At 72.0% G+C, this 56,447-nt stretch carries 53 protein-coding genes and 1 pseudogene (2 of these 54 running past the window's edge); 29 read left to right on the top strand and 25 right to left on the bottom strand.

Annotated elements, in window-relative coordinates; all coding sequences use genetic code 11:
* The 3 genes in view from mgrA to Ate02nite_RS24595 are tightly spaced (at most 43 nt apart) and all read left to right on the top strand, a layout consistent with a single transcriptional unit that may run on beyond the window.
* Nucleotides 1-505 carry the 3' portion of an L-glyceraldehyde 3-phosphate reductase gene (gene mgrA / locus Ate02nite_RS24605; protein ID WP_203809446.1) on the top strand. Its footprint begins 491 nt before the window's first position, so 505 of the gene's 996 nt are visible here — the last part of the coding sequence; its start codon lies off the left edge, out of view; the stop codon is at nt 503-505.
* A gap of 43 nt (nt 506-548) precedes the next feature.
* Nucleotides 549-1,214: a nucleotidyltransferase domain-containing protein gene (locus Ate02nite_RS24600; RefSeq protein WP_203809444.1), complete on the top strand. Its 666-nt coding sequence runs from the start codon at nt 549-551 to the stop codon at nt 1,212-1,214.
* A complete protein-coding gene (locus Ate02nite_RS24595; protein ID WP_203809442.1) occupies nt 1,211-1,657 on the top strand; it encodes a GNAT family N-acetyltransferase in 447 nt (148 codons plus the stop codon). The genes Ate02nite_RS24600 and Ate02nite_RS24595 overlap by 4 nt, the downstream gene beginning before the upstream one ends.
* Here the strand turns inward: Ate02nite_RS24595 and Ate02nite_RS48935 are convergent, their stop codons facing one another.
* A complete protein-coding gene (locus tag Ate02nite_RS48935) occupies nt 1,658-2,428 on the bottom strand; it encodes a VOC family protein (protein ID WP_239147650.1) in 771 nt (256 codons plus the stop codon).
* A gap of 12 nt (nt 2,429-2,440) precedes the next feature.
* The gene (locus Ate02nite_RS24585; RefSeq protein ID WP_239147649.1) at nt 2,441-3,208 is read right to left on the bottom strand and encodes an SDR family NAD(P)-dependent oxidoreductase; all 768 of its coding nucleotides are present in this window, start codon (nt 3,206-3,208) and stop codon (nt 2,441-2,443) included.
* A 108-nt stretch (nt 3,209-3,316) separates the two neighbouring features.
* On the opposite strand from Ate02nite_RS24585, the gene Ate02nite_RS24580 reads away from it, so the two are divergent.
* Together Ate02nite_RS24580 and Ate02nite_RS24575 are read left to right on the top strand one after the other, a co-directional pair.
* Complete coding sequence (locus Ate02nite_RS24580) at nt 3,317-3,670, top strand: hypothetical protein (RefSeq protein ID WP_203809440.1); 354 nt, start codon at nt 3,317-3,319, stop codon at nt 3,668-3,670.
* A complete protein-coding gene (locus tag Ate02nite_RS24575; RefSeq protein ID WP_203809438.1) occupies nt 3,663-3,965 on the top strand; it encodes an ArsR/SmtB family transcription factor in 303 nt (100 codons plus the stop codon). Before Ate02nite_RS24580 ends, Ate02nite_RS24575 begins: the two co-directional genes overlap by 8 nt.
* Nucleotides 3,966-4,440: 475 nt before the next feature.
* Here Ate02nite_RS24575 and Ate02nite_RS24570 read toward each other — a convergent pair whose 3' ends face one another.
* Entirely contained in the window at nt 4,441-5,457 is a 1,017-nt protein-coding gene (locus tag Ate02nite_RS24570; RefSeq protein WP_203809436.1) for a MerR family transcriptional regulator, read from the bottom strand.
* A 76-nt stretch (nt 5,458-5,533) separates the two neighbouring features.
* Nucleotides 5,534-8,104 carry a helix-turn-helix transcriptional regulator gene (locus tag Ate02nite_RS24565; RefSeq protein ID WP_203809434.1) on the bottom strand — a complete coding sequence of 857 codons (2,571 nt, stop codon included), beginning with the start codon at nt 8,102-8,104 and terminating at the stop codon, nt 5,534-5,536.
* 132 nt (nt 8,105-8,236) lie between these two features.
* Here Ate02nite_RS24565 and Ate02nite_RS24560 point away from each other — a divergent pair, with 132 nt between their 5' ends.
* From Ate02nite_RS24560 to Ate02nite_RS24535, 6 genes are all read left to right on the top strand, one after another.
* Nucleotides 8,237-8,575 carry a hypothetical protein gene (locus Ate02nite_RS24560; RefSeq protein WP_203809432.1) on the top strand — a complete coding sequence of 113 codons (339 nt, stop codon included), beginning with the start codon at nt 8,237-8,239 and terminating at the stop codon, nt 8,573-8,575.
* A complete protein-coding gene (locus tag Ate02nite_RS24555; RefSeq protein WP_203809430.1) occupies nt 8,572-9,213 on the top strand; it encodes a nucleotidyl transferase AbiEii/AbiGii toxin family protein in 642 nt (213 codons plus the stop codon). The genes Ate02nite_RS24560 and Ate02nite_RS24555 overlap by 4 nt, the downstream gene beginning before the upstream one ends.
* Before the next feature lie 28 nt (nt 9,214-9,241).
* Nucleotides 9,242-11,731 carry a DEAD/DEAH box helicase gene (locus Ate02nite_RS24550; RefSeq protein WP_203809428.1) on the top strand — a complete coding sequence of 830 codons (2,490 nt, stop codon included), beginning with the start codon at nt 9,242-9,244 and terminating at the stop codon, nt 11,729-11,731.
* Nucleotides 11,731-13,059, top strand: a complete 1,329-nt coding sequence (locus Ate02nite_RS24545) for a sensor histidine kinase (protein ID WP_203809426.1) — start codon at nt 11,731-11,733, stop codon at nt 13,057-13,059. Before Ate02nite_RS24550 ends, Ate02nite_RS24545 begins: the two co-directional genes overlap by 1 nt.
* On the top strand, nt 13,056-13,721 hold the full coding sequence (locus Ate02nite_RS24540; RefSeq protein WP_203809423.1) for a response regulator: 666 nt from the start codon (nt 13,056-13,058) through the stop codon (nt 13,719-13,721). The genes Ate02nite_RS24545 and Ate02nite_RS24540 overlap by 4 nt, the downstream gene beginning before the upstream one ends.
* 189 nt (nt 13,722-13,910) lie before the next feature.
* On the top strand, nt 13,911-14,810 hold the full coding sequence (locus Ate02nite_RS24535; RefSeq protein WP_203809421.1) for an alpha/beta fold hydrolase: 900 nt from the start codon (nt 13,911-13,913) through the stop codon (nt 14,808-14,810).
* Nucleotides 14,811-14,818: 8 nt separating this feature from the next.
* Here Ate02nite_RS24535 and fxsT read toward each other — a convergent pair whose 3' ends face one another.
* The 6 genes from fxsT to Ate02nite_RS24505 are packed head-to-tail and all read right to left on the bottom strand — an operon-like array spanning nt 14,819 to nt 23,711.
* Entirely contained in the window at nt 14,819-18,673 is a 3,855-nt protein-coding gene (gene fxsT / locus Ate02nite_RS24530; protein ID WP_203809419.1) for an FxSxx-COOH system tetratricopeptide repeat protein, read from the bottom strand.
* Nucleotides 18,666-19,850: an FxsC protein gene (gene fsxC, locus Ate02nite_RS24525; RefSeq protein ID WP_203809417.1), complete on the bottom strand. Its 1,185-nt coding sequence runs from the start codon at nt 19,848-19,850 to the stop codon at nt 18,666-18,668. Before fsxC ends, fxsT begins: the two co-directional genes overlap by 8 nt.
* Nucleotides 19,847-20,551: a TIR-like protein FxsC gene (locus Ate02nite_RS24520; protein WP_203809415.1), complete on the bottom strand. Its 705-nt coding sequence runs from the start codon at nt 20,549-20,551 to the stop codon at nt 19,847-19,849. Before Ate02nite_RS24520 ends, fsxC begins: the two co-directional genes overlap by 4 nt.
* 25 nt (nt 20,552-20,576) lie before the next feature.
* The gene (locus tag Ate02nite_RS24515) at nt 20,577-22,640 is read right to left on the bottom strand and encodes an FxsB family cyclophane-forming radical SAM/SPASM peptide maturase (protein WP_203809413.1); all 2,064 of its coding nucleotides are present in this window, start codon (nt 22,638-22,640) and stop codon (nt 20,577-20,579) included.
* 6 nt (nt 22,641-22,646) lie between these two features.
* Nucleotides 22,647-22,802, bottom strand: coding sequence for a hypothetical protein (locus Ate02nite_RS24510; RefSeq protein ID WP_203809411.1), 156 nt, complete (start codon nt 22,800-22,802; stop codon nt 22,647-22,649).
* 60 nt (nt 22,803-22,862) lie between these two features.
* Nucleotides 22,863-23,711 (bottom strand): EamA family transporter, encoded by an 849-nt coding sequence (locus Ate02nite_RS24505; RefSeq protein WP_203809410.1) that lies wholly within the window; start codon nt 23,709-23,711, stop codon nt 22,863-22,865.
* An 83-nt stretch (nt 23,712-23,794) separates the two neighbouring features.
* Between Ate02nite_RS24505 and Ate02nite_RS24500 the strand changes: the two genes are divergently transcribed.
* On the top strand, nt 23,795-24,646 hold the full coding sequence (locus Ate02nite_RS24500) for a LysR family transcriptional regulator (RefSeq protein ID WP_203809409.1): 852 nt from the start codon (nt 23,795-23,797) through the stop codon (nt 24,644-24,646).
* Between the two features lie 29 nt (nt 24,647-24,675).
* Entirely contained in the window at nt 24,676-25,926 is a 1,251-nt protein-coding gene (locus Ate02nite_RS24495) for a DUF4832 domain-containing protein (protein WP_203809408.1), read from the top strand.
* On the opposite strand, the gene Ate02nite_RS24490 is transcribed toward Ate02nite_RS24495, so the two are convergent.
* The 5 genes from Ate02nite_RS24490 to Ate02nite_RS24470 form a co-directional block, all read right to left on the bottom strand.
* On the bottom strand, nt 25,907-26,617 hold the full coding sequence (locus Ate02nite_RS24490; RefSeq protein ID WP_354262516.1) for an NADPH-dependent F420 reductase: 711 nt from the start codon (nt 26,615-26,617) through the stop codon (nt 25,907-25,909). The two genes, Ate02nite_RS24495 and Ate02nite_RS24490, sit on opposite strands and share 20 nt — an antisense overlap.
* 31 nt (nt 26,618-26,648) lie before the next feature.
* Nucleotides 26,649-27,380 (bottom strand): WD40 repeat domain-containing protein, encoded by a 732-nt coding sequence (locus tag Ate02nite_RS24485; protein ID WP_203809406.1) that lies wholly within the window; start codon nt 27,378-27,380, stop codon nt 26,649-26,651.
* Nucleotides 27,381-27,735: 355 nt separating this feature from the next.
* Entirely contained in the window at nt 27,736-28,359 is a 624-nt protein-coding gene (locus tag Ate02nite_RS24480) for a nitroreductase family protein (protein WP_203809405.1), read from the bottom strand.
* Nucleotides 28,360-28,368: 9 nt separating this feature from the next.
* On the bottom strand, nt 28,369-29,001 hold the full coding sequence (locus Ate02nite_RS24475) for a hypothetical protein (protein WP_203809404.1): 633 nt from the start codon (nt 28,999-29,001) through the stop codon (nt 28,369-28,371).
* Nucleotides 29,002-29,074: 73 nt separating this feature from the next.
* A complete protein-coding gene (locus tag Ate02nite_RS24470; RefSeq protein ID WP_203809403.1) occupies nt 29,075-30,844 on the bottom strand; it encodes an ABC transporter ATP-binding protein in 1,770 nt (589 codons plus the stop codon).
* 87 nt (nt 30,845-30,931) lie between these two features.
* Between Ate02nite_RS24470 and Ate02nite_RS24465 the strand changes: the two genes are divergently transcribed.
* Entirely contained in the window at nt 30,932-31,339 is a 408-nt protein-coding gene (locus Ate02nite_RS24465) for a MarR family winged helix-turn-helix transcriptional regulator (RefSeq protein ID WP_203809690.1), read from the top strand.
* On the opposite strand, the gene Ate02nite_RS24460 is transcribed toward Ate02nite_RS24465, so the two are convergent.
* The gene (locus tag Ate02nite_RS24460; RefSeq protein WP_203809402.1) at nt 31,314-32,159 is read right to left on the bottom strand and encodes a tetratricopeptide repeat protein; all 846 of its coding nucleotides are present in this window, start codon (nt 32,157-32,159) and stop codon (nt 31,314-31,316) included. The genes Ate02nite_RS24465 and Ate02nite_RS24460 overlap by 26 nt on opposite strands.
* A gap of 164 nt (nt 32,160-32,323) precedes the next feature.
* Here Ate02nite_RS24460 and Ate02nite_RS24455 point away from each other — a divergent pair, with 164 nt between their 5' ends.
* Both Ate02nite_RS24455 and Ate02nite_RS24450 read left to right on the top strand, forming a co-directional pair.
* Complete coding sequence (locus Ate02nite_RS24455; protein WP_203809400.1) at nt 32,324-32,533, top strand: hypothetical protein; 210 nt, start codon at nt 32,324-32,326, stop codon at nt 32,531-32,533.
* A gap of 38 nt (nt 32,534-32,571) precedes the next feature.
* A complete protein-coding gene (locus Ate02nite_RS24450; protein WP_203809398.1) occupies nt 32,572-33,786 on the top strand; it encodes a sulfite oxidase in 1,215 nt (404 codons plus the stop codon).
* Here the strand turns inward: Ate02nite_RS24450 and Ate02nite_RS24445 are convergent.
* Nucleotides 33,773-37,543, bottom strand: a complete 3,771-nt coding sequence (locus Ate02nite_RS24445; RefSeq protein ID WP_203809396.1) for a PAS domain-containing hybrid sensor histidine kinase/response regulator — start codon at nt 37,541-37,543, stop codon at nt 33,773-33,775. The two genes, Ate02nite_RS24450 and Ate02nite_RS24445, sit on opposite strands and share 14 nt — an antisense overlap.
* Before the next feature lie 75 nt (nt 37,544-37,618).
* Between Ate02nite_RS24445 and Ate02nite_RS24440 the strand changes: the two genes are divergently transcribed.
* Nucleotides 37,619-39,643 (top strand): ATP-binding response regulator, encoded by a 2,025-nt coding sequence (locus Ate02nite_RS24440; protein WP_203809394.1) that lies wholly within the window; start codon nt 37,619-37,621, stop codon nt 39,641-39,643.
* Here the strand turns inward: Ate02nite_RS24440 and Ate02nite_RS24435 are convergent.
* Nucleotides 39,609-40,196 (bottom strand): TetR/AcrR family transcriptional regulator, encoded by a 588-nt coding sequence (locus tag Ate02nite_RS24435; RefSeq protein WP_203809392.1) that lies wholly within the window; start codon nt 40,194-40,196, stop codon nt 39,609-39,611. The genes Ate02nite_RS24440 and Ate02nite_RS24435 overlap by 35 nt on opposite strands.
* Nucleotides 40,196-41,065, bottom strand: a complete 870-nt coding sequence (locus tag Ate02nite_RS24430; RefSeq protein WP_203809390.1) for a class I SAM-dependent methyltransferase — start codon at nt 41,063-41,065, stop codon at nt 40,196-40,198. Before Ate02nite_RS24430 ends, Ate02nite_RS24435 begins: the two co-directional genes overlap by 1 nt.
* An 86-nt stretch (nt 41,066-41,151) precedes the next feature.
* On the opposite strand from Ate02nite_RS24430, the gene Ate02nite_RS24425 reads away from it, so the two are divergent.
* Both Ate02nite_RS24425 and Ate02nite_RS24420 read left to right on the top strand, forming a co-directional pair.
* Complete coding sequence (locus Ate02nite_RS24425) at nt 41,152-41,976, top strand: GNAT family N-acetyltransferase (protein ID WP_203809388.1); 825 nt, start codon at nt 41,152-41,154, stop codon at nt 41,974-41,976.
* Between the two features lie 597 nt (nt 41,977-42,573).
* Complete coding sequence (locus tag Ate02nite_RS24420) at nt 42,574-42,720, top strand: hypothetical protein (protein ID WP_203809386.1); 147 nt, start codon at nt 42,574-42,576, stop codon at nt 42,718-42,720.
* Nucleotides 42,721-42,762: 42 nt separating this feature from the next.
* On the opposite strand, the gene Ate02nite_RS24415 is transcribed toward Ate02nite_RS24420, so the two are convergent.
* The 5 genes from Ate02nite_RS24415 to Ate02nite_RS24395 all read right to left on the bottom strand — a co-directional run bounded on the left by Ate02nite_RS24415 (nt 42,763) and on the right by Ate02nite_RS24395 (nt 47,147).
* Nucleotides 42,763-43,602: a TauD/TfdA dioxygenase family protein gene (locus tag Ate02nite_RS24415; RefSeq protein ID WP_203809384.1), complete on the bottom strand. Its 840-nt coding sequence runs from the start codon at nt 43,600-43,602 to the stop codon at nt 42,763-42,765.
* The gene (locus Ate02nite_RS24410) at nt 43,599-44,366 is read right to left on the bottom strand and encodes an ABC transporter ATP-binding protein (RefSeq protein ID WP_203809382.1); all 768 of its coding nucleotides are present in this window, start codon (nt 44,364-44,366) and stop codon (nt 43,599-43,601) included. The genes Ate02nite_RS24415 and Ate02nite_RS24410 overlap by 4 nt, the downstream gene beginning before the upstream one ends.
* Complete coding sequence (locus tag Ate02nite_RS24405; protein ID WP_203809380.1) at nt 44,353-45,375, bottom strand: taurine ABC transporter substrate-binding protein; 1,023 nt, start codon at nt 45,373-45,375, stop codon at nt 44,353-44,355. Before Ate02nite_RS24405 ends, Ate02nite_RS24410 begins: the two co-directional genes overlap by 14 nt.
* A gap of 15 nt (nt 45,376-45,390) precedes the next feature.
* A complete protein-coding gene (locus Ate02nite_RS24400; RefSeq protein ID WP_239147648.1) occupies nt 45,391-46,206 on the bottom strand; it encodes an ABC transporter permease in 816 nt (271 codons plus the stop codon).
* Between the two features lie 83 nt (nt 46,207-46,289).
* The gene (locus tag Ate02nite_RS24395; RefSeq protein WP_203809376.1) at nt 46,290-47,147 is read right to left on the bottom strand and encodes a LysR family transcriptional regulator; all 858 of its coding nucleotides are present in this window, start codon (nt 47,145-47,147) and stop codon (nt 46,290-46,292) included.
* Between the two features lie 99 nt (nt 47,148-47,246).
* On the opposite strand from Ate02nite_RS24395, the gene Ate02nite_RS24390 reads away from it, so the two are divergent.
* From Ate02nite_RS24390 to Ate02nite_RS24360, 7 genes and pseudogenes are all read left to right on the top strand, one after another.
* Complete coding sequence (locus Ate02nite_RS24390; RefSeq protein WP_203809375.1) at nt 47,247-47,951, top strand: alpha/beta hydrolase; 705 nt, start codon at nt 47,247-47,249, stop codon at nt 47,949-47,951.
* A pseudogene (locus Ate02nite_RS50030) lies at nt 47,948-48,847 on the top strand (ketopantoate reductase family protein); the annotation flags it as partial. The gene Ate02nite_RS24390 and the pseudogene Ate02nite_RS50030, both read left to right, overlap by 4 nt.
* A gap of 105 nt (nt 48,848-48,952) precedes the next feature.
* On the top strand, nt 48,953-49,777 hold the full coding sequence (locus Ate02nite_RS50025) for a sulfurtransferase (RefSeq protein ID WP_438871249.1): 825 nt from the start codon (nt 48,953-48,955) through the stop codon (nt 49,775-49,777).
* Nucleotides 49,774-50,931 (top strand): acyl-CoA dehydrogenase family protein, encoded by a 1,158-nt coding sequence (locus Ate02nite_RS24375; protein ID WP_203809373.1) that lies wholly within the window; start codon nt 49,774-49,776, stop codon nt 50,929-50,931. Before Ate02nite_RS50025 ends, Ate02nite_RS24375 begins: the two co-directional genes overlap by 4 nt.
* Nucleotides 50,928-52,226 carry an FAD-binding oxidoreductase gene (locus Ate02nite_RS24370; protein WP_203809371.1) on the top strand — a complete coding sequence of 433 codons (1,299 nt, stop codon included), beginning with the start codon at nt 50,928-50,930 and terminating at the stop codon, nt 52,224-52,226. Before Ate02nite_RS24375 ends, Ate02nite_RS24370 begins: the two co-directional genes overlap by 4 nt.
* Before the next feature lie 16 nt (nt 52,227-52,242).
* Nucleotides 52,243-52,908, top strand: a complete 666-nt coding sequence (locus Ate02nite_RS24365; RefSeq protein WP_203809369.1) for a cysteine hydrolase family protein — start codon at nt 52,243-52,245, stop codon at nt 52,906-52,908.
* Entirely contained in the window at nt 52,901-53,866 is a 966-nt protein-coding gene (locus Ate02nite_RS24360; protein WP_203809367.1) for a phosphotransferase, read from the top strand. Before Ate02nite_RS24365 ends, Ate02nite_RS24360 begins: the two co-directional genes overlap by 8 nt.
* On the opposite strand, the gene Ate02nite_RS24355 is transcribed toward Ate02nite_RS24360, so the two are convergent.
* Complete coding sequence (locus Ate02nite_RS24355) at nt 53,856-54,719, bottom strand: oxidoreductase (RefSeq protein WP_239147646.1); 864 nt, start codon at nt 54,717-54,719, stop codon at nt 53,856-53,858. The genes Ate02nite_RS24360 and Ate02nite_RS24355 overlap by 11 nt on opposite strands.
* Before the next feature lie 61 nt (nt 54,720-54,780).
* Between Ate02nite_RS24355 and Ate02nite_RS24350 the strand changes: the two genes are divergently transcribed.
* The 3 genes from Ate02nite_RS24350 to Ate02nite_RS24340 all read left to right on the top strand — a co-directional run.
* Entirely contained in the window at nt 54,781-55,347 is a 567-nt protein-coding gene (locus Ate02nite_RS24350; protein WP_203809362.1) for a TetR family transcriptional regulator, read from the top strand.
* Nucleotides 55,344-55,745, top strand: a complete 402-nt coding sequence (locus Ate02nite_RS24345) for a GNAT family N-acetyltransferase (RefSeq protein WP_239147645.1) — start codon at nt 55,344-55,346, stop codon at nt 55,743-55,745. Before Ate02nite_RS24350 ends, Ate02nite_RS24345 begins: the two co-directional genes overlap by 4 nt.
* 104 nt (nt 55,746-55,849) lie before the next feature.
* Nucleotides 55,850-56,447 carry the 5' end (the start) of an nSTAND1 domain-containing NTPase gene (locus Ate02nite_RS24340; protein WP_203809359.1) on the top strand. Its footprint extends 2,825 nt past the window's final position, so the window shows 598 of its 3,423 coding nt (coding positions 1-598); the start codon lies at nt 55,850-55,852; the stop codon falls past the right edge of the window.

Here is a 56,447-nt window from a genome sequence, read left to right as displayed (position 1 = left end):
CGTCGGGATCAGCAACTACACCGCCGCGCAGACCGCCGCGGCCGCGAAGATCCTGCGTGAGCTGGGCACCCCGCTGCTGATCCACCAGCCGTCCTACTCGATCCTCAACCGCTGGACCGAGCGGGACAACCTGCTCGACACCCTCGAGGAGGCCGGGGCCGGCTGCATCGCGTTCAGCCCGCTGCAGCAGGGCCTGCTCACCGACCGCTACCTGGGCGGCATCCCGGCGGATTCGCGGGTGCGCACCAGCGTCTTCCTCAACGAGAGCAACCTCGACGCCAAGACGATGGGCCGCATCAACGCGCTGAACGACATCGCGAAGCGCCGCGGCCAGTCGCTGGCCCAGATGGCCCTGGCCTGGGCGCTGCGCGACGACCGGATGACCAGCCTGATCATCGGCGCCAGCAGCGTCGAGCAGCTGGAGAACAACATCGCCGCCCTGGACAACCTGCCGTTGTCGGCCGAGGAGCTGGACGAGATCGACGGCACGGTCCTCGACCTCTAAATTCGCTCTCGCCAGACCCACGCCGAACGGTACGGTCCCCGGCGTGAAAGAAAGGCACACGATCCTCGCGGTCGTGGTCGGATCCCGGGCCTACGGCCTCGACGGCCCCGGGTCCGACCACGACCGCCGGGGCGTGTTCGCCGCGCCGACCCGCAGTTTCTGGGGCGTCGAGAAGCCGCCGACCCATCTCGACGGGCCGCGCGACGAGGAGTTCTCCTGGGAGGTCGAGCGCTTCTGCGTGCTCGCCCTGCAGGGCAACCCGACCGTCCTGGAAGTGCTCTGGTCGCCGCTCGTCGAACACATCACCGCCGACGGCGAGGCTTTGCGGGCGGTGCGCCCGGCGTTCCTGTCGCGCCGCGTCGCAGCCAGCTACGGCGGGTACGCACGGGACCAGCTCAACCGGGTCAACGCCCGCCGCGAACGCACCGGCGACACCAACCACAAGCAGGCCATGCACATGCTGCGCCTGCTGCTGGCCGGCGCCCACGTGCTGCGCACCGGCGAGGTCCTGGTCGACGTGCGCCCCTGGCGGGAGCGGCTGCTCGCGGTCAAGCACGGCGAGACGCCCTGGCCCGAGGTAACGGCCTGGGCCGACCAACTGCAGACCGACCTGGCCACTGCGGCGGCCACCACCCAGCTCCCGGAAACCCCAGACCCAAAAGCGATAGATCAACTGCTTTACGCCGTACGGGAAAGGGGTTTGCAATGACACTGCGCACCGCCGAGCCCGCCGATCTCGCGGCCGTGCTGGATCTGGCGGTCGACTTCTATGCCGAGGACGGGTTCGCGACGCCACGCGCTCGCCTCGAGGAGCATCTGCGGCACCTGCTCGTCAGCGACGCCGCGCGCGTCGCGGTGATCGCGCTGGACGAGCAGATCGCGGCGTTCGCGATCAGCACTTCCAGCTATGGCCTCGAAAATGGGCTGATCGCCGAGCTGGAGGATCTGTATGTGGCGCCGGCGTTCCGGCGGCGCGGGCTGGCCGCCGAGCTGATCGAGGACAGTGCCCGGTGGGCTGCCGGGATCGGGGCCGCTCAGCTGGAGATCGTGGTGGCGCCGAACGGTATGGACGTCTCCCACCTGTACCGCTATTACCGGGCGCGGGGGTTCGCCGACGAGGGCCGGCGGCTGCTGGCCCGGCCGCTGCGCTGATCAGGCCGCGCGCGGCCGTTGGCCGGTGAGAGACAGCATGTTGCCGTCCGGGTCGCGGAACCAGGCGACGCCGGAACCGTCCGGTGCGGTCCAGACACCGTCGTCGTCCTGGTCCATCCCGTCGAGCCGGATGAAGGTGACGCCCCGGGCGACCAGGGTGTGTATCTCCGCGCGGAGGTCGTCGACCTGCCAGCCCAGCACGGTGAACGGCTGCGGGCGCAGGTCGGCGCCGACGTCGGTGATCCGGATCGCCGCGCTGCCCGCGGTCACCCACACCGCGGGAGACTCCCCCGCCGAGTACGACTCGGTGCGGGAGGGGTGCAGTCCGAGCACCGCCGCGTAGAACCGGCGGGACCGGGGCAGGTCGGTCGACGGCACGAAGGTGATGGGGAGCGCGCCGGCGAACCAGGGCGGCGGTCCCGGGGGCGCCACCCGCACGCCCGGCGGCGGCCAGGGCTGGACCCCGCGTGCCGACTCGGTCAGCTTGCTCAGCAGCCACCAGAGGCCGAGGACCACGGCGATGGCGGGGCCCAGCAGGGCCAGGGTCCAGGCCGTGGTGGTCCAGCCGCGCAGCACGGCGGGCAGCGCCGCCACCACCGGGCCGCCGGGCAGCAGCAGGACGCCGGTCCCGACGACGAGCGGGGTGAGCCCGCCGCCCGAACCGCCGAACCAGCCGCGCTCCAACGCGTGGGCCAGCATCGCCAGGCCGGCCGTCCAGCAGACGAACAACTGGACGACGATGGCTACCACCGCGACCACATCAAGGTCCATCCGGCGATGGTCTCACCACATTGGACGCAGGCCGCCGTCGATCACGAAGTCGCTGCCGTTGACGTTGCCGGACACGTCTCCGGCCAGGAACAGCACCACCGCGGCGACCTCGTCCGGGGTGGAGAACCGCCCGCTCGGGATGCCGGCCTTGGCCTGCGCCACCACGTCCTCCGGACGCAGCCCGGCCCCCGCCGATACGGTCGCGGCCACGCCGCCGCCGCCGAGCCACAGGTCGGTCTCGACCGGGCCGGGGCTGACCGTGTTGGCCCGCACACCCTTGGGGCCGAACTCCTTGGACAGCGACTTGGAGAACGACACCAGGGCCGCCTTGCCCGCGCTGTAGTCGACGACCAGCGGGTCGGACAGCGACGCGTTGACCGACGCCACCGTCACGATCGACCCGTGGCCGCGCTCGACCATCGACGGCAGCACGGCCCGGCTCATCCGCACCGCCGTGAGCAGGTTGAGATCGATCGTCCGCTGCCACTCGGCATCGGTGACCGAGAGGAACCCGCCGAGCCGGGCCGGCGCCGTCCCCACGTTGTTGACCAGCACGTCGACCGCGCCGCCGGCCGCCTCGACCAGTTCCGCCGGCGCCGCCGGGTCGCCGAGGTCGGACCGCACCCAGCGCACCCCGCCCGCCTTGACCAGGGTGTCCAGTTCCGGGGTGGTGGTCCGGGCCGCCGCGATCACGGTGGCTCCGGCCCCGGCGAGAGCTCGCACAATCGCCAGCCCGATCCCCTTGCTGGCACCGGTCACGATCGCCGTCTTTCCCTGCATGGCCCCACCTATCCGTCGTCGGTAGCGATCACGCTATCCACCCGGTCACCACCGCCGCATACGTCATCCGACTTCCTTTTCTAAGCACATCGGCTTAATGTAAGCGGCATGGCTGATGATCAGGTGACGTTCGGGACCTACTACGTGCGGGCCGGCGCGGAGGACGACTTCGAAAAGGTGCTCCGGGAGAGCTGGGCCACCCTGCACCGCCTGGGCTTCATCGCGGACGGCGATCCGGCGCTCTTCCGCTCGGTCTCCGGCCCGGTGCGGTACGTGGAGCTGACCCACTGGGTGCCCGGCGTGATGGGCCCGGCCCACGAACATCCGGACGTCATTCCGATCTGGACCAGGCTCGCCGCCCTGGTCGAGCCGCACACTCCCGCGCCGTCCGCCCGCGGCCTGGAGTTCGACGAGTTCGTGCCCGTTGAGTTCGTGCCGGTTGAGTTCGTGCCCGTTGGGTGAGCAGATCCCGGGCCTGGCCGACCTCGACCGGCTCGACACCGTCTTCGCCGCCCTGTCACACCGCACCCGCCGGGCGATCCTGGTGACCCTGCTGGCCCACGGCGGCTCCCAGGTCTCCGGCAAGATCGCCGTCCGGATGGACCACAGCTGGCAGACCACCAGCCGGCACCTGCGGGTGCTGGAGGAAGCCGGCCTGATCAGCGTCGGCCTGCAGGGCCGAGAACGCGTCTACACCCTGAACGCCGACTACATGACCGCCCTCCTCACCGACTGGACCGCCCGCTTCGAAGATTGAAGTGGTCTTCCCGGTCCATGACTGCGACCGACCCGCCCCGGCATCGGGGCCTCGCGGAATCCCGGGCGCCAACCAGATTCACGTCCCAGAAGTGGACGATTGACCGGCTCCGGAGCCAACGCCCGCCCGACAGAACCACTATTTCCGTTTTTTCGGGCAGTTCGCCGCCAAGTGTGCGGAGTTGCCGTCAGCTCCTAACAGCAGATCCGCAAGATCGACATCTGGGGGGCGCCGCGGGCCGCACGGCTCGCCAACCTCGCGGCCAATCCCGATCTCACACGGCCGAGGGCCGCGCAGCCGCGCCCGAACCGCCGCGTCCAGACGGCCGCGTCCGGAGTGCCGACCGATGGGCATGCCAAACGGGGAGTGCCAACAAAACGACAGGTGGGCGCTGGGGTGCCCGCCGGTCTGCCGGAGATCGGCGTCCGCAGGGCCGATCCCCGGGCGTCGCCCGCAGGGCGGCGCCCTGCGGGCCTTACGCCAGGACGAAGTCGGCCACGACGCAGGCGATGTTGTCGGGAGCGCCGGCCTCCAGCGCCAGATCCAGCAATCGCTGGGCCGCCGTGTCCGGGTCGGGGACGGCAGTCAGGGTCTCGTGCAGCGACAGGCGGTCGACTATCGCGGACAGGCCGTCGGAACACAGCAGGTAGCGGTCGCCGGGCAGGGCCGTGCGCAGGGCCAGGTCGGCCTCCACCGGCTGGGGGCCGCCGCCCAGCGCCCGCACCAGCAGCGCCCGCTGCGGATGAGCGGCCGCCTCGGCCAAGGCGAGCTTGCCGTGGTCGACCTCCTGCTGCACCCACGTGTGGTCGTGGGTCAGCTGGGACAGCTCCCCGTTGCGCAACAGGTAGGCGCGGGTGTCCCCGATGTGCACCAGGGCCAGCTGGGTGCCCTTGCGCACGATCGCGGTCAGGGTGGTGATCGCCTTGCCGCGCCAGGCCCGGTCGACCTCGTCGATGGTCGCGGCGAGCGTCGCCAGCGACGGTGTGCCGGACAGGGCCGCCACCGCGGCGGCGCTGGCCGCGGCCCCGGCCGGGCCGCCACCGCCGTCGGCCACCGCGAGCACGTCGGCGGAGGCGAAAGCGGCGTCCTGGTTGGTTTCCCGCACGGAACCGGTCGCACAGCGGGTCGCGTAGCGGATGGTGATCTCGGACATGGTGGTGTCTCCCCTGGACAGATCGGACAGGAGGAGGGCGACCTGCCGGGCCCGCGTCTCAGAACGGGCCGTCTCGGCCTGCCAGTACGCGTTGACCGCGGCCGCCACCGACGCCGGCGGCAACGCCGCCACCGTCTTGATCTCGGGCAGCGGCATGCCGATCCGGCGCAACCCGGCGATCAGCCGAGCCCGCTCGACCTGAGCCGGCTCGTAGAACCGGTAGCCGCTGTCGGGATCGACCGCGGCCGGCGCCAGCAGACCGGACTCGTCGTAGAGACGCAGCGCCCGCGGCGTCAACGACGCCTCTCGGGCGAACGCCCCGATCGTCAGCAGCCGCATCGGCCAACCCTCCTCGTGCCGGTCGGGCGACCGGCACGGACCACGTTGGGGCTTCCCGCAGGGTGAAGGTCAAGTATCAATTCTCGGTGAGCGCGTCCCGCAGCGACGCCCGCGACGAGATGCCCAGCTTGGGGAAGACCCGGTAGAGGTGGGCGCCGACGGTTCGCGGCGACAGGAACAGCTTGGCGCCGATCTCCTTGTTGCTCAGGCCACCGGCGGCCAGCGCGGCGATCTCCCGCTCCTGGGCGGTGAGCCCGTCCGCGCCACCGGCCAGAACGCCGGAGCCGGCCGCCCGCAGCTCGGAACGGGCCCGCGCGGCCCACGGCTCGGTGCCCAGCCGCTCGAACGCCTCGGCTGCCTCGGAGAGCACCGTGCGCGCCGCCACCCGATCCCGCTGCCGCCGCAGCCACATGCCCTGGGCCAGCAGCACCCGGGCCCGCTCGAACGGGAACTGGGCGGCCGCCGGATGCGCCACCGCCGCCTCGAAACCGCTGCCGGACGTCACCGCCCGCGCGGCCACGGTCAGGAACGCCAGCCGGCCCGAGACGGCCGGCAGATCCAGCGCCACCGCGGCCGCGACATGCGCGTCCGCCTGCGGCGTCCGCCCGGTGTGCACGGCCGCCTCGACCAGGTCCAGCAGGGTGCGCACCGACAATTGCGAGTACGGCGTAAAGGTGCCCGGCGCGGTCAGGCCACTCGCGTACGCGTACGCCTCCTCGTAGTCCCCGGCCGTCATCGCCGCCGCCGCGCCGATCGCCTCGGCCAACTCGGTGAGATAGCCGACGCCGCGCGGCCGCGCCCAGCGGTCGAGCCGGTCGGCGGCCCGCCGGGCCGTCTCGAAGTCCCCACGCCACGCCGCGGTCAGCCCGCTGAACCCGTAGAACTGGTGCTCGAACAGCGCGAACCCGTGCTCGATGGTGAGTTCCAGGCCGCGCCGCCCGGTCGCCAGGGCGTCGTCCCACTCCCCCGCCGTCATCTGGTCCAGCATCACCAGCTGCAGCAGCGTCATCGCGTTGCTGACCGCCCCGCCGTGCTCCTCCCGGTCGGCCACCCGCCGCACCAGGGCACGATGCTCGGCCAGGCAGTCGGTGTAGTAGGCGGCCACCCCCAGCCGCATCACATCCCACGGCTGACCCTCACCGACCTGCCCGAACGCCTCCCGGACCCGCTCGGCCGCGCCCTGCCCGGTCCGCGCGATGTCGCCGAAGACGTCCCGGTACAGCCGGCTCAGATCCCCGGCCCCGGCGAACACCTCCTCGGTGACATGCCACATCCCCTCGTCGCCGGCGAACAGGCTGATCGCCAGCAGCAGACCGAGCAGTCGCTCGCGGGTGCCCGCGTCGACGTCGCCGGCCAGCGCCGTGGCCACCCGGCGGTGCGCCACCCGCACGTCCCCGTCCCGGTACAGCGCCGCGTACGCCTCGGTCAGCACCGCGCCCGGCGACTGCGCCCCGGCCGCCGAGCGCAACTCCCCGGCCCGGTCGAGCAGGGCCGCCTGGGACGCCACGAACGCCGCCTCCTCGAGGCGCCGGGACCGCTCGGACGCGTCCGGGCTCAGCTCGGCCGCCCGGGTCAGCATCGCCACCGCCGACGCGGCGCCACCACGCTCGCTGGCCGACCGGGCCGCCAGCTCGAGGGACTCGGCCACCTCCTCATCCGGGTCGACGGTGGCCGCGGCCAGGTGGGTGGCGTACCGCTCGGCGTCCAGTTCATAGAGGTGGGACAGGTCGCGGTGGGCGGCCCGGCGCTCGTTGGGGGTGGCCGTGCCGAGCAGCGCCGAGCGGACCAGCGGATGCCGGAACGCCAGGTCACCGGTGACCAGCCCACTCGCGATCGCGTCAGCGACCCCGTCGAGCCGGTAGCGGGACCCGCTGTCCAGGGCCGCCCGCAGCATCGACTGCCGGGCCGGCCGGCTCAGCGCCTCGATCCGGGCCCCGAACAACCGGCGCGCCAGCGGCATCCCGATCCCGCCGGCCGCCGCCCGGGGCAGCTCGACCAGGGCCAGCGGATTGCCGTCCGCCTCGCGCAACACCTCGTCGCGGGCGGCCTCGGTGAGGCCGGGCGCGGTGGACTCCAGCAGCCGCTTCGCCGCCGGGGCGGCGAGCGGCGGCACCGACAACGAGGGCAGGCCGGCGACGTCCCAGGCCGAGGACACTTCGGAGCGTACGGCGACCAGCAGCCGCACCGGATGCCCGCTGAGCCGGCGCGCGATGAACGTGCCCACCTCCACCGACTGGGGGTCGAGCCAGTGCGCGTCGTCCACCACCAGCAGCAGCGGCTGGGTGCCGGCGGCCAGCGCGAGCAGGTCGAGGACGGCCACGCCGAGGGCGAGCACCGACGGCGGTTCCGCGCTGCCCCGGCCGAAGATGGTGTCGAACGTGGTGCGGGTCGGCGGGTCGAGGCTGCTCGCGTGCGGCAGCAGCGGGTAGAGCATCTGATGCAGGCCGGCGTAGGCGAGCCCGAACTCGGCCTCGGTGCCGACCGCCCGCAGCACCCTCCGGTCCCCGGCGGTGGCGACCGCGTCGAGCAGCACGCTCTTGCCGACACCGGCGTCGCCCCGGACCACCAGGGCCCCGCCGCCGTCGGCCGACCGGAACGCGGTCAGCGCGGCAAGCTCGGTGTCGCGGCCCAAGATCTCAGAAGTCACCGCAGCAACCTAAAACATGTCAGTCGGCGAAGCCGTCCGGTTGGAGGTGTGCGGTGCGCCGCACTGCCCGTACAGCATCCTAGGATTCTAGGTTTAATGGTTTGGACGGGTTGTCGGTTTACGCTGATCCTCATGCCCGCCACGACGCGAGAGGCCCCGGCCCTCCACCTGTCCCGGCCGCACCGGCCGGTTCTGGTCGCGGGCACCCTCGGCGAGCTGACCGGGCCCACCAGCGGGCTGGTCGAGCTGCCGCTGCGGCTGTGGTGGAACCCGATGCGCGCGTTCGACCTCGACCAGCACACCATGCTCACCTGGATGTACGAGAACGTGCTGCGCGAGGCGATCCGGGTCGACGAACTCCGGACATATATCAACGGCGCCACCCTCGTACGGCTGTGGCCGCAGTTGAATCTCCCCCGCGCCGTGCGGGCCGCCTGGGAAGCGCGGCATCCGCGGCTGCGGCACGCGTGAGGTTCGAGGACTTCTACCGCGATGTCGCCCGGGTCGCCCTGGCGGTCGCCGACAAACACGGTTTCGTCCTCGGCGGCGGGGTCGCCTGGCTGGTCAACGGCCTGGTGGCCCGGCCGACCGAGGATGTCGACCTGTTCACCGACACGGCCGGCGGAGTCACCGCGGCGGCCGGCGAGGTGACCGCCGCGCTGCGCGAGAACGGCTACCGGGTGCTGCGCGAGGAGGGCGACGAACTGTTCGCCGGGATGGACGAGGACATCCAGGAGTTCGTGGTCAGCCGGGACGGCCGGGCGCTGCGGCTGACCCTGTGCCGGCTCGACCGGCACCGGGCGCCGGTGGTGATGGACCTCGGCCCGGTCATGCACCTCGACGACCTGGTCGCCACCAAAGTTGCGGCCCTGGTCAATCGGCGCGAGGTGCGCGACTACATCGACGTGGCCGCCGCCCTGGAGCGCTATCCCCTCGACCGGATCCTGGAGCTGGCGCACGCGGTCGACCCGGCGCTGGACCCGGCCGACATCGCCGACGCCGGCCGGTACCTGGACCGGCTGGACGACACCCGTTTCACCCTGTATGGCCTGGACGCTCCGCAGATTGCCGAATTGCGGGCGCGACTGGCGGCCTGGCCGCGCTCGTGAGAAGCACGCTGGATAAGGTTTAACCACCATGACTCTCACAGATCGCCTTCCGGGCACGGCCGAACCCGACGCGGTCTTCGATGCCTTTCAGAAATGGACCAGCGAGCAGGGTCTCTCCCTCTACACCCATCAGGAAGAGGCACTGATCGAGTTGGCCACCGGGGCCAACGTCATCCTCAACACCCCGACCGGCTCGGGCAAGAGCCTGGTCGCGGCGGGCGCGCACTTCATCGCCCTGGCCAGCGGGCGCACCACCTTCTACACCGCGCCGATCAAGGCGCTGGTCAGCGAGAAGTTCTTCGCCCTGTGCGCCACCTTCGGCGCGCACAACGTCGGCATGCTCACCGGCGACGCCAGCGTCAACGCGGACGCGCCGATCATCTGCTGCACCGCCGAGGTGCTCGCCAACCTGGCCCTGCGCGAGGGCACCGCCGCCGACGTCGGCCAGGTGGTGATGGACGAGTTCCACTTCTACGCCGAACCCGACCGCGGCTGGGCCTGGCAGGTGCCGATCATCGAGCTGCCGCAGGCCCAGTTCCTGCTGATGTCGGCCACCCTCGGCGACACCACCCGGTTCGTCGACGACCTCAGCCGCCGCACCGGCCGGCCCACCGCCGTGGTGGCCAGCGCCGAGCGGCCGGTCCCGCTGGTCTTCCAGTACGTGATGACGCCACTGCACGAGACCATCGAAGAGCTGCTGCAGACCCACCAGGCGCCGGTCTACGTCGTGCACTTCACCCAGGTCGCCGCGCTGGAACGGGCGCAGTCGCTGATGAGCGTCAACATGTGCACCCGCGAGGAGAAAGACAAGATCGCGGCGGCCATCGGCGGCTTCCGGTTCACCGCCGGCTTCGGCAAGACCCTGTCCCGGCTGGTCCGGCACGGCATCGGCGTGCACCACGCCGGCATGCTGCCGAAATACCGCCGCCTGGTGGAGACCCTGGCCCAGGCCGGGCTGCTCAAGGTGATCTGCGGGACCGACACGCTCGGCGTCGGCATCAACGTGCCGATCCGCACCGTGCTGTTCACCGGCCTGTCCAAGTACGACGGGGTCAAGACCCGGCTGCTCAAGGCCCGCGAGTTCCACCAGATCGCCGGCCGGGCCGGGCGGGCCGGGTTCGACACCCTGGGCACCGTCATCGTGCAGGCCCCCGAGCACGTCGTGGAAAACGAGCGGGCCCTGGCCAAGGCCGGCGACGACCCGAAGAAACGGCGCAAGGTCGTCCGCAAGAAGCCGCCCGAGGGCACCGTGGGGTACGCGCAGCCCACCTTCGACCGCCTGGTCGCCGCCGATCCCGAGCCGTTGACCAGTTCGTTCCAGGTGTCGCACGCGATGCTGCTCAACGTGCTCGCCCGCGGCGGGGACCCGTTCGCGGCGATGCGGCACCTGCTCACCGACAACCACGAGGAACCGGCCGCGCAGCGCCGGCACATCCGCCGGGCCATCGCCATCGCCCGGGCGCTGATGGCCGGCGGGGTCATCGAACGCACCCCGGACGGCGTCTACAAGCTCACCGAGGACCTCCAGCTCGACTTCGCGCTCAACCAGGCCCTGTCGCCGTTCGCGCTGGCCTGCCTGGAGCTGCTCGACCGGGAGGCGCCGGACTACCCCCTCGACGTGGTCTCGGTGATCGAGTCCACCCTGGAGGACCCGCGGCAGGTCCTCTACGCGCAGCGCACCAAGGCGCGCGGCGAGGCGGTGAACGCCATGAAGGCCGAGGGCATCGAGTACGAGCAGCGGATGGAACTCCTCGAGGAGGTCACCCACCCGCGCCCGCTGCTGGAACTGCTGGAGAACGCGTACGAGACGTACCGTCGCGGGCACCCCTGGGTCGCCGACTACGAGATCAAACCCAAGAGCGTCGTCCGGGACATGTACGAGCGGGCGATGACCTTCACCGAATACGTGTCGTTCTACGGCCTGTCCCGCTCCGAGGGCCTGGTCCTGCGCTACCTGGCCGACGCCTACCGGGCGCTGCGGCACACCGTGCCCGAGGACGCCCGCACCGAGGAGCTCGGCGACCTCATCGAGTGGCTCGGCGAGCTGGTCCGCCAGGTCGACTCCAGCCTCCTCGACGAGTGGGAACGCCTGCGCAACCCCGGAGCCGACATCGAAGAGGTACGCCTCGACGACAAGCCGCCCGCGGTCACCCGCAACGTGCGCGCCTTCAAGGTCCTGGTCCGCAACGCCCTGTTCCGCCGGGTCGAGCTGGCCGCCCTGCGCCGCTGGTACGACCTCGGCGAACTCGACGGCGAGCAGGGCTGGACCGCCGACCGCTGGTCGGCTGCCCTCGAGCCCTACTTCGACGAGTACGACGAGATCGGCACCGGCCCCGCGGCCCGTGGCCCCGCGTTCCTGCACATCGACGCGGGCCCGGCGGTGTGGACCTTGCGGCAGGTGTTCGAGGACCCGGACGGCGACCACGACTGGGGCATCGAGGCCACCGTCGACCTGGCCGCCTCCGACGAGGCCGGCGCCGCCGCGGTCGTCATCACCGCCGTCGGCCCGCACGACTGATGAACCCGCCGCTGTCCAGGCGGCGGCGGGTCGCCGGGTTCGCCCTCGCCGTCCTCGGGTTACCGCTGCTCACCGCGGTCACCGGGGAGATCTCGCTGTTCCTGGCGGCGGTGGTCGGGGTGGCCCTGGTCGGCGGGCTCTGGCCCGCTCTGCTGGCCGCGGTCGGCGGGTTCCTGCTGCTCAACTACTTCCATGTGGCGCCGCTGCACACCCTGGCCATCGCCCGCGGCGACAGTCTGCTCGCGCTGGCCGCGTTCGTGGTGGTGGCGGTGGCCGTGTCCTGGGTGGTCGACCTGGCCGCCCGGCGCACCGCCCAGGCCGGCACCCTGGCCGAGGTGGCCGGCGGGGTGCTGCGCGGCGGCCCCGACCCGCTGGCCGGGCTGCTGCGGCAACTGCGGGACACGTTCGCCCTCGACGCGGTGACCCTGCTCGAACGCGTACCCGGCGGCTGGCACCCGGTCGCCTCGGTAGGCTCACCGGCCGCCGCGAGCCCCGCCGACGGAGACGCCTTCGGCGTCGACGATCGCCTCCACCTCGTCCTGACCGGCCGCCCGCTGGGGAAATCCGACCGGCGGATCGTCGGGGCGTTCGCCGCCCAGGCCGCCGTCGCCCTGCGCCAGCAGCGCCTGACCGTGGCGGCCGAGGGCGACAAGGTGCGCACCGCGCTGCTCGCCGCCGTCGGGCACGACCTGCGCACGCCGCTCGCCTCGGCCAAGGCCGCGGTGGCCGGGCTGCGCAGCACCGAGGTCTCGTTCGACGCCGAGGACGAGGCCGAGCTGCTGGCCACCGCCGACGAATCCCTCGACCGGCTGGCCGGCCTGGTCGCCAACCTGCTCGACATGAGCCGGTTGCAGGCCGGGGCGCTCGGAGTAGCCCTCACCGACATCGGCCTGGAGGACGTGGTCCCGGCCGCCCTCGACGAGCTCGGCCCACTCGGCCGGGAGATCACCGTGTGGCTGCCCGACGACCTGCCGGCCGTGCACGCCGACCCCGGCCTGCTCGACCGGGTGCTGGTCAACGTGGTGGGCAACGCGCTGCGCTACTCGCCCTCCGGCCGGCCTCCGTCGGTGAGCGGCCGCGCCCGCGACGACCTCGTGGAACTGCTGGTCGTCGACCACGGGCCGGGCATCGCACCGGACAAGTGGGACCTGATCTTCCAGCCGTTCCAGCGGCTCGGCGACCGGGACAACCACACCGGCGTCGGCCTCGGCCTGGCCCTGTCCCGCGGCCTCGCCGAGGCGATGGGCGGCACCCTGAACCCCGCCGCGACGCCCGGCGGGGGCCTTACGATGATCCTTTCCTTGCCGGCCGCCGGGAGATCGACGTGACCCGCATCCTCGTCGTCGACGACGACCCGCAGATCCTCCGGGCGCTGCGGATCAACCTGCGCGCCCGGCAGTACGACGTGGACGTCGCGGCCGACGGCGCCGGCGCCCTGCACGCGGCCGCCGCCCACCCACCCGACCTGGTCGTGCTCGACCTGGGCCTGCCCGACATGGACGGCGCCGAGGTGATCCGCGGGCTGCGCGGCTGGACCGCCGTACCGATCATCGTGCTGTCCGGCCGGGCCGAGGGCACCGACAAGGTCGCCGCCCTGGACGCCGGCGCCGACGACTACGTGACCAAGCCGTTCGGCGTGGACGAGCTGCTGGCCCGGATCCGGGCGGTGACCCGCCGCGCCCAGCCGGCCACGGCAGGCGCGGTGATCACCCTGGGCCGCTACACGATCGACCTGGGCGACCACACCATCACCCCCGAGCAGCGGCTGACTCCCACCGAATGGCAACTGCTCGAACAGCTCCTGCGCAACCCCGGCAAGCTGATCACCCAGCGGCAGCTGCTGAAGGAGGTGTGGGGCCCGCAGTACGGCACCGAGAGCAACTACCTGCGCCAGTACATGGCCCGGCTACGCCGCAAACTGGAGGACGACCCCACCCGCCCCCGCCACCTGCTCACCGAACCAGGCATGGGCTACCGCTACCAGCCGTAACCCGAAGGTCACGAACGTGTTGTCCAATCCTGTCGGGTGTTCATCATTCGCAACACGCGACCGGCCCGCACGCCGATACTGGTGGAGTTGCCCCGGCCTCGCTAGCCTAGGCCCCCGAACCTGCGTGTCCCGTGGCCGCACATCTGGGCTGCAAGAGCGCGGCCCCGACGGACTCGGGAGTGACCTAGAGTGTCCCCACAGGGATCGGCAGACGCGGACGCCAAGACCGCCGACGGGCGCAACCTTCGATACCAGGTGGTCGGCGCCCCGGGTGGGTCCCCGGTTTTCCTCCTGCACGGCGCCCCCGGCAGCCGCATCGGCCCGCGGCCCCGATCCAGCGTCCTCTACCGCCTCGGCGTCCGCCTGATCAGCTACGACCGGCCCGGCTACGGCGGCTCCGACCGGCATGCCGGCCGCAGCATCGCCGACTGCGCCGCCGACATCGAATGCATAGCCGACGACCTGGGGCTGGACTCCTTCGCCGTGGTCGGCCGCTCCGGCGGCGGGCCGCACGCCCTCGCCTCCGCGGCCTTGCTGCCGGCCCGGGTCGACCGGGTGGCCGTGCTGGTCAGCCTGGCACCACACGAGGCCGGCGAGGAGTTGGACTGGTACGCGGGGATGAACGCCGACAACACCCGCGGGTTCGCGATCGCCCGCGCCGACGAACAGAAACTCATCGAACGCCTGCGGTTGCAGGCCGACCGGGTGCAACGCAGCCCGCTCAGCCTGCTCGACTCCCTGCGCGGCCAGATCAGCGCCCCCGACCGGCAGGTCGTCGGCGACCTGACCATCGAGAAACTGCTGTTGGAGGCGTACGCGGAAGCGACCCGCCCAGGCCCGTACGGATGGATCGACGACACCCTGGCCGTCCGCCGCGACTGGGGGTTCGACCTGGCCGACGTGCGCCAGCCGGTGCTGCTCTGGCACGGCGCCGAGGACAACGTCGTGCCGGCCAGCCACGCCCGCTGGCTGGCCGCCCGCATCCCGCACGCCGACCTACGGGTGCAGTCCGGCTCCGCCCACTTCGGAGCCATGGGCATCCTGCCGGAGATCCTGACCTGGCTGGTCGACGCCCCGGTCCACGCCTAGGGCTCGCGCTAGAACGGGTGCGGGTCGAGGGTGCGGTGCAGGTAGCGGCGCTCCCGCAGGGCCTCGACGGCCGGGTGGGCCGCGCCGAGCACTCGGGCCAGCCGTTGCAGCACGTCGTTGTAGTCGTCCGGCGCCGGGCCGTAGAGGTCACGGCGCAGCAGAACCAGGTTGGCGGCGCAGCGGACCGCGTCCGGGTGCTCCGGGCCGATGATCCGGTCGACCCGGGCCGCGACCGGCTCGAGCAGTTCGAACGCCTGCGGCACGGCACCCCATTCGGCCATGAAGATGGCCTGGTTGATCCGGGCCGCCAAGGTGTACGGGTGTTCCAGTCCCAGCACCACCTCCAGCGCGTCGGCCGCCCGCTCGGCCAACTGCCGCGCCACGTCCAGGTCCTGCATGGCCCGGACCACCGCGGCCTGGTTGCTGACGCAGATCAGGGTGTACGGGTGCTCGTCGCCGAACTTCTCCCGGTAGCGCTGCTCCACTTCGATCAGCTCGGCCCGCGCGCTGGCCGGTTCGCCCACCGCGAGCAGGTTGACCGCCCGGCTGAGGCGGCAGGTGAGCGTGGCCGGCGCGTCCGGACCGAGCAGATCGTTCAGGTTCTCGTAGGCACGTTCCAGGTGCTCGGCCGCGTCGTAGGCCCGCCCCGCGCTGCGCTCCGACACCGCCAGGTTGGTCATCGCGGTGAACGTGCTCGGCGAGTCGTTGCCGCTGGCCTGCTGGTGCCGGCCGTAAATGTCGCGCAGCAGGGCCAGGGACTCCTCGTACTCGCCGGCCTCGCGCAGGTCCCGGCCTAGGTTGCCGCCGGAGATGAGGGTGAGGATGTGCAGGCGGCCGAGAACCATGCTGGTCCGGGCGAACACCTGCCGGTCGCGGTCCCGGGCGGCCCGGAAGTCACCGGACAGCCGCAGCGACACACCCAGGCTGTTCTGCGCGTTCAGGCTGCGCGGGTGGTCCTCGCCGAAGTTGTCGGTCCAGGCCGCGGTGGTCTCCTCGTCCAGCTTGCGGGCGTCGGCGTAGCGGCCGAGCGCGCGCAGGTCGGCACCGAGGCTGCCCGCGGTGATCAGCGTGTGCGGGTGATGCTCGCCGACCAGGATTCGCTGCTCGGCGAGGGTGGCCTCGTCCAGTGACCGGGACCCCTCGAAATCGGCCACGTCCCGCAGGATGTTGGCCACGTTGAACCGCAGTTGCAGCAGCTGCCGGCTCAACACGTCGCGCTCGGCGGGGTCGGCGATCGACTCGCGGAGTCTTTCCCACCGGCGGACGTAGTCCTCACCGATGCGACGGCCGTCGCTGAAGCCGCCGGAGAGTCCGATGTAGCGCACCCGGTCGATGATCAGCTTGCGGACGCTCTCCACCCGGGACTCGGCGACCCGGGCCACCTCGATGTGCGGCCAGATCCGGCGATAACGCGGCCAGTTGGTGGTGTCGTCGACCTCACCGGACGGGCGGGCCGCCGCGAGCACCAGGTGGACCTCCCGCCGGGCCTGGTCGCGTTGCTCCCCGGTCATCCGCTGCCGCACGACGTGCTGCACGATCCGGTGCACCAGGATCTGGCCGCCGCCGACGTCGACCTTGAGCAGGGCCAGCCGGTTGAGGTCCTGGACCAGTTTGCCCCGGTACATCGAGTCGGCCACCTCGGGATCGAGGCTGTGCAACAGTCCGGCCATCCGGTCGCCGTAGACCAGGTCCAGCGGGACCTCGGGCGCCATCACCGAGCAGAGCTGCAGAAGGCGGTACGCGGCCGGCGAGCGCTCCTGGAGCCGCTTCAGGGACAGGTCCCAGATGGGTTCCAGGTCGGCCGGGCCGTACTCCTCGAGGTAGCTGAGGTACTCGGCGACCGGCTTGCCGGTATCGGCGAGCCAGGCACCGGCGGCGGCCACCGCGATCGGCAGGTCGCCCAGCGCCTCGGCCAGCCGGCCGGCGTCCTCGGTCCGCATCGTCGGCACCCGCCGCCGCAGGTGGACGATGCTCTCCCGGCGGTCGAACACGTCCACCGGAATGCTCTCGATGTCGGCCCAGTTGGTGACCCGGGACGTGATGATCACGTGACCGCCGGGGCCGCTGGGCAGGAACCGGGTGACCGTGTGGACGTCCTCGGCGTTGTCGAAGATGACCAGCCAGCGGGGCAGCGACGCACCACGCGACAGCGCCTGCAGGACCGCGCGGGCCTGCTCGGCGATGCTGCCGCTGCCGGGCAGGCCGAGTTCCCGGCCGAGGTCGGACAGCTGGGCGTCGATGAACGTCACCGGATCCGAGTTGATCCACCAGACGAAGTCGTAGGCGTTGCGGAAGCGGTGCGCGTACTCCATAGCGACCTGGGTCTTGCCGACACCACCCATGCCCTGCAGCGCGACCGACACACCGGAGAGCACCACCGGGTTGCTGGAGTCCTCCAGTTGGGTGCGCAGCTTGACCAGGTCGTCCTCACGGCCGGTGAACTGAACGTTGCGGATCGGCGCGTTGAACAGCACCGTCGCCCGTCCCGGATAGCGCAGTCCGACCCGGGCCCGGTCGAACCCCTCGTCGGAGTGCCCGACCAGCTTGAGCAGCCTGGTGACGGCCTCCTCCTCGGGCTGTCCGACCAGGAAGGTCGATCCGCCCTCGGCGTGCCCGCGCAGCGGCCGCACGTCGGCCACGTAGACCAGCAGCGGCGGGCTCTGGTCGCTGTCGAGCTGCCGGGCCGGACCGGCGTTGGCCGGCGAGACGAGGATCAGTGGCCGGCCGTTCGGCATCGGCACATTGTCGGCGTCGATCCCGAGGGTGACCAGGTTGACGGTGATCCCGGCGGTGCGCAGCACCTGGGCGATCCACTCGGCCCACAGCCGGTCCTCGATCGCGTGCCGCAGGGCCACCGTGGTCTCCGGCAGCACCGACTGACGCACGAACCGGGCGGCGATACGCTCGCGCAGCTGCTCGTCCATCGGCGGCAGCCCGGTCACCTCGCCGTCGGTGATGTACCCGGCGATGGTCTCGTAGGCGGCCAGCAACGAGGTACGCGAGCCGGGCCGGTCGCCGAACGTCGCGAGGGTCTCCTCGTAGGCGTAGTAGGGCTGGTAGGGAACCTCGACGGTGGACCAGTAGGCGTCCCGCGCGGCCGGGCTCGGGGCGCTGGGCAGGTCGGCGAAGCGCTGCCGCGCGGCAAGCCGGCCGGCGTCGGCGCGCTTCTTCTCGGCGAGGTCGACCCGCATCGGCACCGGCAGGATGCGGATGTCGCGGCGGCCCTTGAGCCGGGTGACGTTCGCGGCGACCGTGGCGGCGCCGTCGATGCCCTGCTCGCTGAAGGTGAAGCAGTCGACCAGGATGTCCGGCATGTGGACGGTGCAGATGCCGGCCACGTCGCTCCAGCCGGTGCGGCTGTCGATCAGCGCGTAGTCGTAGTGCGCCCGCATGTCGTCGCGCAGCGCGTCGAACAGCTGACCACCGCCGTACCGCTCGTAGAACTCGTCCCAGTCCCGCTCGTAGATGCTGCGCGCGTAGTTCTGGTCCTGGCTGCCGGCGCGCAGGAAGTCGATCCGGCCGTCGCCGGGGAAATGCGGCCAGTTGATGGTGAAGGCCTGCTGGCTGACCCGGGCGAACTCGCGCTGCCAGTCGTCCGGGCGCTGTTCCACGTCGCGCATGGTCTCTTGCTCGTACCGGCGGACCAGCTCGACGACGCCACCGGACGAGGCGAGCGCCCCCGGGTCGATGAACGGCCGGAAGAAGCGGTGCAGTCCGGGCGAGTCGAGGTCCCAGTCGGCGACCAGGACCCGCTTGCCGTTGGCGGCCAGGATCCAGGCCACATTGGCCAGGGCCATGGTGCGGCCGGTCCCACCCTTGTAGGAGTAGAACGTGACGACCTTGCCGCCGGTCTCCTCAAGCATCTGATCCCTCTCCCCCGGCGATCCGCGGCAGGGCGCGGTCGGCGCCCTTGGGCAGGAAGACCGGGGCGTTCTTCCGGTACACGGTGCAGGCCGTATCGATGATCGACGGGAGCCGGTCGACCAGCCGGGCGATGTCCACGATGAGCGTGATCCGGCTCAGGGCCACTCCGGCGGCTGTCAGCGTAGCGGTCACCGCCTGGTGGAGCCGGGCGCCGCGCGTGGCGTACTCCGGATCCTCGTGGTCGGCGACCAGGAGCACGGTCGCCCAGGCCGGCAGTCGCTCGGCCAGCTCGCGCAGCCGCTGCCGGCCGGCGGTGGTACCGGCCAGCCACGGGTCGATCAGCACCAGGGCGGCGCCGTCGCCGAGGTGACTCAGGTCGGTGGCCCGGTCGGCGATGCGGGCCGGCTGGCCCAGCCGTTCGGCCACATTGGCGACGTACTCCGCCACCGGGAACTTCTGCACCCCGCGGTACGGGTTCCAGCTGCGCGGGGTCGGGCCGTACGGTGCCGCGGTGCGGCCGCTGGGCCGATCGGTGCGGGACGGGGCAAGCACGCCGACGGTGAACTGGATCTCGGTGGACCGGGCCGGCTCGATCTCGATCTCGTCGATGGCGACGGCCGGCGGTGCCGGCCTCGGCGCGATGGCGGCGGCCGCGACGATGTCCTTGGCCAGTCGTTGTACGACCGTGCGGTACTGCCGGCGGTACATGGCGAGCCGGGCCATCGCCTGCAGGCCCTCCTCGGCGTACTCCGGAACCCGGGCACCGAGCCGTAGCGCCGCCGCGCGTTCGGCCTCATGCTCCCAGCGCGGCCACGGCACCCATAGCACCGGCAGGACGAACTGCTCGGCGGCGGCCGCGTCGCCGAACCGGCCGGTGAACGACGCACGTTCGCGGAGCGGCCAGGACTTGTTGAAGTAGCCGGGCGAATAGAGCGCCACGAACACGTCGGTGACGCTGAGAACGCCGGAGAGGGTCGATTTCCAGTCGGTCATCGGGTTGACCAGGTCGTCGTAGTAGCCGACCGGGGTGACCGGGTCCACCTTGACCAGCTTGGCGACCTCGGCCGACAGCTCGTTGAACAGCTGGCCGGCCCAGTGATCGGTGTCGGGCCGGTCATCGGCGCGCAGGCGCACCGAGTGCCCGTAGGAGAGGTAGAAGTAGTAGCGCGACGTCACGGGCCACCCCTCTCGAACGTGGTGTGCAGGTCATCCTCGCGCTCCAGGTACAACGGGGGCACCCAGTAGCCGCGGCGAATCCGCTCCACGTGCTGCGCGATCCGCCACACGATCGCCTGATAGACGTTCTCCTGGCCGGTCTTGAGCAGGCCGAGCAGGCCCTCGGCCAGGTAGGCGGCCCGGTCGTCGGCCGACAGCCGGGTCGGGATGAAGTAGTTGACCTCGGCCACCACCGGCGGGATGCGGCCGGTCATCGGGGTCCACAGCACCGGGATGATGGCACTCTCGGCCGGGTCGGCCTCCGGGCTGCGGGGCTTGACCTTGCGGCGGGCGAACAGGTCCCACTCGCGGGCGCACCATTCACTGTGGTGCAGGTAGGGCACCGACAACAGGCAGATGAACACCTGGCAGGTGCCGGCCGCGCGCAGCAGGCGCTCCCGCCACCGCTCGCCGCCCTCGCCGGCCACGTCCAGGAAGCCGGGATCGCGGCCGGGCACCGAGCCGATCAGGTCGTTGACGTCGGCGGTGAGATCGTCGAAGAACCGGGTGACGAACCGGTTGGCCTCGCGGGGCAGGCCGACTCCCTGCATCGGCGGCTTGGGGCGCCAATAGCTCAGGAAGAAGACCGGCGCGGCCGGATCCTCATTCTCGAACGCCTCGGTCACCCGCTGTGCCCTCGCCTCCCCAGAACTGAGCAACATCAGTCAACCACGCGTGGGCAATCGGTCACGACCAGCCGTCGGCTGTCTCGGCCATCCGTCCGACGAACTGGCGGCCGGCCCCGGTGAGCAGATCACCGGTCCGCAGCCCGGCGAGCGCGGCGACCGTCCAGTCGCGATACATCAGGTAGTACTCCCGGGCGCCGGGCAGGCCCCGCTCGGTACGGCGGCGCCACATGTCGGCGATGGCCAGATGGGCGTACGTGCCCTGCAGCGCCGCCTCGACCGGGCGCGGGTCGGGTCGCCAGCCGACCCGCAGGGTCTGGTAGACGGCCCGGTCCGGGACGAGGTCGACGACGTCGAGGACGGCGCCGAGTTTGGTGTGCTGGAACTCGTGCACGAGCATGACGGCCATCGCGGCCGGGTCGCCGGTCCAGGCGATGCCGAGTGCCCCGAAGGCGTGCCGGGACGTGGCGCTGCGCAGGGTGCCGTCGGTCGCGGGGATCAACGGGGTGATCGCCTTGACGCCCCGGCGCAGCCCGGCGACGTGTCCGGGTGCGTCCCGCCGTACCCACTCCCAGGCCTCGGTCAGCACCGTCTGCCAGGCGGTCACGTCGGTGTCCGGGCCGGCCACCGCGTACTGCCCGTACCGGCTGCGGTACGGATCGGTGTCCTCCAGCCGCACCGGCACCCCACCGAGGTCGACGAACCGGGCGGCGGCCGGCCGTTCCACTTCGGCCGCGAGCAGGCCGAGCCGCCCGTAGTCCGGGTCGGCGTTCTCCTCGTCCAGGCAGGTCACTGCCCAGGCCCGGACGAAGGGTGCGCCGATGGCGCGGTTGAACGCCTCGGGCGCTCGCCGTTCCAGGTCGGGCAGGGTCTTCCAGTCACCGGCGAGCGACGCCACCTCGCTGACCAGGGCGCGGTTGATCGCCAGTTCGGCGTCGACGAGCACGCCGACCGCGTCGGCGTCGCCGAATCCGTATCCCAGCTGGTCGAACACGTCCGGCGGGAGGGGATCCAGGTCGCCGGTGGGTGCGGGCCGTTCGTTGACGGTGATGATGACCTCCTTGAGGTCGTCGCAGTAGACCGACGGATTGTCGAAGCCGTTGACCGCCCGGTAGCGGTGCGCGGTGAGCCCGCCACCGCACTGGCGCACCACCGCGCACACCTGGCAGGTGGCGGACAGTACGGCCAGCCCACCGCGACGGCGACGCATCGCGGGCAGTCCGGTCACCTCGTCGGCGGAGGCGGAGAAGACGTCGAGTCCGGTGGCGCCGCCGCCGTCCGTGGTGGTCTTCATCGAGTCAGGTTCCTCCCAGGCGCCGTCGGTCTCGATCACCACGATGTCGCCGGGGTCGAGGCCGAGCGCCTCCGTGCCGCTGGGACCGCCGAGGCCGAGGGATCGGATCGAGTCGAACATCCGGATCGGCACCGGCCGGCCGGCCGCGACCCAGCGTTCGTGCACGGCGAGGAGCCAGGCCGCGTAGTCGCCGGGTGGGGGCCGGTCGTCCCAGGTGGCGTGCGGGAGTAGTAGGTCGATCCGGGGTGGCTCCTGCGCCATCAGGGCGTCGTGGACGGCGATCGGGTCGGCGGTCACGTCCACCGTGCACAACAGCCCGGCGTACAGCGGGCGGTATCGGGGTTCGCGCAGCAGCGCGAGAGCGCGCAGGGTCTGCGGGTGGCTGGTCGCGCCGGTGCGGAACCGGCGATGCAGGTCGTTGGCGGCCCGGTCGCCGTCCAGTGAAACCCCCACCTTGACCCGGGCGGCGAGCAGAACATCGGCGGTCGTGGCATCCAGGCGTACGCCGTTGGTCTGCATACGCAGCCGCAGCTCGCACGCCGCGCCGATGGTCTCCCGCAGTTCGGTGAGCACTTCGCGGAGACGCGCCGCGCCGAGCAGCAGCGGTTCCCCGCCGTGCAGAACGACGGACACCGAGGCGAGGTCGTGGTCACGGGCGTGCTCGGCGATCCGGCCCGCCGCCGCCCGCACGGTCGCCATGCTCATGACCGGCGGCCGCCCGCGCCACGATTGGTCCCGGTGCTCATAGATGTAGCAGTGGTCGCACGCCAGATCACAGCGACTCGCGACCTTCAGAACGAAGTGGCGCAACGGACGCCACGGGATCTCCACCCCGGGTCAGACCGAGGACTGGAAGGCGGGGGTCACCTCGGGGCGGTCACGCCTGGTGACCCGGTGGACGATCAATGCCGACGTCGCGCGGTCGATCCGGTCGATCGGCTTGCGGCGTGCCTCCTCGAGCGGCGCCGGAGTCTCCGAGGTGGAGCGTTCCACGTCTTGTCCCCCAAACGACCGCTCAGGTACGGCCGTTGCGAGCATAGACAACACTCGAGGTCATGTCACGGCCACCGTTGGTGATCCGCTTGGCACGCGGGCCCCGCCGCGGGTCGCGCCTATTCCAGCGGCCACCACCAGAGTGACGCCGGCTACGCCGGCCATCCCCGGGATCTGGTGCAGGCCGACGGCCCCGATCAGCAGGGCGAAGGCCGGCTCCAGCGCCATCAGCGTGCCGAAGGCGGCCGTCGTCAGGCGGCGCAGGGCGAGCATCTCCATGCCGTACGCGATGAGCAACAACACGCCGAGCAGGGCTCCCCGCAGAAGTTGCGGGGCGGTCAGATCGACCAGTGTGGACGGACCGACGGTCAACGTGGCCACCAGCGCGGCGATCGGCATCGACACCGCCAGGCCCTTGAGTCCGTCGACCCGGTCGCCGACCTTCTGGGTCAGGACGATGTAGGCGCCCCAGCAGACGGCCGCGCCGAGCGCGTAAAGAACCCCGAGCGGATCGGCCCCGCCCTCCCACGGTGTGGTCAGCAGCAGGACGCCGGCCGCGGCGCAGGCCGGCCAGATGAGGCTGCGGCGGTTCTGGGCGACGGCCACGCCGAGCGGGCCGAGGAACTCGATCGCGCTGGCAGTGCCGAGCGGCAACCGGCCCACCGCCGCCATGAACAGGATGGTGGCCCCGGCGGTGGCGACCCCGAGCAGCGCGGTGGCGCCCAGGTCGCGCCGGGTGAAGTCACGGGCCCGGGGGCGGATCAGGATGAGCAGCAGCAGGCCGGCCCAGGACAGGCGCAGCCAGGCAGCCCCCTCGGCGCCGATCTGGTCGATCAGGCCGACGCTGGCCGCGATGCCGGCCTGCACGGTCAGCATGGCGGCCACGGCCAGTGCGGTTCCCCTCGTCATGCCTTCGGTTCTACGGGCCCAGACTGTTCGCGTCCACGTGCCGATACTGGACATACCGTTCGGGGTTTCCGCACAATGTCCGGGTGGAGACGCGCAGGCTGCGGTTACTCGTCGAGCTCGCCCGGCTCGGGTCGATGCGGGAGGTCGCCGAGGCGATGGAGCTCACCACCTCGACCGTGTCGCAACAGCTCGCGATCCTGGCCCGGGACACCGGCGCCACCCTCGTCGAGCCGGACGGGCGGCGGGTGCGGCTCACCCCGGCCGGGCGCCGGCTGGCCGCGCACGGGGTGACCATCCTGGCCGCGGTGGAGGCGGCCCGCCTCGACCTCGACCCGGCCGCCTCGCCGGCCGGGGACCTGCGGGTGGCCGGGTTCGCCACCGCGATCCGGCGCACCCTGCTGCCGGCCCAGGCCCGGCTGGCCCGCGACCACCCCGGGGTGCGGCTGCTGATCCACGAGCACGAGCCGTTCGAGGCGTTCGCGCTGCTCGACTCCGACGACGTCGACCTGGCGCTGACCTACGACTACAACCTGGCGCCGGTCGCCTTCCCGGACCGGTACGAGACCCGGCCGCTCTGGACCGTGCCGTGGGGGTTGGCCGTGCCGGCCGGGACGGCGCTCGCCGACGCGTGGGGGCGGGACTGGATCGTCAACTCGCGCAATACCGCCGACGAGGAGGTGGCCCGCACCCTCGCCGCGCTCAACGGGTTCACACCACGGATCGTGCACCGCTGCGACAGCCTCGACCTCGTGCAGGACCTGATCGTGGCCGGGCTCGGGGTGGGGCTGCTGCCCGCGGCCGAGAGCGTCGTCCCGGGCGTCGAGGTGCTGCCGCTGCGAGCCCCGGTGGTCGAGCTCCGCGCGTACGCGGTCAGTCGCCGCGGCCGGACCGCCTGGCCGCCGCTCGCCCTGGTGATCGGCCTTCTTCGCTCATGAGCGAAGACGCCGGGCCGATAGGTCCGACCATGCGTTTGCTTCCCGCGGCTACCGCCGCACTGGTCCTGCTCACCCCGGGTGTCGCGGTCGCCGCGCCGAGCTCGGCGAAGACCGTGCGCTACTCCGCGTCGGCGGCCGACATCCCGAATCCGGGGCGCGGCTTCTTCACCTACACCGAGACGCACCTGGCCGCCGGGACCGCCTACACGCCGCTGGTCGCCGAGGCCGGCCACACCGTCGTCTACCGCATCTTCTACCTTGAGAAATACCGGGACGTCGATACGATTTCGGTGGCCGATCTGGCGCTGATCCGGGCCGACTTCGCGGCGGCCCGGACCGCCGGGGTGAAGCTGGTGGTCCGGTTCGCCTACACCTCGACCGACGACGGCGACGCGCCACCGGCCCGGGTGCTCAAGCACATCGCCCAGCTCAAGCCGATCCTCACCGGCAACGCCGACCTGCTGGTCGCGGTGCAAGCGGGCTTCATCGGCACGTGGGGCGAGTGGTACTACTCGCGGAACTTCCCGCTCACCGACACCGCCGGGCGCCAGCAGGTGCTCAACGCGCTGCTCGCCGCCACCGCGTCGACGACGCCGGTGCAGGTGCGCACGCCGCAGTACAAGCGCACGCTCGCCCCGGCGGTCGCGCGCGTGGGCGTGCACGACGACTGTTTCCTGGCCGGCACCGACGACTACGGCACGTTCACCGCGGCCGACGACCGGGCCTGGCTGGCCGCGCAGAACATCCTGGTCGGCGGCGAGACCTGCGACCCGTCCGAGCGGTCCGGCTGGGCCGGCGCGTCCGCCGAGCTGGCGGCCTACCACTGGACCTACCTGAACCCGTCGTTCAACGCCGACGTGCTGGCCTCGTGGGGCGATGCCGGGCTCGCCACGGCGAGCCGCCGGCTCGGCTATCGCCTTCGCCTGACCAGCGCGATCCTGCCGGCCACGGCCAAGCGAGGCGCCTCGGTCTCCGCACGGATCACCCTCACCAACGACGGGTACGCGGCCCCGGCCCAGAATCGCCCGGTGCGCCTGATGGTGGGCGGCACCGCGGTCACCGTGCCGGTCGACGTGCGCACCTTCACGCCCGGGAAGTCGGTGACTTTGACGGTCAGCTTCCAGGCGCCGGCCCGCGCCGGTTCGTACCCGCTGTCGCTCGCCCTGCCCGACCCGTCGGCCCGGCTGGCCAAGACCCCGGCGTACGCGATCCAGCTGGCCAACACCGGCGTATGGAACGCCGGTGTCAACCAGCTCGGAATCAGTTTGCGGGTCGGCTAGCCGCCGCCACCGCGGTCCGCACGGCCTCGGCGCTCGCCGGGGTGCCGATCGGGTCCTCGAAGGTGCCGTAGGGCGGGCCGTACGCGGGCTGGCCGGGCTCGACCCGCCAGCTCTCGCTCAGCGGGCCGACGTCGACCGCGTCGTAGCCGATCGCGTCCAGGAACGCCGTCGCGGCCTGCTTGGCCTCGGCGTCGTCCCCGGCGATGGTCAGCGAGGTGCGGTCGTCCGCGCCCTGCGGGCGGGCCAGGTTGCCCAGGTGCTTGAAGAAGATGTTGTTGAACACCTTGACGACCTTGGCCGCCTTCAGGTGCTGCTGCTCGACCTCGGCGCTGGTCAGCCGGCCCTCGTCGATCTCGGCCACCTGCCCGTCGCGCTGCGGGTAGTAGTTGTCGGTGTCCAGCACGACCTTGCCGGCCAGCTCCTCGACCGGCAGCTTGCTGTGCGCGTGGAACGGCACACTGACCACCACGATGTCCCCGGCGGCCGCGGCCGCGGCCGCAGTGGCCGCCCGCCCCTGGGGTCCGAGCTCGGCCACCAGGTCGGCGAGGGTCTCCGGCCCGCGCGAGTTGCTCACCACGACGTCGTAACCGGCCTTCGCGGCCAGTCGCGCCACGGTCCCGCCGATCTGCCCACTACCGATGAATCCCACAGTCGTCATGCCTGTGGGCAACCCCGGATCGTTGGTTGCCATTTCGTGACGCCGGTTACGTCCAGGGCCTGTCCTAGCCGCCGGACAGCAACGAGCCGGTGTTCAGGTCGACCACGATCGGGGCGAAGTTGAAGCAGCCCACGGCCAGCAGGTCGCCCGCCACCGACATGGCCGCCGGCACCGGCGTGAGTGCACGTTCCCACAGCAGCGTGCCGGTGGTGTCGAAGGCGGACAGGGTGCGGCCGGTGCGCTCGGCCACCACCACCGCGGTGTCGTTGTGCCAGGCCAGGATCAGCGGGGCGGGGGTCGGCACCTGGCCGGTCCACCGCACGTACAGATCCTCGTTGTGGACCTCGAAGAAACCGCCGTGGTGGGCCACCGCCAGGGTCTGGCCAGTCGGCGACCAGGCCGCCGCGGTGATCGGCTTGAACTGCTGCGAGCCGGGCCGGCCGGGCTGCAGCAGCGGGCTGGTACGGCGCAGCGTGCCGTCCTGGTAGGCGCCGTGCAGGATGTCGTCGGGGGCGGCGTGCAGGGCCAGGCAGGCCGACGGGCGGCCGAGGATCTGGGCGTGCCGCACGCTGGTCTCGACGTTCCAGACGCTGACCACGCCGTCGGCCGGGGCGGACGCCAGGTAGCGGCCGTCCGGCAGCCAGGTCAGTGGGGCCGGGCCCGAGGTCGGCGACCGCAGCGACAGCAGGGCGGTCGGCGGTCGGTCACCGTCGAGCTCCCAGACGGTGACCCGGCCGTTCGTCGACAGGGTCGCCAGGATGCCGGTGGTCACCGGATGCCACGCGGCCGCGACCACGCGATAGCGGTCACGGAGACGGGTGAGCAGTTGTGGTCGTCGGGGGGAGTCGACGGTCCACAGTTTCAGGTCGCCATTGGGAGAGGTCGTTGCGAGCAGGCGGCCGTCGCCGCTGAAGGACGTGACTGTTGCCAGAGATTGGGTGCCGATTTCTGATCCCCAGATTACGAGCCGCCGCCACGGCAAAATGGCCCGAACGAGGTGCAAAGCCATATTCGAGTATGGATACCTCCATAGCAAGAGCCGGAGCGATTTTTTGTGAGCGAATGCTCACGCTCCGCCCGGCGGCTGCGGCACCGGGGGTGACCAGCGACGGCGCCGGGCGAAGCGGCGGGACTCTGCGTAGGGCGTACGGCTAAGGGGTCTGGAATTTCTCGAAGAAGACGACCTCGTCGAGCGGCCGTCGCTTCGGCTGGGACCAGCGGCCCTTGGCCGGGTAACCGAGCGGGATCAGAGCCATCGTCAGCGCGTCGGCCGGGAGGCCCAGCAGGTCGCGGACCTCGGCCTCGTGGGCCATGTAGAGCGTGGTCAGGGTGGTGCCGATGCCGTGCGCCCGAGCGGCCAGCATCAGCTGCTGAACGGCACCGTAGATCGACGAACCCAGCCGCGGGTTCTGCGACTTGGCCGCGCCGAGCAGGACCGGGAAGATCCAGACGGGCGCCTCGGCCAGGTGGTTGGCCAGGTGATCGGCGGCGTTGAAGCTGGCCGCGCTCATCCCCTCCGGGTCGGCCAGGATCTGCTCGCGGCGCGACCCGTAGGCCTTGTTCCAGCCCTCCAGGTAGTACTCGGCGATCTTCGCCTTGACCTCCGGGTCGCGGACCACGATCCACGCCCAGCGCTGGGAGTTTCCGCCGCTGGGGCCGCGCACGGCGGCGTCCAGCAGCTCTCGGATGATCTCGTCGCTGATCGGCTCGGGCGACAGGTAACGGCGGGCTGGGGTGCTGTGCAGGGCGTCCTGCACGGAGAGCGGTTCCGGCATGGCCGGACCCTACTTCTTCTTCTTGCCGGAGGTGACGGCGAGGGGCTTCGGGTACTTCTCGTTGAAGTCCTTGATGATCGGCATGCCCACGTGCACCAGGTCGCGGGTGCGGTGCACGACGTCCTCGGGGGTCAGCGGGTGCTTCGGGGCGGGCAGCTGGGCGGCGATCGAGCCGGTGAAGATCAGCAGGTCGTTGACCGAGCCGGGGAAGCTGCGGCACAGCTCGACGGCCGCGCGCAGCTGCGACTGCGGCACGCCGGCGGTGTACTCGCGCATGCCGGCCGCCCAGGACACCGGGTGCACCAGGTAACCGGCCGGCAGGCTGCCGGCGCCGCCGATCGGGGCCAGGGCGCCGGCCCGGTCGGCCGCGGCCGGCTTGGTGTTCAGCACCATGTACATGGCGCCGGCGCCGAACAGCAGCAGCGGGATCATGATGGCCGCGCCGGGGCCGACCCCGGCCAGCAGCAGGCCCACGAACACGACGGACAGGATCATCGCGCCGGCCATGTACTCGCGGACGCCGTCGCGGGCGGCGCCGGCCTCCGCGTCGGAGGCGCACCGGCGGATGAGGCCTTCCAGTACCGGGTCGGTGGGCCGCCACTTGTCGGCCCGGATCGGCATTTCACGGAGGGTCTGCGGCACCGTCGCTGGTCCTTTCTCACGCTGCTCAGGAGGTTGCCAGCGGTATCGGTAATCGACGGGGCCGGTTGAGGATTCAGCCGGCCAGGGCCGCATAACGGCCCCCGGCGCCGACCAGGGCGTCGTGGGTGCCGGTCTCCAGGACGCGGCCGTGGTCGACGACCACGATCTGATCCGCGTCGCGGATGGTGGACAGGCGGTGCGCGATGGTGACGGTGGTGCGGCCCCGGGCCAGCTCGTCGAAGGCGCGCTGGACGGCCCGCTCGGTCTCGTTGTCCAGGGCGCTGGTGGCCTCGTCGAGCACCAGGATGCGCGGGTCGCGCAGCAGGGTGCGGGCGATGGCGATGCGCTGCTTCTCGCCGCCGGAGAACCGGTGCCCGCGCGAGCCGACCTGGGTGTCGTAGCCGTCCGGCAGGGCGGCGATCCGGTCGTGGATCTGCGCGGCCCGGGCGGCCGCCTCGATCTGCTCGTCGGTGGCGTCCGGGCGGGCGTAGCGCAGGTTCTCCCGGACGCTGGTGTGCAGCAGGTAGGTCTCCTGGCTGACCACGCCCACGATCGCGGTGAGGTCGGCCAGGGCGAGGTCGCGCAGGTCGACCCCGTCGATGGTGATCCGGCCGGCGGTCGGGTCGTAGAGCCGGGCGATCAACGCCGCGAGGGTGCTCTTGCCGGAGCCGGTCTCCCCCACCAGGGCCAGACTTGTGCCGGCCGGGACGTCGAGGCTCACGCCGGCGATGGCGGCCTGGTCAGCGCCGGGGTAGGCGAAGGTGACGTCCTCGAAGCGCAGGTGGCCTCCGGGGTCTTTGATCTTGCGTGGTGACGCCGGCTCCTGGATGTCGACAGTGAGGTCCAGGTACTCGAAGATGCGAGCGAACAGAGCGAGCGAGCTGGTCAGCTGCACACCCACGTTGAGCAGGCCCATCAGCGGGCGGAACAGCCCGGCCTGCAGGGCGGTGAAGGCGACCAGGGTGCCGATGCTCATCGTGCCCCGGGTGAACGGCAGGCCGGCGGCCAGGTAGATGACGGCCGGGATGGCGGCGAAGACGATCGACATGGACGCCATCCGCCAGCGCCCGGCCAGCTCGGACCGCAGCTCCAGGTCGATCAGCCGGGTCGACGAGCCGGTGAACCGCTCGATCAGGGCCGGCGCGGTGCCCATGGTCTTGGCCAGCTGGACGCCGCTGATCGAGAGGCCCTCCTCGATCGTCACGTTCAGGTCGGCGAGCTCGCGCTGGCGCTGCGCGGTGATCTCGCGGCGCATCTGGGCGACCCGCCGGGACAGGTAGATGGCCGGCGGCAGCACGATCACCGAGACCAGGGTGAGCTGCCAGGACAGCGCGGCCATCGCGACAGCGGTGGCGACCGCGGTGGTGAGGTTCGACGCTATCGAGGTGGCGGTCGAGGTGACCACGGCCTCCATGCCGCCGATGTCGTTGGTGATGCGCGACTGCACCTCGCCGGTGCGGGTGCGGGTGAAGAACCCGATCGACTGGCGCTGCAGGTGGGTGAAGACGTCGACGCGCAGCCGGTGCATGACCTTCTGGCCGACGGCGGTGGAGATCCAGGTCTGCACGACGCCGAGGGCGGCGGTCACCGCGGCGACCGCGACCATGCCGATCACCAGCCAGACCAGCAGCCGTACGTCGGCGTGCGGCAACGCGTCGTCGATGACGGCGCGCAGCAGGAACGGGGAGGCCATCGCGACGATGGACGAGACCACGATGATCAGTACGACGATGCCGAGTGACACGCGGTGGGTGGTGAAGAGGGAGCCGATGCGGCGCAGCGACACCTCGCGGGCCTGTGCCTTCTCGGCGGCGGTGGGTTTCTTTCCGGATGGGCGAGCCAAGTGCGTCTCCTGTTCGTCAGTATATTACTGAGGTTACCTCATCTTGAGGTAGGAACAGGAGTTGCTGCTAGCGTATTCCGGGTGGAGATCGAGGACAGCCTCGCGGAGGCGTTCTGGGCGGTGGCCCGGCGGTTGCGGCACCGCACCCGGGTGGCTCTGGAACCGTGGGACCTCTCCCCCTCGCTCGCCCGCGCGCTGAGCGTGCTGTCCCGGCACGGCGACGTGCGACTGAGCACGCTCGCCGACCACCTGCGGATCGCGCCGCGCACCGCCACCGAGGTCGCCGACGACCTGACCCGGCTGGGCCTGGCCGCCCGGCTGCCCGACCCGGACGACCGCCGGGCCACGTTACTGACCCTCACCCCGGCCGGGTCCTCGGCGGCGGCCGAGATCCAGGCGGCCCGGCTCGCCGAGGGCGACCGGTTCTTCGCCGTCCTGGACGACACGGAGCGAGCCGACCTGTCCCGGCTTATGCGGAAGCTTTCATCCGGCTGATCGCCGTCGCGCACGCGGCCGAACCGGCCGCGCACAGCAGGGCCAGGGTCAGGAACGACGGCACGTCGACCCCGAAGACCCGGTCGAGAAGACCCAGCCCCAGCAGCGCCACGATGCAGACCGCGAAGGCGACCGCGGACAGGTGGGTGAGCACCCCGGACACCGGCGCCGCATGCGGGCGGATGCCGCCGGCCGGGATCCGCATCGACTCGGCGAAGTCGTCGGTGATCCGCACCAGCGACTCGGCGTCGACGATGCTCTGCTCGGCCGTGGTGATCCGGCGCAGCTCGGTCTCGGCCCGGCCATGGCCGGGTTCGAGGTGCAGGGCCCGGCCGTGCGCCTCGCGGGCGCTCAGCGGGCGCCCGGCGGCGAACAGCGCCACCCCGTGCGCGACGTGCAGGTCGGCGTCGTAGTGCGCGAACTCCGCCCCGGCCGCCATCACCCGCTCGGCCTCGGTGACCCGGCCGGCCGCGAGCAGGGCCCGGCCGTGCCGCTCGATCAGGCGCGGGTTACCCGGGTCCTCGGAGCAGCCGGCCGACGCCGCGGTGATGGCCATGTCGTGCCGGCCGGACGCGGTGTAGGCGGCGCTCACCCAGTACAGCGCCTCGACGCCGTTCGGCTCGAGCTGCAGGGCGTGCCGGGCCGCGTTCAACGCCTCGGCCGGCTGCCGGAGTTCCAGGTGGGCGCGGGCCAGCAGCAGCCAGGCATCCACGTTGCCGGGCTGCTCCCCGACGACGGGAGCGAGCAGGGTCGCGGCCTGGCCGGCCCGGCCGCTGGTCAGCAGCGAGCCGGCCTGATCGAGGAGGAGTTCGGTATGCACGAGGGACACGTTCGGCGGCCGGACCACCGACCCGCGAAGATCATCGGGAGCGCTCCGGTTGCCTCTGGTTGCGAATGTGGTCCACGTCACCGGGACGATTCTCAACCGGCGGGTGCGGCCAACCGATGCAAGCGGTTGCAAAACCGGAGCGAAGGGAGACCACGATGAGCATGCGAATCGGGAACACCGACGGCACCCGCTGGGAATCACACATCGCCTCGATCCACCTGACCACCGACTGGCGGCGGCTGAACGCCGACGCCATGGCCGGCGCCGACCAGCGGGTGATCGCCGCCGACAAGGCCGCGATCGTCGAGAGCCGGCACGAGTACGCCCAGGTGCACGGACGCACCCGCTTCGATGTGACGGTCTGATCTACCCCATCTCCCATCGGCCCGATAGAGTGACGGCCATGGATGAGGTGGGGTACGACGAGCGGCGACTGCGGCAGTGGACGGCCGGCCAGGCCCGCGGGTTCTCCCGGCGGGACTTCCTCGCCCTGAGTGCCGTCCTCGGCGGGGTAGCGGCCCTGCCCGCGTCGGCGGCGGCCGCGGCCGTCGGCCCGATCGTCAAGCCGCTGCCGCCCGAGCTGTTCACCGTCTTCGGCACCAACGCCGAGATGCGCTGGTCGGCGCTGCGCGATCAGGGCTTCCACGTGCCGATCGACCGGTTCTTCGTGCGCAACCACACCAGCACCCCGATCATCGACGGCGCGGCCTGGCGGCTCGAGATCTTCGGGGCCGGGCTGCGCGGCGGGCCGGTCACCTTCGGTCTCGACGACCTCAAGCGCTTCCCGGCCGAGAGCCACTCGGTGGCGGTCGAGTGCGCCGGCAACGGTCGCAGTTACTACACCAAACAACAGGGCCAAACCGTTTCCGGTACGGCGTGGGGGCTCGGCGCGGTGGGCGTGGCCCGCTGGCGGGGCGTACGCCTCGGGCACGTCCTGCGCCGGGCCGGCCTCGCCCCGCACGCCGTCGACGTGCAGCCCGAGGGCCTGGACCCGCACTACGTCACCGGCGGGGTCGACCTCGGCCCGGTGCGCCGCCCGCTGCCGATCGGCAAGGCCCTCGACGACGTGCTGCTGGCCTACGAGATGAACGGCGAGCCGCTGCCGGCCGACCACGGTTACCCGGTGCGGGTGATCGTGCCGCACTGGATCGGCATCGCCTCGATCAAGTGGGTGGGCCGGATCGAGGTGTCCGCCGAGCCGCTGTTCTCGCCCTGGAACACCCAGTTCTACCGACTGTTCGGGGAGGGCTACCCGGCCGAGGGGCAGCCGTTCGACCGGCAGGTCATCAAGAGCGCGTTCGAGCTCGACCCGGGGGCCACCTTCCCGGCCGGGGTGCGCAGCACGCTGCGCGGGCGGTCCTGGTCGGCGAGCGGGCCGATCCGGCGGGTCGAGGTGAGCACCGACGGCGGCACGACCTGGCGCCGGGCCCGGCCGTTCGGCCCGGTCGGCGGAGCCTGGCAGCGCTGGGAATTGGACTGGAAGCCGGCCGCCGGGTCGCACGAGCTTCTCGCCCGGGCCACCGACGTGCGCGGCAACACCCAGCCCGACGTGGCCCGGCACAACACCCTGGGCTACCTGTTCGACGCGGTGGTGCGGGTGCCGGTCACCGCAGCGTAACCAGAGCGCCGAGGATGGCCTCGATCGCGGCCAGCATCTCCCGGGTGCGCGGCCGCAGCTCGGCCAGGGGTTCGATGGCCGAGTCCAGGTCGTCGTCGCGGGCCGCCCGCTCGAGCCGGTCGCACACGTCAGCCAGGTCCTGCGCGCCCAGGTTCGCGGCCACCCCCTTGAGCTGGTGGGCCTCCTCGCGCAGCCGGTCCACGTCGTCCATCGCGACCGCCTGGACGATCTCCTCGACGTGACCGGGGGCGTGCGCGCTGAGCCGGCGTAACAGCGCGGCCAGCTCGGCCGGGCCGAGCGCGGCACCCGCCCCGCGGAGCAGGTCGAGCCGGGCCTGGATCTGCTCCCGTACGCCCTTGCGGGCCCACCGCCCCAGGGCCTTGGCCATCCCGGCCGGCATCAGCGGCTTGGCGATGTGGTCGTCCATCCCGGCGGTCAGGCAGCGTTCCCGGTCCTCGGGCAGGGCGCCCGCGGTCATCGCGATGATCGGCACGTGCCGGTCGGCGCCCTCGGCCCGGCGGATCGCGGCGGTCGCCTCGTACCCGTCCATCTCCGGCATCAGGCAGTCCATCAGGATGGCCTGGTAGTCCCGGCTCGCCGCCATCCGTACCGCCTCCCGGCCGTCGCCGGCCACGTCGGCGGTCCAGCCCAGGTTGGCCAGCATGCCGAGGGCGACGGTCTGGTTGATGTCGTTGTCCTCGACCAGCAGCACGTGCCCGCCGCCGGCCGGCAGCTCCACCACGGTGTCCTCGACCGGGTGGGGCGGCCTCCCGGCCGGGTTCACGGCCGGCCACAGCGGCACGGTGAACCAGAACGTGCTGCCCTTGCCGGCCTCGCTGGTCAGCCCGATCTCGCCGCCGAGCACCCCGACCAGCTCCCGGCTGATGGCCAGGCCGAGCCCGGTGCCGCCGAACCGCCGGGTGGTGCTCGCGTCGGCCTGGATGAACGGCTCGAACAACCCGGCCTGCTGGTCGGCGTCGATCCCGATGCCGGTGTCGGACACCTCGAACCGCACCGGCACCCGCCCGGCCGGGAAGTCGCCGGCGGCCGGAGTGGCGGTGACCGTGACCCGGCCGCCGGCGGTGAATTTGACCGCGTTGCCGGCCAGGTTGAGCAGCACCTGGCGGAGCTTGCCGGGGTCGCCGCTGACCGGGGCGACCAGGTCCGGGTGGCAGCGGGAGGTGACCACCAGCGACTTGGCCCCGGTGACGTCGGCGACCAGGCCGACCACCTCGTCGAGCAGCCGGCCGATCTCGAAGTCGGCCCGTTCCAGGACGACCTTGCCCGCCTCCAGCTTGGAGAAGTCGAGCACGTCGTTGATCACCGACAGCAGGGCCACCCCCGCGTTGTTGATGCCCTGCGCGTAGCGGCGCTGAGTGTCCCTGAGGTCGGTGTTGAGCAGCAGGCCGGACAGGCCGATCACGCCGTTCATCGGGGTGCGGATCTCGTGGCTCATCGAGGCCAGGAACTGCGACTTCAGGTGCGCGGTCTCGACCGCCTGGTCGCGGGCCTGGGCCAGGGCCTGTTCGGTCTGCCGGCGGGCGGTGATGTCCCGGGCGAACGCGTGGAAGGTGGACCGGTCGTCGCGGCGGACCCGCCACATGGTCAACTCGATCGGCAGGTGGGTGCCGTCGGACCGGACGGCGGCCATCTCGGTGGGCCGGTCGAGCAGCCAGTCCCAGCGCCCCTCGAGGACCCGGTCGAGGGCGCTGCCGTAGGCGCGGGGCAGGATCGTGTCCACCACGTGCCGGCCCAGCACCTGTTCCCGGCTCCAGCCGAAGACCTGCTCGGACTGCCGGTTCCACTCGGTGATCAGGCCCCGGTAATCCATGCTGATGAACGGGTCGCTGGCCGCCGTCATGATCATTTGGAACTGCTCGCGCTCGAACCGCAGCCGCTGCTCCGCCTCCACCTCGGCGGTGATGTCGTGCGAGATGGTCGAGGCGCCCACGATCATCCCGCTCGGGTCGCGGATCGGCGCCATGCTCAGCGACACGTAGATGGTGGTGCCGTCCTGGCGTACCCGCCGGGTCTCATGGTGTTTGATCAGTTCGCCCGATCGCACCCGGGCCAGCAGGCGGCGTTCCTCGTCCGGCTTGTCGGCGGGCAGGATCACCGTGACGTCCCGGCCGATCATCTCCTCGGCGGTGTAACCGTAGAGCCGGGCCGCGCCCGGGTTCCAGGTCAGGATCGTGCCGTCCAGGGTCTTGGAGACGATCGCGTCGCTGGAGGCGGCCACGATCCCGGCCAGCTGCGCGTCCGACTGGGCCTGGGCGATCCGGTCGGTGACGTCCCGCACGGTCGCGAACACCACCGAGCCACCCTCGCCGTCCACCGCCGCCATGCTGATCTCGACCGGGCACTCGGTGCCGTCCCCGCACAGCGCGGTGAGCCGCAGGCCCTCGCCCACCGTCCGCGGGCCGGGCGCGGCCTGGAACTCGCGGCGGTACCGGTCCCGCTGGTCCGGGTGGATCAGGTCCTCCACCGCCATCCCGACCAGCTGGTCGCGCCGGTAGCGGAAGACCTGCACGGCCCGCGCGTTGGCGAGCAGCACGACGCCGCCGGCGTCGATGCAGATCATCGCCTCCGGCGAGGCGTCCAGCAGGGCCTTGAACTTGCCCTCGGCGACCCGCAGCTGGGTGATCTCACTGCTGACCCCGCAGACCGCGTACGCCTGGCCGTGCTCGTCGCGCAGCGCGAAGACGGTCTTCACGAACGTCCGGTTACCGCGCTCGACCTCGAACACCAGCGGCTCGTCCGACTCCACCACGAGCCGGTCCCGGCGTTCGATCTCGGCCAGCTTCTCCTCCGAGTGGATCTCCCGGTCCAGCCGGCCGGCCGCGGTGCCGGGCGCGATGTCGTACATCTGCTCGAAGGCCGCGCTGGCCATCCGGTAGCGGCCGTCCAGGCCCTTGATGAAGAATGCGGTCGGGGTGTGCCGCATGATCGTGGCCAGCTGGGCGTGCCGGCTCAGCTCGACCCGGGCCGCGCTGCCGGCCGCCTCCATCCGGGCCGCCCGGGAGCCGGTGACCAGGCTGACCAGCACCACGAGGGCCACGTTCACGGCGACCAGCACGGCTCCCCGGTCGCCCGCGTCCACCAGCCAGCCGGCCACCGGCAGCGCGATCATCGCGGCGGCCAGCACCCGCCGGGTCATCATGGCGCTGACCGTGCGGTCGCCGAGCACCCAGACCAGGCCGGTGCCGGCCGGGGCGGGCAGCAGCGCGGCGGCCGCCGCGATCACCGCGATCGCGGTGCCGAGCGGCAGGCTGCGGTAACCGGGCAGGGCGGGCGCCTGCAGCAGCCCGCTGTAGATGGTGAGGACACCGATCACCCCGGCGCAGATGGCGGCGGCCTGGCCGGTCGCGACGGCCCGCGGCCGGTCGCTGCCGAGCAGCTCGGCCTGGCCCACCGCGAGCAGCAGGAACGCGGCGATCGCGGTGGGCGGCAGGTCGAGTCCGGCCTGGGTGCCCGGCGCGGTTCCGGCCAGCACCGACCCGATCGCGACCGCTGCGGCCAGGGCCGGCAGCATGGTGGCCCGGCGGCGGCGCGGCCCGGCGAGCCGGGCGTGGCCGATGGTTCCGGCGCCGAGCAGCAGCAGGCAGAATGCGGCGGCGCCCGGCCCGCTTTCCTGCGCCAGGGCCGCGAAGATCAGCATCGCGGCGCCGATCAGCCCGGTCAGGGCACCCATCGACTGCGAGAAGATCGTTCCGAGCCGGGACGCCGGCCGCTCGGCGGCACCCGGGGCAAGGGACATATATCCGGAATATCACCTTCGGAGGTTGTTTGCGGCGGTAACTTCCCAGGAGAGCGATCTCTGGGAGGGGATGCCGTGGCGACCGTGCTGGTTGTGGACGATGTGGCGGCCAACCGGGAATTGATGGCCATGCTGCTCGGATACCGGGGGCACGAGGTTATTGAGGCGAGCGACGGAGCCGACGCGCTCGCCCTGGCCCAGAGCCGGCACCCCGACGTGGTCGTCTCGGACGTGCTGATGCCCGGGATAGACGGCCTGGAGATGGTGCACCGGCTGCGCAACGCTCCCGACCAGCAGGCCGCGCATGCCCCGGTCATCTTCTACACGGCCAACTACCTCGAGCCGGAGACCCGGCCGATCGCCGAGGCCTGCGGGGTGTCGCAGGTGGTGCTGCGCAGCGCCGACCCGCGCGAACTGCTCGACGCGGTCGAGGTGGCGCTGCGCAACGGCCCGGTCGAGATCACCCCGCGGCCGGCCGACGAGTTCGCCACCGTGCACGCCCGCGCCATCAACGCGACGCTGGTCGAGAAGGTCCGGGCGCTGCGGCACACCGAACGCCGCTTCGAGGCGATGGCCGCCTCCTCCCCCGTCGGCATCGTGCTGCTGGAGGCCGACGGCACCGCCGGCTACGTGAACCCGCGACTGTCCGCGATCACCGGCGAACCGGCCGACCGGCTGCTCGGCCGGGGCTGGCTCAGCCTGCTCGACCCGGAGACCCACGACGAGGCCCTGGCCGTGGTGCACGCCGGCGCCGGCGAGGCGGTCGAGCACCGCTACCGCAACCGGATCGTCCGCCCCGACGGCGAGGCGCGCTGGCTGCGCGTACACCTGCGGCCGGTGCGCGACGCCGAGGCCGAACTGTCCGGCGCGGTGGTGATGGTCGACGACATCACCGACGTGGTGGCGGCCGAGGAACGGGCCGGCTGGGAGGTACGCCAGCGGCAGGCCGAGGCCCGCCGCCGGGACGCCGAACGCCTGGACAGCCTGCGCCGGATGGCCGGCGGGATGGCCCACGACTTCAACAACCTGCTGGGCGCGATGCTCGGCTTCCTCACCCTGGCGATCGAGCAGATCACCGACGAGATCGAGGCCGGCCGGCTCACCAAGGCCACCGGCGACGCGCTGCTCGACGACCTGGGCCAGGTCACCAAGGGCGGCGAACGGGCCACCAAGCTCACCGAGCAGCTGCTCGCCTTCGGCCGCCGGGAGATCAGCCAGCCCGAGCTGGTCGACCTGGACGCGTTCCTGGCCAACGCGGCCGGCACCCTGGCCGAGGCGGCCGGCACCGGCATCAAGCTGGACCTGCGCCCCGGCGACGTGCCGGCCGTGCGGATCGACCCGAAGCTGCTCGACCGGCTGCTGAACATCCTGATCCACAACGCCCGCGACGCCATGCCGGAGGGCGGCACCATCACCATCACCAGCGGCCGCTCGGCGCACGGCCAGGCCACCATCACGGTCGCCGACGACGGCCGGGGCATGCCGCCGGACGTGCTGGCCCGCGCGTTCGAGCCGTTCTTCTCCACCAAGGCCGGCAGCCGCACCGCCGGGCTCGGCCTGGCCACCGCGCACGGCGTGGTCAGCCAGGCCGGCGGCGACCTGACCCTGGACTCCGAGGTGGGGCGGGGCACCACCGTGCTGATCCGGCTCCCGGCCGCGGAGGACGCGCCGCCGCGCGCCCGGGAGATCGCCGCACCGGTCACGCCGGCCAGCCCGCAGCCGGCCAACGGCGACCTGACCGTGCTGCTCGTCGACGACGAGAAGGACCTGCGCGAGGTGACCGCCCGGTTCATCGCGAAGGCCGGTTACCGGGTGCTGACCGCCGGGAGCGGTGCCGAGGCCCTGATCGTGGCCGAACGGCACCAGGACCCGATCCACTGCCTGGTCACCGACGTGGTGATGCCCGGCATGGACGGCCGCCAGCTGGCCCACCGCTTCCTCACCGACCGCCCCGACACCAAGGTCATCTTCATCTCGGGCTATGCCGAGGCGCTCATCGACGAGAACGGCCGCTCGCTGGAACCCGGGCGGACGATCCTGGCCAAGCCGTTCAGCAGCGCCGAGCTCACCGGGGCGCTGAAGGCGGCGCTGGCGCGATGACGGCGCCGAGCAGGGCGGCGACGGTGGTCACGTAGGCCTCGTTGTCGACCTGTTCGTCCCACACGGTCTGCACCAGCAGCCCCTGGTAGAGCGCGATCAGGATGCGGGCCAGCGCGTCCGGGTCGAAGCCCGGCGCCACGCCGGCGAGCAGGGCCGCGACCGCCGTACGCGGGTCGTCGACATTGCGCCGGGACAGCTCCCGCACCCGCGGGTTGCGCACCGCCTCGGCCCAGATCTGCACGCTGAGCCGCAGCCGGTCGGCCGATTCAGGCGCGCCCACCGACCGCAGGTAGTCGAGGTAGGCGCCGACCCGCTCGTCCACCGAGCCGGCGGCGAACACCTGCCGCTGGTCGTGCCACTCGGTGACGATCGCGGCGATCACGTCGTCCTTGCCGGCGAAGTACCGGTAGACCAGGCCGGCGCTGATCCCCGACTCCCGCACGATGTCCTGCATGGACGTGCGGTGGAAGCCGTCCCGGGCGAAGCAGGCGCCGGCCGCGTCCAGGATCTGCCGCCGCCGGGCGGCCAGGTACTCGTCGCTGACCTTGGGCATTACTGGATCTCCGCCGCCGCGACCCGGTAGAACGTGGCCGCCTGCTCGTGCCGCCCGAGCGGTTCGAGATAGCGGTCGGCGGCGTCCCGGGTGGACATGTCAAGCTCCAGCCGCAGGCCCCGCTCGGCCAGGTAGCCGCCGAGCCGAGCCGGCTCGAACCCGAACGTCCACGGCTCACCCTGCCGCTTGACCGCCTCCGGCCACGGCCCGGCGTCGATCACCCCGTCGAGCACCCGGCGGTCGACGTAGGTGAGGATCAGCCGGCTGCCGGTGGCGGTCAGGTCGGCGAGCCGCCGCAGGGTCTGGTCGACGGCCGGCTCGGTGAGGTAGTTGGTCACGCCCTCCCACACCACCACGGTCGGTTCCAGGGCCGCGAAACCGTTGCGCTGCAACGCTTCCCCAAGATCTTCAACCAGCAGATCGACGGGTACGAAGTGGACGTGCCGCCTTCGCTCGGGCCGCACCGCACCCCGGATCAGCCGGCGCTTCACGGCCTGGGTGGCCGGGTGGTCGGCCTCGAACACGGCGACCCGCTCGATCCCCGGCAGCCGGTAGGCCCGGCTGTCGTAGCCGGCCCCGAGCAGCAGCACCTGCCGCGCTCCCCCACCCAGGCTCTCCAGCACCAGATCGTCGATCAGCCGGGTGCGCGCCACCGCCGACGGCCGCGGACCGGGCCAGCGCGTGTCGATGAACCGCGACAGCCGCAGCCCGACCGGCCGCACCTTCGCGGCCCGCGCGAGCAGCCGATAGCCCCCGCCGAGAAACCGCACGGCGAGGGGGTCGTCGAACACCCGGTCGTGCCCGCGCGCCGTCTCCAGCGCACGGAACAGGGCCACCTGCTGCGCCGTCCGGCTCGCCTTGTTCTGCACAGTCCCGAGAATAATGAACGAGCGTCCATTTTTCTAGCCTGTCCCCGTTTGGAAATCCAGTTGACCTTCGTGATGAGGTTGGCGTCATGGTCACCCTCTCCGCCGGACTGTCCCCGGCCGCTCTGCAAGCCATCGCCGACCTGGAGCACCGTGTGGTCGCGGCCGACGGCGGGCGGCTCAAGCTGGAGTGGAACGCGCTGCGCAACCGCTCCGGCCAGGCCGCCGAGGACGTCCTGTGGTGGGACGGCGACCGGCTGCTCGGCTTCCTGGGCGTCTACGCGCACGGCGCACCGGAACTGGAGCTGGCCGGCATGGTCGACCCGGCCGCACGCGGGCGAGGCATCGGCACCGCGCTGCTCACCGCCGGGCTGGAGCTCTGCAGGGAGCGCGAGCACACCTCGGTGCTGCTTGTCGTGCCCCGTCCCTCGACCGCGGGCCGGGCACTCGCCGAGCGCCATGGCGGCCGTCTCGACCACAGCGAACACGCCCTGGAGATGCTCGACGAGCCTGTCTATGTCCCGGCCGATCCCCGGATCACCGTGCGCCCCGCCGCCGAGGCCGACCAGCCGGCCGTGCGCGAGATCCTGCGCCTCGGCTTCGGCTGGGACCCGCCCGAGTCAGCCGGCCGCGACCCGGAGACCCTGGTGGTCGAGCAGGACGGCCACCCGATCGGCACCGCCCGGCTGCACCGCGAGGGCGACCGGGCCGGTGTCTACGGCTTCGTGATCCACCCCGACCTGCAGGGCCAAGGCATCGGCCGAGACGTCCTGCACCGCATGTGCCGAACAGCCCGAGCCGACGGCGCGACCGTGGTCCACCTGGAGGTGGCCACCGACAACGACCGAGCCCTGCACCTCTACACCTCGCTGGGCTTCCACCCGGTGATCACCGAGGACTACTACGCGCTCTAGACACCTTTCAGGATCAAGGTCCAGAGAAACCCTTGCCGGTACGGGCGACACCGTCGACAACCGCAAATACCCCCGACCGCCGCCACCGCGCGACCGGAGTGCATCACCGGCACGTGCCGCGACTCTCGCGCAACCGGCCACTCACCCCTCGGCAAGCTTTGCTTTGCGCACCAATGCGCGCTGCTCTGCGTACCTCCGGTAAGCGCGCGAGTTCAGGCCCGTTCCAGGCGGGAAGACCCGGATGCGGAACCGGCCAGTACGGCCGGCGCAAACGCCCACAAAACGCCCTCGTGCCTGGAGCGGCCCGCCTGGCGCTTACCCGAGGTGCGCAGAGCAGCGCGTACGGGTAAGCAGTGCAAACTGTCGAACAGGCTGGTGTTTGTCCTGGTCGGCGGGGTTTGCCGGCAGGGCGGGTTTGGGTTGGGGTCTTGGGTCGGGACCGCCCGGGCGGGCGCGCGGAGGGTGAGTTGCGCCCAGCGGGACCGAGTGCCACGGGAGTGGTCCGGCGCGTACGGAAAAGGGATCTTTCTTTCCTGACAAAATCCGCCAGTTCCGGCGCGCGTCGATCGGTGCGGCGAGTGCAACAGGAGAACTAGCTTGACCACGCATGCCTTCGCCGTCGGCGAGAACGAAGAGGTCGTGGAGACGCTGCAGCGGGCGGTCACCGAAGCGGGCATCCGGCATGGCTCGGTCGTCGGGACCTCCTTCGTGCACGCCTACGTGACCGCGGTCAGCGCGCCCTGACGTGGGGTGACCCCGGGCTGCCGCACCGGGGTCACCAATCAGTTAGCTCGGGCCTACCGGGACGTCGCCTCGGAGGGTGATGCGGTGCATTACCCGGCGCTGGGTGCCGTAGTCGCGGTTCGCGTAATGAGCGGTGCTGCGGTTGTCCCACATCGCTACGTCGCCGGGGCGCCAGCGGTGCTTCACGATGTGTTCCGGCTTGGTCAGGTGGGCGTAGAGCAGGTCGAGGATGCCCCGGCTTTCGAACTCGGAGACGCCGACTATGTGCGAGGTGAAACCGGGGTTGACGAAGATGCCCTTGCGGCCGGTCTCCGGATGCACCCGCACCACGGGATGCTCGACCGGGGTCAGCTGGGTGACCACCTCGCCGTCCCACTCGTTGCCCTTGCCGCCTCGGCGCTGGGCCAGGTAGTAGCCGAACTCGCGGTTGCCGTCGTGCACCGCCGTGAGCTCGTCGGCCAGGCGCTGCACCGGGGCGGACAGCGAGTCGTACGCCAGCTGGGCGTCGGCCCACTGGGTGTCGCCACCGGTCGGTGGCAGCACCACCGCGCGCAGGATCGAGCCCAAGGGCGGGCGCTTCATGAACGTCACGTCGGTGTGCCACACGTCGGCGAAACCGTTGTCGGCGCTGTCCAGGGCATACACCTCGGGGTGGGCCGCGTCTACGCCGCCGACCACCGGGTGCGAGGCGGTCAGCTCTCCTACCCGGCGGCCCAGGGCCACCTGGCCGTCGTCGTCGAGGAGTTGGTCGCGGAAGAACAGCACCTTCCGGTCGACAAGCGCCTCGCGGAGCGAAGCCAGCTCGGTGTCGGACACCGAGGCCAGGTCGACGCCGTGCACGATGGCCCCGAAGTGCGGGCCCAGCGGTTCGAGTTCCTTCATGCGAACACTCCTGGGTGTCGGACCGCGGCACCCACCTGGGTGCGTGCCGCGGCGAAGGCGGGCAGGCTGCGCAACTCCTCCGGCTCGACCCCGGTGCGTGGCAGGTCGATCGGCAGGTCCAGGGCGACCTGGCCGGGCCGGGGGGTCAGCACGACCACCCGGCTGCCGAGGAAGACCGCCTCGTCCACGCTGTGCGTCACGAACACGCAGGTGCGGCCGGTTTCCGCGCTGACCCGGCGCAGGTCCTCCTGCAACCGTTCCCGGGTCAGCGCGTCCAGGGCCGCGAACGGCTCGTCGAGCAGCAGCAGCGGGTTGTCGACGGCCAGCGCCCGGGCGATCGCCACCCGCTGCTGCTGGCCGCCGGAGATCTGCCAGATCCGCCGCTTGGCCACGTCGTGCAGGCCCACCCGCTCGAGCAGCTCCTCGATGCGAGCAGTCGTGGCCGGCAGACCGGCGTAGCGCAGCGCCAGGGCGATGTTGCCGCCGACCGTGCGCCACGGGAACAGCCGTGGCTGCTGGAAGACCAGCCCGGCACCGCGCCCCGGCACCGGCGGCACCGCGGCCGTCAGCACCGAGCCCGACGTCGGCTTCTCAAATCCGGCGATCAGCCGCAGCAGGGTGCTCTTGCCGCACCCCGACGCACCGACCAGGACCAGGAACTCACCGGACGGCACCGACAGGTCAACCGGGCCGACCGCCGTCACGTCCCCGTACGAGTGCGTGACGCCATCGAGGACAACTGCGGCCGCGTCAGCCGAGGACACCGGGCAGGCCCTTCACGTAGATGGCCTTCTGCACGTCGGCCAGGGCCGGCACGGCGTCGATCTTCTGCTGCTTCTTGAGGAACTCGGCCGCGCTGACCAGGTTGTCGGCGAGCTTGCCGACGCTGCCCTCGGTGCCCAGCCACTCGGCCGAGGCCAGGTCGGCGGGCTTGAGGAAGACGCCCTGGGACAGCTGGTCCTGGGCCTCGGCCGGCGACAGGTTGAGCTCGGCCCCGACCGACTTGGCGGCGGCGGCCGGGTCGGACGCGATCAGGTCGAGCGCCTGGGCCTCGACCTTGCGCCACGCGTCGACCGCGTCGGGATGGGCGGTGGCGAACGCGGTGGACACCACGCCGAGGTCGAGGGTCGGCTTGCCGGCGGTGGCCAGCTCCCGGCTGCTGATCAGGACCTTTCCATCCTTCTTCAGCGAGGCCAGGGACGGCAGCCAGGTGTACGCGGCGTCCAGGTCACCGCGGGTCCAGGCGGCCTGGATGTCCTGCGGCTCGAGGTCGACGATGGTCAGCTCGGACTCCTTCACGCCGGCCTGGTCGAGGGCGGCGAGGAGGCTGTAGTGGGCGGTCGACGCGAACGGCGTGGCCACCTTCTTGCCCTTGAGGCTCGCCACGTCGGTGACGCCGGAACCGTTGCGGGCGACCAGTGCCTCGTTGTCGCCGGCCACGTCCAGCACGAACGCCACCTGGTAGGGGATGTTCAGCGGGGCGGACAGGCCGCGGGCGACCGGGGACGAGCCGATGGCCGCGATGTCCAGGCTCTTCGCGACGAAGGCCGTGTTGATCGAGGCACCGGAGTCGAACTTGGTCCAGGTGATCTTGTAGTCGGGCAGCGCCTTCTCGAGCAGGCCCTGGTTCTTCACGACCAGGTCGCCGCTGGGGAACGCCTGGTAGGCGATGCGGATGGATTTGTCGGCTGCCCCGTCACCACCGCTGGCGGCGCCGTTACCGCAGCCGGCCAGGACGACGACAGCGGCCAGCGAAGCGAAAATCTTCTTCATCAGTGCATTCCCTATCTATGCGCGACCGCGCCACGGGATCAGCCGCTTTTCGGCGATCTGCAGCAGGGCGTCGATGAGCAGGCCGGAGAGGCCGATGGCGAACAGTCCGAGTACGACGACGTCGGTCTGCGAGTAGCGCTGGGCGTCGCGGACCATGCCGCCGATGCCGGGAACGCCGTTGATGGTCTCGGCCGCGACGACCGACGAGTAGGCGACGCCCACCGCGATCCGCACGCCGGTGAAGATCTCGGGAAGGGCGTGCGGCAGCACCACGTCCCGCACCGCCTGCCACTTGCTCGCGCCGAGCGCCCGGGCCGCCTCGACCAGGCCGGTGGGCGCGCCGAGCACGGCCGCGGCGGTGGCCACGGCGACCGGCGGCAGAGCGGCGATCGACAGCAGCCACAGCTTCGGCGTCTCGTCGATGCCGAACCAGATGATGAACAGGCTGAAGTAGGCCAGCGGGGGCAGGGCCCGCACGAACGTCACGACCGGCTCGGTGACCACCCGGAACCAGGTCACCGTGCCCATGATCAGGCCGAGCACGAGGCCACCCGCGACCCCGATGACCGAGCCGATCAGGATGCGCCGCAGGGAGACCCCGAGGTGTTCGATCAGCAGGTGACCGCTGTAACCCCGTACGCCGTCATGGACTGTCGAGGTGACGACCAGCTGATGCCAGACCGCCCCGGGCGAGGGAATGAAGGTCGGGTTCTGGGTGGTGCGCGCCGCGAGTTCCCACAGCGCGTACAGCACCACCAGCGCGACCAGCCGCAGCAGAATGCGGCGCTTGCGCCGCGGCGAGGCGAGGGTCGCGGCAGGCGCGACCGTCACGGGACGGGTTTCCAGCGATGTGGACAAGGGGGTCACTCCAGGACGGGCGCGTGAATGCCCATTTCCTACCTTGCCTATCGGTTTTATGCAACCAGTTGTCCCGGCTGCTGGACACCCAGCGCGGAGCGGATCTCGGCGGCGACCGCGTCGGCCACCCGCGGGTCGGACCCGTTGCGGGCGCGCAGCAGCAGTTCGGCCGACTTGACCGGCGGCAGATCGGGCCGGGCGACCACGCCGTCCGGAGTGGAGGCGGTCTCGGCCATCAGGGCCACCCCGAGCCCGGAGCGCACCGCGTCGAGCACCCCGGCGGCATAGCCGGAGTCACACACCACATAGGGGTCCAGACCCCGCGCGGCCAGCGCGGCGAGGGCCCGGCGGCGCAGCACGCACGGCTCCTCGATGGCCACCACCGGCCACCCGCGGCCGGCCGGCGGCTGCCAGCCGGGCGCTGCGTACCACCTCAGGGGCAACGAGCCGACCGGGACACCGGTCGCGTTGGACGCCTCGGCCAGGTGCACGGCCAGGTCGATCATGCCGCGGTCGACCGCGTCGTCGAGCCGGCGGGTGCGGTCGATCCGGAACCGGACCTGGTGGCCGGGCAGCGCCGCGGTGACCGCGGGCAGGATCAGGTCGGCGGCGTGCTCGGTGGTCCCGACGGTCACCGTCGGCCGGTCGGCGCCGACCAGCCGGCGCAGCGCGTCGTCGTGCGCGCCCAGGATGCGGCGGGCCTCGCCGAGCAGCGCCTGCCCGTCCGGGGTGAACACCGCACCGCGGCCCTGCCGCTCGACAAGCGGCCGGCCGATCACCTTCTCCAGCCGGCGGACGTGCTGACTGACCGCCGATTGGCTCACCAGCAGGGTGGTCGCGGCCCGGTGGAAACCACCGCAGTCGGCGACCGCGACCAGGCTGCGCAGTGCGACGATGTCGAGCACGTGTCCCATAGGCAGCACGCTAGCAGCGGATTGATAAGAAATTCTATTTAATTCCGATGGGATATCAGTATTGGACATCACGGTCCGGGCGCACGCATGCTGACGACCATGACGACTGCGTACGACGAACCCAGCGGCATCGCCGCTCGCGGGACCCTGCTGGTGGCGGCCGGTCGCGGTGAGACCGCGGCCGCCTACGAGCGATTCGGCCGCCGCATCGCCGCCGACGGCTACCGGGTCCGGGTTCTGCCGGACGTCACCGCCGACCTGGAGGCGAGCTTCGCCGCGGCCGGGAAGCTCCTTGTCGACGACTCCCTGCCGGGCCCGAAGGTGATCGTCGGCTCGGACACCGGCGCCCTGTTCGGGCTGGCCCTGGCCGCGCGCCGGGCCCCGGGCCTGGACGCCCTGATCCTGGCCGGCCTGCCGGTCGCGACCCCGCAGCCGGCGGTCAACCTGCTGGGCTGGGAGGCCGAGGTCGAGGCTCGCACCGCATGCCCGAACCACCAGCGCGTGCTGGGTGGCGGCGCGGCAACCCCGGGCGCTCTTTTTTCGGCTCCAATTCCTACTGAACTAATCGGCCATGCAGGCAATGTCGGAGTGCCGACCCTGGGCGTGCACGGCGACGCCGACACGGTGAGCCCGCTGGCCGAGGCCCGCGCGCACTACCCCGGCACGCTTGTCACGATCACCGGCGGCCGGCACGACGTGCTCAACGACGTCACCCACCGCACGGTCGCCGCGACCATCATCGTGTTCCTGGAGCGGCTGCGCCTCGGCGCCGACCTGCCGGTGATCGCGCAGGTCCAGCCGTGAGCCGCTACATCGTCGTCGGGGCCGGCGCGGTCGGCGCGTCGATCGCCGCCGAACTGCACCGGGCCGGCGTGGAGACGCTCCTGGTGGCGCGGGGCGCGCACCTCGCCGCGCTGAGCGAGCACGGCCTGCGGTACGTCCGCCCGGACGGCGAGCACACCCTGCACCTGCCGGTGGTGAGCGGACCGGCCGACGCCGACCTCACCGAGGACGACGTGCTGCTGCTGGCCACCAAGACCCAGGACACCGCGGCCGCGGTCGCCGCCTGGGCCTGGCAGCCGGTCAAGCGCAGCGACGGCAGCACCGGTACGGCCGCCGCCGACCTGCCGATCGTCACCCTGCAGAACGGCCTGGAGAACGAGCGGATCGCGCTGCGCTCGTTCGCCCGGGTGATCGGCGGCGTGGTGTGGATCCCGGCCCTGCACGTCGAGCCGGGCGTGGTGGTCAACCGCGGCGCCCCGGAACCGGCCGTGCTGTGGCTGGGCCGCTATCCCGAGGGCACCGAGCGGGTCACTGCCATCGCCGAGGACCTGCGCCGGGGTGGCTTCACCACGCACGTGGTCCCGGACATCGCCGCGCACAAGGCCACCAAGCTGATCGGCAACCTGTTCAACGGTCTGGACGCGCTGTACCCGGCCAGCCCGCTGCGGGCCGCCGCGGTGGAGGCGCTGCGGGCCGAGGCCCGGGCCGTCTACGCGGCGGCCGGGATCACCCCGGCCACCCCCGACACCGGCGGTTTCCGGGCCGTCGAGATCCCCGGGTACGAGCGGGGCGGCAACTCGACCTGGCAGAGCCTGGCCCGCCAGGTGCCGCCCGAGATCGACTACCTGAACGGCGAGATCGTGCTGCTCGGCCGCCTGCACGGGGTGGAAACGCCGCACAACGAGGCGGTCCGCCGCCGGGTGCACCAGGCCGTCGCCGAGGCCACCCCGGCCGGTTCGCTGGGCGACACCGACCTGGCCGCCACCCTGCCCGGCCTGACCGTCGAGCGGGAGCGGCCGCCGGTGCTGATCACCGCGGCCGACCTGTACCGCCGGGTGACCGAGCCGGAAGCGCCGGTGCTGCTCGACGTGCGCTGGCAGCTGGGCGACCCGCACGGCGCCGACCACTACCGCGAGACGCACATCCCCGGTGCGCTCTACGTCGACCTGGAGACCGAGCTGTCCGGGCCGCACGCGCCCGGCGCCGGCCGGCATCCACTGCCGAGCATCGAGCAGTTGCAGAAGGCCGCCCGGCGCTGGGGCATCACCCGGGAACGCGGCGTGGTCGTCTACGACAACACCGGCGGACTGGCCGCGGCTCGGGCCTGGTGGCTGCTGCGCTGGGCCGGCGTGCCCGACGTACGCATCCTGGACGGTGGCCTGACCGCCTGGCGGGCCGAGGGATACGGCGTCGGCCAGGGCGAAGCCCGGCCGCGCCCGGCCAGTGACATCGTCCTCGACGGCGGCCACCTGCCGGTGCTGACCGCCGACGAGGCCGCCGCCCTGCCCGGCACCGGAACCCTGCTGGACGCCCGGGCCGGCGAACGCTACCGCGGCGAGGTGGAGCCGATCGACCCCAAGGCCGGGCACATTCCGGGCGCGGTCAGCGCACCCACCGCCGGCAACCTGCGGGACGGCGTTCCGCTCTTCAAGACCGCCGACGAACTGCGCGAACGCTTCGCCGAGGTGACCGGTCCGGTCGGCGTCTACTGCGGATCCGGGGTCACCGCCGCGCACGAGATCGCCGCCCTGGCGGTCGCCGGGATCGATGCCGCTCTCTACCCCGGGTCCTGGTCGGCCTGGTCGTCCGACCCGGACCGGCCGGTCGCGACGGGAGGGAACCCATGACCTTGCCCGTCGATCTCGCCCAATTGCCGGCCGTCACGGCCGTCTTGGCCGCAAACGCCGGAGAGTACGACCGGAGCGGCGCGTTCCCGCATACCGGCATCCGAGCGGTGCACGAGGCCGGCCTGCTCACCGCCACGGTGGGCAGGCAGTACGGCGGGCCCGGCCTGGGTGTCGACGGGCTCACCCGGATCCTGCTGGCGCTGGGCCGGGGTGACCCGTCGGTGGCCCTGATCGCCTCGATGACCCAGCTCCCGCACCTGTTCCAGGCGCTGCACCCGACCTGGCCGGCCGCCGTCTACGCCGACGTGCTGGCCGCGTCGGCGGCCGGGCCGGCCCTGCTGAACACCTGCCGGGTCGAACCCGACCTCGGCTCGCCGTCCCGGGGCGGGCTGCCGGCCACGGTCGCCCGCCGCACCGTTTCCGGCTGGTCGCTGTCCGGCCGGAAGCGGTTCGTCACCGGCGCGGCCGGGCTCAGCTACTTCCTGGTCTGGGCCGGCACCGACGAGCCGTCGCCGCGGGTCGGCACGTTCGTGGTACCGGCCGACACCCTCGGCATCGAGGTGGTGCCCGCCTGGAACCAGCTGGGCCTGCGGGCCAGCGGCAGCCACGACGTGGTCTTCACCGACGTGCCGATCCCCCGCGACGACGTCCTCGCCCTGGTACCGGCCGACGACCGGGCCCAGCAGGACAACCTGGCCGGTGGTGCGCTGCACCTGCCGCTGGCCGCGATCTACGTCGGGGTGGCCCGGGCCGCCCAGGACTGGTTCCACCGCTTCGCCCACGAACGGGTGCCGGCCAACCTGGGCCGGCCGATCGCCACCACCGACCGGTTCAAAGCGGCGGCCGGGGAGATCGAGGCCCTGCTGTCCACGGCCGAACGCCTGCTGCTGGACGCCACCGCCCGGTTCGAGGCCGGCACCCCGCCGACCGGGGCCGAGGCGCTGGCCGCCCGGGTGATCGCCAACCGGCACGCGGTCGCCGCCGTCACCCTGGCCACCCGGCTGCTCGGCAACCCCGGCCTGAACCGCGACAACCCCCTGGAGAGGCACTTCCGCGACGTGCAGTCGGCGCTGGTGCACGCCCCCCAGGAGGACGTAGCCCTGCAGGCGATCGGCGCGGCCGCCCTGAGTTCGGCCGCTCTGGAGCACGCGTGAGCTGGCTTGATACGACCGGTGTCGAGTGGACCGCCGACCCGGCGGCCCTGGCCGTCGCTCGGCTCGACCGGTCCGGGGTGGAGCCGGACGGCACCCCGTCGGCGGTGGTCTTCCCGCGGACGGCGGCCGACGTTCAAGCGGTGCTGCGGGGCGCCTCTGCCACCCGTACACCCGTAGTGCCGCGCGGCGCCGGAACCGCGCTGACCGGCGCGACCACCGCCGGGGCCGGCGAGATCGTCCTCGATCTCAGCCGGATGAACCGGATCCTCGACCTGCGGCCCGACGACGGCATCGCCGTCGCCGAACCCGGCGTGATCACCGCCGACCTGGACCGGGCGGCGGCCGCGGCCGGCCTGGCCTACGCGCCCGACCCGGCCAGCGTGGAGATCTCCACGATCGGCGGGAACATCGCCACCAACGCGGGCGGGTTGCGCTGCGCGAAGTACGGCGTGACCCGGGACGCGGTGCTCGGCCTCGACGTGGTGCTGGCCGACGGCCGGCTGATCAGCACCGGCCGGGCCACCCTCAAGGGGGTCGCCGGATATGACCTGACCGGCCTGTTCGTCGGTTCCGAGGGCACCCTCGGGGTGGTGGTGTCGGCGACGCTGCGGCTGCGACCGTTGCCCGCGCCGACCGCGACCATCGCCGCCACCTATCCGTCCCTGGCGGCGGCCGCCGACGCGTCGGTCGCGCTGACCGCCGCCCGGATCCAGCCGGTGATGGCCGAACTGCTCGACGCCGCCACCTTGGCCGCCCTCGGGCTATCCGGCGCGGCGTTGCTGATAGTGCAGGTCGACGACGATCCGGCGCCGGCCGAGGCGGTGCTCAAGCCGGGCGCGGTCGAGCTGCGCAGCAGCACCGACCCGGCCGAGGCAGCCACCCTGCTCGCGGCCCGGCGGCAGGCGCTGCCCGCAATCGAACGGCTGGGCCGCCCACTCATCGAGGACATCGCGGTCCCGCGCTCCCGGATGGCCGACGCGATCCGGTCCATCGAGGAGATCGCCCACCGGCACGACGTGCGCATCTGCACCCTGGCCCACGCCGGCGACGGCAACCTGCACCCGATCATCGTGACGGACCGCGACGCGATCGCCCCGGCCGCGCACCGGGCCGCCGAGGACATCTTCGCCCTGGCCCTGGACCTGGGCGGCACGGTAACCGGCGAACACGGCGTAGGCACTCTGAAGCGCGCTTGGCTGGCCCGCGAGCTGGGCCCCGACAGCCACGCCCTGCAGCAGCAGCTGAAGGCCGTCTTCGACCCGCTCAACATCCTCAACCCCGGCAAGGCCCTGTAGCCCTAGGGTGGGCGGCGTGGAGCGGCTCATGCATGCGTGGCGGATCGAGGATCGGGAATATCGGCGGCAGGAGACGTTGCGCGGGCGGAGGCACGCCTTTACCCGGTTGGACCCGGCGCGGACGGCGCTGATCGTGGTGGACATGGTCGGGTTCTTCGCCGAGGAGAGCGGCTACGTGCGGGGCATCGTTCCCAACATCGCGCGGCTCGCCGACGCGACGCGGGACGCAGGCGGGACGGTGGTGTGGGTGCTGCCGGCGGTGTCGCCGCCGGACGCGGTGGCGACCGAGTTCTTCGGGGCGGCTCAGGCCGAGGTGTTCCGGCTCAGCGGTGGCGCCGGGGCGCCGCGCGACCGGCTGTGGCACGAGTTCACCGTGGACGACGCCGATCTGATCGTCGAGAAGACCGCCACCAGCGCGTTCTTCCCGGGGCGGTCGCCACTGCCGGAACTGCTTCCCGCGCGCGGCATCGACAACGTGATCATCACGGGCACGGTCACCAACGTGTGCTGCGAGGCGTCGGCCCGGGACGCGAGCACGCTCGGCTATCGGGTGGTGATGGTCGCCGACGCGAACGCTGCCCGCCGCGACGAAGACCACAACAACACCCTTTACACCATTTACCGTACGTACGGGGATGTGCGCACGACCGACGACGTGATCGGCCTGCTCGCCGATGCGTGACCGTCCCGAGGGAGTCACCGACGCCGACGTGCGCGCGGCCCTCGCGGACGGGTGGGGCATCACCGCGGGTGAGCTCGAATACCGAGCGGTCGGCGCGGGCAGCTACCACTGGGCGGTGGACGACCGGTGGTTCGTGACGGTGGACGGGCTCGGGTTCGCGTCCTCGTTCGCGCCGCTGACCCGGGCCCTGGAAACCGCGGTGGCGCTGCGCCGCGACGCTGGCCTCGACTTCGTGGTCGCCCCTCTCGGCACGCCGCGGGTGCTGTGGCCGCTCGGCCACCGGCACGCGATGGCTGTGTATCCCCTGATGCCCGGGACCGCCGGCGATTTCGGCCCACACTCGCCGGCGTCACGGGAGGCGGTGCTGGAGCTGATAGCCGCCCTGCACCGGGCCACCCCCGCCATTGCCGGCCTCGCCGAGGTCACCGACCTGGAACTGCCGGGGCACGCGGAACTGCTCGATGCGCTGGCCACGCTCGGCACTCTCTGGACGGGCGGGCCTTACGCCGTACCCGCGCAGTCTCTCCTGGCCACCCACCAGCGCAAGATCCACGCCTGGCTCGACCGCCGCGACCGGATGGCCGCCGGGCTGAAGGCCGGCGCAGCCGGCTGGGTGATCACCCACGGCGAGCCCCATCCGGGCAATGTCCTGCACGGACCGACCGGCCCGCTGCTGATCGACTGGGACACCACCCGGATAGCCCCACCCGAGCGAGACCTCTGGCTCCTGACGAAGAACCCGTTGGAAGCCGGCCCCTCTTCGGAGGCCACCGACCTCGTCCGATACACCGAAATCACCGGCCGAAGGCCGTCGGCGGAGGCTCTAGCCTTCTACCGCCTCAACTGGATTCTGGCCGATATCGCCGTCTACACGGCCGACCTGCGCCGGCCGCACGGACCCGGCGGCGACGCCGAGGACGCCCTCACCTACCTGGAAGCCAACCTGACTACGCCGTGACCAACTGCTCGGAAACGGCCCACAAGCGGCGGCCGGCCTCCGGGTCGGCCGCGGCCGGCGCCGGGACCAGCGCCTTCGGTGCGCCGCGCATCTCCCCCGGACCGCCCGGCCCGATCAGCTCACCGCTCGCCACCTGCGGCGCGGTGGCCGCGTAGAGCAAGGGCAGCGCCCCGCGAGCCGCCGACACCGCGACCAGCGGATTGCCGATCCGGGTGAGCAGGAACCGGTACAGCCCCGGCGGCACCGACCCCTGCAGCCCGGTCCTGGCATAGCCCGGATGAGCGGCCACGCTGACGCCTTCCCACCGCCGGTGCAGCTCCAGCGCGAAGACCATATTGGCCAGCTTGGACCGGTTGTAGGCGTCGGTCGGCGAATACCCCGACGCCGCGCTCAGATCGTCGAGATCGAGGCGCCCCTTGCGATGCAGCACCGAGGTGACGGTCACGACCCGCCCGTCGATCCGATCAAGCAGCCCGGTGGTCAGCGCGAAATGCCCGAGATGGTTGACCGCGAACTGCAATTCGTACCCCTGCGCGCTCAACGTCCGCGGCACCGCCATGATCCCGGCGTCGTTGATCAGAAGATCAAGGCGGCCATGGCCGCTACGCACGGCCGTCGCAAACTCGCGCACGGAGTCCAGATCGGCCAGATCCAGTGGGTACGTCGAATGCCCCGTCCCCGGCAGCAGGTCGATCGTCGCGCTCGCCTTTCCCGGATCGCGTGCCCCGATGATCAGCCGAGCCCCGGCCCGAGCCAGCTCCCGCGCCACGACCAGGCCGAGCCCACTGGTAGCCCCGGTAATCACGGCAACCCGGCCGGTCTGATCCGGAATGTTGTCCACCGTCCAGCTCATGCGACACATACTGCCGCCGGTGGCACTGAGTGTCAACGGAGGCGTCCAGTATCCTCACGGAATGAATCTCGCCGACCGCAAGCGCCAGTTGGTGGTCGACGAACTGACCGAGGCCGCTCTGCAGCTGATGGCGGTCAAGGGTTTCGAGGTCACCACGGTCGACGAGATCGTGGCCACCGCCGGGGTCTCCCGCCGCACGTTCTTCCGCTATTTCGCGTCCAAGGAGGACGTGCTGGTCCAGCTGCTGGCCTACCTGGGCGATGTCATGCGCGACACGATCGCGTCCCGGCCGCCGGCCGAGCCACCGGCCGTGGTCCTGCGGCACGCCCTGGCCGAGGCGATCGACGACTGCCGCGACTCCCGCGACAAGGCGCTGCGGGTGGTCCAGCTGGTCCTGGTCACCCCGTCACTACTGGCGAGATTCCTGGAACGACAGTCCCAGTGGCAGACCATGCTGGCCGGCGCCCTGACCGCCCGCGGCGTCAACGAGTTCCGGGCCGACCTGGCCGCCGGCACCGCCCTGGCCGCCTTCGTCACGGTGCTGCGCCGCTGGTCCGCCCCCGGCTCCACCGACGACCCGGTGGCCCTGCTCGACGAGGCGTTCACCTACCTGGGCCCGGCCCTGTGAGGATCCGGCAGTTCGACTGGCCCGACTACGAGGCGGTGACGGCGGTGTGGGCGGCGGCCGCCCGCGAGATCGTGCCGCGAGCCGAGCTGGAGGCGAAACTGACCCGCGACCCGGAACTGTTCCTGGTCGCTCTGGACGAGACCGCCGTGACCGGCGTGGTGATGGGCACCTACGACGGCCGCCGCGGCTGGATCCTGCGCCTGGCCGTCCACCCCGGCCACCGCCGCCAAGGCATCGCAAGCGAGCTGGTGGCCGAGCTCGAGCGACGCTTCAAGGCACTGGGCTGCCCGCGGGTAAACCTGCTGGTCATGCCGGACAACACCGCCGGCCTGCGGTTCTGGCAGGAGCTGGGCTACCTGCCGATGCCCGACGTCCTCTGCACGAAGCCTCTGCTCTAGCCGGCCAGCATCCGATCGGCCGAGGGCGCCGCTCGCGCACGGCTGCTGCAATGAGATCGACCTTGCGAGCGGGAGGCTAAGTGGCGGTTCGACGGCGCGAGCGCATGAGGTTCGACTACCTCGCCTTCTTCCTCGGAGCCGGGACCGGCCTGTTCACCAACCTGGCCACGGCGCAGGCCGATCACTGGCCGGGCTGGTTGAAGCCGCTGGCAACCTATTCCGCCGCGCTCGGCGGGTTGATGACTCTCGGCGTTCTCGTCGCGTGGGGCTGGCAGCGACGCGGCCGGATCCGGGCGGTTCCGCGGTGGGCCGATGCGGGTGGCAACCCGTACCCCGGGCTGGCTCCTTTCACGAGGGACCGGGCCGCGGTGTTCGCCGGCCGGGGGCAGGAGATCCGGGATCTGGCCGAGCGGGTGTTGAGCGCGGACGTTCCCCGTCTGCGGTTCGTGCCGGTGGTCGGCCCGTCGGGGGTGGGCAAATCGTCGCTGGTGCTGGCCGGTCTCCTGCAGCGGTTGGATCACCGGTGGAAGGTGCTGCCGGATTTCGCGCCCGGCATGGACGGCCTCGGGCAGCTGGGGTCGGTTCTGGGTATCGCCGACGTCACCGCCGAGCCCGTCACCCAGTTGGCGCGCCGGCTGAGCGAGCTGCGGCGGCCGGCGGACCGCCTCCTGATCGTCATCGACCAGCTGGAGGAACTCGCCA

Source organism: Paractinoplanes tereljensis, assembly GCF_016862435.1.
Lineage (GTDB): Bacteria > Actinomycetota > Actinomycetes > Mycobacteriales > Micromonosporaceae > Actinoplanes > Actinoplanes tereljensis.
This window is presented reverse-complemented; position numbering and strand designations above follow the sequence as displayed.

Excerpts from the sequence above, each read along its gene's own strand:
- Ate02nite_RS24390 (WP_203809375.1), top strand. The coding sequence starts at position 47,247 with ATGACGACTGCGTACGACGAACCCAGCGGCATCGCCGCTCGCGGGACC.
- Ate02nite_RS24355 (WP_239147646.1), bottom strand. The coding sequence starts at position 54,719 with ATGAGCTGGACGGTGGACAACATTCCGGATCAGACCGGCCGGGTTGCC.
- Ate02nite_RS24520 (WP_203809415.1), bottom strand. The coding sequence starts at position 20,551 with ATGTTGCTCAGTTCTGGGGAGGCGAGGGCACAGCGGGTGACCGAGGCG.
- Ate02nite_RS24490 (WP_354262516.1), bottom strand. The coding sequence starts at position 26,617 with ATGGCAACCAACGATCCGGGGTTGCCCACAGGCATGACGACTGTGGGA.
- Ate02nite_RS24360 (WP_203809367.1), top strand. The coding sequence starts at position 52,901 with ATGCGTGACCGTCCCGAGGGAGTCACCGACGCCGACGTGCGCGCGGCC.
- Ate02nite_RS24570 (WP_203809436.1), bottom strand. The coding sequence starts at position 5,457 with ATGCGGCTGCTGACGATCGGGGCGTTCGCCCGAGAGGCGTCGTTGACG.
- Ate02nite_RS24425 (WP_203809388.1), top strand. The coding sequence starts at position 41,152 with ATGGTCACCCTCTCCGCCGGACTGTCCCCGGCCGCTCTGCAAGCCATC.
- Ate02nite_RS24350 (WP_203809362.1), top strand. The coding sequence starts at position 54,781 with ATGAATCTCGCCGACCGCAAGCGCCAGTTGGTGGTCGACGAACTGACC.
- Ate02nite_RS24435 (WP_203809392.1), bottom strand. The coding sequence starts at position 40,196 with ATGCCCAAGGTCAGCGACGAGTACCTGGCCGCCCGGCGGCGGCAGATC.
- Ate02nite_RS24395 (WP_203809376.1), bottom strand. The coding sequence starts at position 47,147 with ATGGGACACGTGCTCGACATCGTCGCACTGCGCAGCCTGGTCGCGGTC.
- Ate02nite_RS24455 (WP_203809400.1), top strand. The coding sequence starts at position 32,324 with ATGAGCATGCGAATCGGGAACACCGACGGCACCCGCTGGGAATCACAC.
- Ate02nite_RS24495 (WP_203809408.1), top strand. The coding sequence starts at position 24,676 with ATGCGTTTGCTTCCCGCGGCTACCGCCGCACTGGTCCTGCTCACCCCG.
- Ate02nite_RS24445 (WP_203809396.1), bottom strand. The coding sequence starts at position 37,543 with ATGTCCCTTGCCCCGGGTGCCGCCGAGCGGCCGGCGTCCCGGCTCGGA.
- Ate02nite_RS24405 (WP_203809380.1), bottom strand. The coding sequence starts at position 45,375 with ATGAAGAAGATTTTCGCTTCGCTGGCCGCTGTCGTCGTCCTGGCCGGC.
- Ate02nite_RS24560 (WP_203809432.1), top strand. The coding sequence starts at position 8,237 with ATGCCCGCCACGACGCGAGAGGCCCCGGCCCTCCACCTGTCCCGGCCG.
- Ate02nite_RS24550 (WP_203809428.1), top strand. The coding sequence starts at position 9,242 with ATGACTCTCACAGATCGCCTTCCGGGCACGGCCGAACCCGACGCGGTC.
- Ate02nite_RS24505 (WP_203809410.1), bottom strand. The coding sequence starts at position 23,711 with ATGACGAGGGGAACCGCACTGGCCGTGGCCGCCATGCTGACCGTGCAG.
- Ate02nite_RS24580 (WP_203809440.1), top strand. The coding sequence starts at position 3,317 with ATGGCTGATGATCAGGTGACGTTCGGGACCTACTACGTGCGGGCCGGC.
- Ate02nite_RS24585 (WP_239147649.1), bottom strand. The coding sequence starts at position 3,208 with ATGCAGGGAAAGACGGCGATCGTGACCGGTGCCAGCAAGGGGATCGGG.
- Ate02nite_RS24595 (WP_203809442.1), top strand. The coding sequence starts at position 1,211 with ATGACACTGCGCACCGCCGAGCCCGCCGATCTCGCGGCCGTGCTGGAT.
- Ate02nite_RS24415 (WP_203809384.1), bottom strand. The coding sequence starts at position 43,602 with ATGAAGGAACTCGAACCGCTGGGCCCGCACTTCGGGGCCATCGTGCAC.
- Ate02nite_RS24450 (WP_203809398.1), top strand. The coding sequence starts at position 32,572 with ATGGATGAGGTGGGGTACGACGAGCGGCGACTGCGGCAGTGGACGGCC.
- Ate02nite_RS24375 (WP_203809373.1), top strand. The coding sequence starts at position 49,774 with ATGACCTTGCCCGTCGATCTCGCCCAATTGCCGGCCGTCACGGCCGTC.
- fxsT (WP_203809419.1), bottom strand. The coding sequence starts at position 18,673 with ATGCTTGAGGAGACCGGCGGCAAGGTCGTCACGTTCTACTCCTACAAG.
- Ate02nite_RS24545 (WP_203809426.1), top strand. The coding sequence starts at position 11,731 with ATGAACCCGCCGCTGTCCAGGCGGCGGCGGGTCGCCGGGTTCGCCCTC.
- Ate02nite_RS24480 (WP_203809405.1), bottom strand. The coding sequence starts at position 28,359 with ATGCCGGAACCGCTCTCCGTGCAGGACGCCCTGCACAGCACCCCAGCC.
- Ate02nite_RS48935 (WP_239147650.1), bottom strand. The coding sequence starts at position 2,428 with ATGGACCTTGATGTGGTCGCGGTGGTAGCCATCGTCGTCCAGTTGTTC.